The following is a 57,671-nucleotide window of genomic DNA, read 5'->3' on the forward strand; positions in this document are numbered from 1 at the left end:
TTCAACAAGCAGGCACGCTGATCGTCTGGCACCGGCAAGACGCCGCCGAAGCCCAGCGCCTGACGCGCGTGCTAGAGACCAACCAGCGCACCACCCCCGAGTTGCCCGCCATGCAAAAGCTCGACAGTGCGGCTCTGGCGCAATCTGAGCCCACCCTGGCCGATCGCTTTGCCCAAGGCCTGTACCTGCCGGGCGAAGGGCAGCTCGACAACCGGCAACTGCTGGCCGCCCTGCTCACCGAAATGACACGCCTGGGCGTGACCATGCACTGGAACGCACCCCGCGCGCCAGAGGCCTTTGCCCCCGGCACCCCAGGCCAGCCCGACTGGCTGCTGGACTGCCGAGGCCTGGGCGCCCGCCAGGACTGGAAGGCCCTGCGCGGCGTGCGCGGCGAGGTGGTGCGCCTGTATGCGCCCGATGTCACTCTGCAGCGCCCCACCCGCCTGGTGCACCCACGCTACCCGATTTACCTGGCGCCCAAGCAAGACCACATCTTTGTGATCGGCGCGACTGAGATCGAATCGGACGATCTCTCCCCCGCCAGCGTGCGCTCCACCCTGGAGCTGCTGAGTGCCGCCTACGCCGTGCATCCGGGCTTTGCCGAGGCCCGCGTGCTGGAGCTGTGCACCCAGTGCCGCCCCACCCTGCCCGACAACCTGCCCGCCATCCGCCAGCCCCAGCCTCGCGTGCTGGAGGTCAACGGCATGTACCGCCACGGGTTCATGATCTCGCCCGCCATGCTGGATGTGACCATGGAGATCCTGAACACAGGACAATCAGCGCTTTCAAAACGTTTTGATCTGCGGCTTGAACTGCTGGGGACGTCTGCCCCGGCCGATCAGGCTGCCAGCGCATTGGCATGAAGATTTGCATCAACAACCACCCGCATGAACTGCCCGACGGCGCCACCGTGGCCGACGCGGTGGCCGCCATCGCGGCCCGCCCGCCATTTGCGGTCGCAGTCAACACCACCTTCGTCCCCAACACACGCTACGCCGCCCACCCACTGCAACCGGGCGACCGCGTGGAAATCATCTCCCCAGTGACGGGCGGCTGACGCCCCACCAAGCCATGACAGCTCTCACCTCCCAAGACCCTCTGGTTCTGTACGGCCACACCTTCACCAGCCGCCTGCTGCTGGGCACATCGCGCTACCCCTCGCCTGCGGTGCTGGAGGCAGCCGTCGAGCGCGCCCAGCCCGCCATGGTCACGGCCTCGCTGCGCCGCCAAGGCAGCAACCCGGCCGAGAGTGGCGCCAGCTTCTGGGAGCTGCTGCGCAAGCTGGGCGTGCCCGTGCTGCCCAACACCGCAGGCTGCCACAGCGCCCAAGAAGCCATCACCACCGCACAGATGGCCCGCGAGGTGTTCAACACCCCCTGGATCAAGCTGGAGCTGATCGGCGACGACTACACCCTGCAGCCCGACACGCTGAACCTGGTGAGCACGGCAGAGCACCTGATCAAGGAAGGCTTTCAGGTGCTGCCCTACTGCACCGAAGACCTGGTGCTGTGCCAGCGCCTGGTCGATGTCGGCTGCCAGGCCGTCATGCCCTGGGCCGCGCCCATTGGCACCGGCCGGGGGCCGGTGAACCCCTACGCTCTGCAAACGCTGCGCGAGCGGTTGAGCGTGCCGCTGCTGGTGGACGCGGGCCTGGGCCTGCCCTCACACGCTTGCCAGGTCATGGAATGGGGCTACGACGGCGTGCTGCTGAACACGGCCGTGGCCCTGGCTCAAGACCCTGTGGCCATGGCAGGGGCTTTTGCCGATGCCGTGCAGGCAGGCCGCACAGCCCACCTGGCTGGCGCGATGACGGCGCAAGACTCTGCCCAGCCCAGCACCCCCGTGCTGGGCACGCCCTTCTGGCACCATGCAACCCATGCTTGAGCCCCACACCATGGGCATGGCGCAGGCCATCGCCAGCCACCACGCCGCCACCTTTGCGGGCTTCGAGCCCTTGCAGCCCCCTGCCCCCACCAGCACCGCACCGGCCTACCTGGCAGCGCTGCAGGCCTGCAGCCAACTGGGCTTCATCGCCCACGACGCCGAATGCCTGGCCCGTGCCTGGCATACACAAACCGAGCGCACAGGCCAGTTTGACGCCACCAGCTGGCCCTGCGAGCCGCAGGACTTTGGCTTGCAGCCCCTGCCGCGCGCCCAGGCCTTTGCCGCCTGCCCGCAAGCGCTGGGTTTGTACGCCGTGCTGCCCGATGCCGAGTGGGTGGGCCACATGGCCCGCGCAGGCGTGCCCACCGTGCAACTGCGCTACAAATCTGAAGATGCCCACGCCATTGCCCGCGAGGTACGCAACGCCGTCGCTGCCGTGGCGGGCACCCAGGCGCTGCTGTTCATCAACGACCATTGGCAAGAAGCCATTGCCGCAGGCGCCTATGGCGTGCACCTGGGCCAGGAAGACCTGGACGCACTGACCCCGCAAGAGCTGCGCACCCTGCGCGATTCAGGCGTGCGCCTGGGCGTCAGCACCCACGGCTATGCCGAGATGGTGCGCGCCGATGCCGTGGGCCCCAGCTACATCGCCATGGGCGCTGTGTTCCCCACCACGCTGAAGAAAATGGCCACCGCACCGCAGGGCCTGGGGCGGCTGCAAGCCTATGCCCGGCTGCTGCGGCATTACCCGCAGGTTGCCATTGGGGGCATTGGCCAAGAGCAGTTTGGGGCCGTGCGCGCCACGGGCGTGGGCTCTATCGCGGTGGTGCGTGCGCTGGTGAATGCTGCGCAGCCTGAAGAAGCGGCCACCGCGCTGATGGCGGCACTGCGCGTGCAATGAAGTCGAGGCTGTAAAGCCTTTGCCCTCTGCAACCCGGCGGCCCATGGCACGCCGGGGTTTGCTTATTTTTTACCGGGCGGATTCAGCGGTTCCAGTTCCAGGCTCAACTCCATCAGGTCGTTGGAAGAGCCGAAACCCACCGGCTGGCCCGGAGGGGGCGGTGGCGTCACAGGCACCGGGGGCAAATCACTGATGGTGATGGGCACCGGCTCGGACAGGTCAATGTCCAACGTGAAAGTCGATACCGGTGGGGTGGCCGCCGCCCGGCTGGCGGCGGGGGCTGGCACAGGCACACTGTCCACGAATTCATCGACCAAGCCCTGCGTTTGCGTCGGCACCGTGGCCGGACCATCAGGCATCTCGGCGCCCGCTGCCGCAGGCTGTGTCGGCGGCTCAAAACCAAACTCCAACGCGGCGGCCAAAGAATCCAGGGGGAAATCGGGAGTTGTGTCCAGCGGGCTCAGTGGCGTCAGGGCACTCAACGCATGGGCTGCGGCCGCCTCAAAAGACTGCGCCTTGGGCGTGGTGCGCTTGCGCGGCGGCGGTGCACCCCGCACGCTGGGGGGCGTGGTCTGCGCAATGGCCAGCAGCAAGAGCAAATCGTCAAAAGCGGCCAAATCAAACGGCGCCTTGCGCTTGTCGCCAGACTTGTAGAACATGTGCTTTTCCAGCACACCCAGCACCGCGGCTGAACTCCACTCGGCTTCCACTTCGGCCAACGCCTCGTGGTACTGCTCCAGCGATTTTCCAGCCCGGTCAAACGCGGCGAACTCTGGCACCTGCGCATTGAAGTGCTGCATGAACTTCTGGCGCAGCACATTGAAGTCTGCCGCCCGGCTCAGCGTGCGGTACAGGCGCAGCAACTCCAGGTAGGCCACCGGAGAGGTTTTTTCATGCTCGGCAATGTGCTGGCGCAGCACTTCCACCGCCTGGTCGTGCTCGCCCACAGACACAAAGAACTCGGCCTGTTGCTGGATGTCGAACAGCTCTTCCGGGTTAATGATGTGCTGTAGGACGGGCTCTGAGGAAGCCGGGGTCGCAACGACAGGTTTGGGGGCAAACCCTGCGGCTTCCGCGGAAATTTCTTCAGGCTCCAGCAAGATATCGACCGCAGCCGGGGCAGGCGCTGCCACGCCTGCGGCACCAGAAATGGGCCGTCCCCACCGGTCTGCAGGGTGCTCCTGCACCCGCTCCAGCGGGTCCAGGTCCACCACTTCATGGGTGTCCGATTTGCGGTTGCTAACGGCCACCGACTCGCGCCACGAGCGCGCGGCCTTGGTCGCGGTGCGGTCGGAGCGGCGCCACAACCAGCCACCCAAGCCCAACGCAGCCGCCAAGGCAGCCCCAAGGGCATACACCACCCATGCGGGAAAACGATCTGACTCCAGTTCTTGCAACTGGCGCTGCAACTCGGCCGAAGCGGCCTGGTCGCGCGTGGCCTTGGCGCGCAGTTGGGTCAGCTCCGACTCCAGCTGGCGCTGTGAGGCCTGGCCTTGCTCCTGGCTTTGCGGGTCTGGGTTTAAGCTGCGCCACAGCGCTGCGGCCTGCTCTCTTTGCGGCGTGGCCTCAGACGCTGGGGCCTGAGGCAACTCAGGCGTAGAACGCAAGGTCACGGGCGAATCGAGCCAGATATCAAGCGGCTCCATGACCAGACGGGAGCGAGCGGCTTCTTTGGCGGCAGCTGCCGCAGGCTTGGCAGGAGCGGTTACCGCAGGGGTTGTGCGAGGCTCTTTGCGCACGGCCTGCGCGGTGCGTTGCGAAGCACGCGGCACTGCAGTGGAAGCAGCGGCCGGGCCACCTGCAACACCTTGCTCCAAGCCACCCACTTCCGGGGCGCGTGCAGCCATCACGGCTGCGTCTTGCGGGGATAGAGTTCGATCCCGCAATGGGGCGGTAGCAGCAGCCGCGGCCGCCGGTGCAGCCATGATGCGTTGCGCCGCTTTGGGCGGGTCGGCCAAAAACGTATAGGTGCGCGTGGTGCGGCCTGTGCAGCCAGCCGTCAGCGTGACCTGAACCACAGGTTCATCGATGGCGGTGAACGCCTGCACCCGCACACCGGATGCCAGGGGACTCACCAACACTTTAGACTCGCTGACCAGCGAGTCACCGGATTTGACGCTGACCACCACACACGAGGTGGCGATGTCTGAGCCCTCATCCGGCTTGACATCAAAGGCCAAATCCAACGTATTACCCAGCACCACAGTGCCCCTGCTCGCGCCCAGCGAAAGCGCGGAGGCGCCGGCGGCAACCACCCACAGACCGGCTCCAAAAATGGTGTTACGGATTTTCACAATAATTTCTGTTTTTGGTGCAGCCCATTCTTGCACATAAGTGCGCGCCTAGGGCCACAGCCATAATGGCGCTATGAAAATTCATTTTTCCACCATCGCCATTGTGGGCACGGGGGCCATGGGCCGGGGCATTGCACAAATCGCCGCCCAGGCCGGCAGCCAGGTCTGGTTGCTCGACACGCAAACCGGCGCCGCCGAAAAAGCCAAGCAAGCCCTGCAAGAACAATGGGGCAAGCTGGTGGCCAAAGACCGCATCACGCCAGAGCAAGCCCAGGCCTGGGGCAACCAGTTGCAAATAGCCAACACAGTGGCCGATTTGACCGCCTGTGAGCTGGTCATCGAAGCCGTGGTGGAACGCCTTGACGTCAAGCAAGCCCTGTTCGCAGAGCTGGAACGCACACTGCCCGCGCACGCCGTGTGGGCCACCAATACATCGTCCCTGTCGGTCACGGCCATTGCCGCTGGCCTGAAGCAGCCTGAGCGGCTGGCCGGTTTTCACTTCTTCAACCCCGTACCACTGATGAAAGTGGTGGAAGTGGTGGCTGGGCTCAAGACCGCCCCCGCGCTTTGCCAGGCCCTCACGGCCTACGCCCGTGAAATGGGGCACACCCCCGTGCAGGCCCAAGACACGCCGGGCTTCATCGTCAACCACGCCGGGCGCGGCTTTGGCACCGAGGCACTGCGCATCGTCAGCGAGGGCGTGGCCGACTTCGCCACCATCGACTGCATCCTGCGCGACCAGGTGGGCTTCAAGCTCGGGCCTTTTGAGCTGATGGACCTGACGGCGCTGGACGTGTCGCACCCCGTCATGGAATCCATCTACCACCAGTATTACGAAGAGCCGCGCTTTCGCCCCAGCGTCATCACCGCGCAGCGGCTGGCGGGCGGCGTGCTGGGCAAGAAGGTGGGCGATGGTTTTTACCGCTATGTAGATGGCGCGGCCCAGGTGCCCGCAGAGCCCCCTGTGCCGGTGGTGCAAGACATTCCACCGGTGTGGGTATCGCCCCGGGCTTCACGGCGCATGGAGCTGTACCAGTTGCTCAAGGACCTGGGTGCCACCATCGAGACCGGCGCATCACCTTCGCCCCATGCCATCACCCTGGTCGCCCCGCTGGGGTTTGATGTAACCACGGTGGCAGTAGTCGAGCGGCTGGACCCGGCACGCACCATTGGCATCGACATGCTGGTGGAGGAAGCCGCCACCAAGCGGCGCGTGCTGGCCACCAACCCAGCCACGCGCGTGGACATCCGCAACGCCGCACACGCATTGTTTGCCCGTGACGGCAAGCCCGTGAGCGTGATCCGCGACAGCGGCGGTTTTGTCACCCAGCGCGTCGTGGCCACCATCGTCAACATCGCGGCAGATATTTGCCAGCAAGGCATTTGCTCGCCCAAGGACCTGGAAACCGCCGTGACCCTGGGCCTGGGCTACCCGCTGGGGCCATTGGCCATGGGCGACCGCTGGGGCCCCACCAATATCCTGGAGGTGCTGTTCAATATGCAGACCGTGTATGGCGACACCCGCTACCGCCCCAGCCCCTGGCTGCGCCGCCGGGGCGCCATTGGCCTGAGCCTGACCCACGTCGAAGAAAGCTGAGTCCATGCCCGCCCAACTGCTGAGCACCAGCGAAGGCCAGACACTGGTCCTGACCCTGAGCAACCCCGAGCTGCGCAACGCCATTGAGCCCGCCATGTATGCCGCGGGCATCGAGGCCCTGAATGTGGCCGAGCGCAGCCCCGATGTGCGCAGCGTGGTGATCACCGGCGCGGGCGGCATGTTCTGCTCGGGCGGCAACCTGCAGCGCCTGCAAGCCAACCGCCAGCAGCCCCCCGAGGTGCAAGCCCAGAGCATTGAAGGCCTGCACCAGTGGATCGAGACCATCCGCACCTACCCCAAGCCCATCATTGCGGCCGTGGAAGGCGCGGCGGCCGGCGCGGGCTTTTCGCTGGCCCTGGCCTGCGACATGGTGGTGGCCGCACGCGACGCGGTGTTTTTGATGGCCTACAGCAACGTAGCCCTGTCGCCCGACGGGGGCGCCAGCTGGAGCCTGGCCCACGCCCTGCCCCGCGCCCTGGCGACCGAGCTGCTGATGTGCGGCGAAAAGATAGCGGCCGAGCGGCTGCACGCGCTGGGCCTGGTCAACCGCCTGAGCAACCCCGGCGATGCCCTGGGCACCGCCTTGCAGTTGGCCGAGCGGCTGAACCAACGGGCGCCCAATGTGCTTGCCAGCATCAAGGAGCTGGTCAGCGATGCGCCCCACCAGCCGCTGAGCACGCACCTCGACAGCGAACGCGACCACTTTGTCAAAAACCTGCACCATGCCAACGCGGGTGAAGGCATTGCGGCCTTTCTTGAAAAACGCAGCCCGCGCTACGACTGAGCGCCCCACCGCTACTGCAGCACCCACCGTGACACCATTCATGCCCTGCGTCCTTGCGGACCAGGGCATTTTTGTTTCCACCAGGACCCAAGCCCAACACCCGTACCCGCAGGCACAGACGCACAGGTGACAACCCCAGGCAAAGGCCCGGGTCCCTCACGCGACAATGAAGCTGTTACCAGTCACCCAAAAGACAGACCATGGACGACCCGATTCTTACTATCGAAGAACGTGAAGCGATCAATTCCGGTCGCTGGTTCTCATCCCTTTCACCCTCACTGCGACACGACATCCTCCGATGCGCCTATGTCAAACGCTTCAAGGACGGCGGCCTCATAGCCGCCCGGGGCGATCCGCCCGAGGAGTGGATTGCCTGCGCGCGCGGGGCGGTGAGGGTCAGCTCCACGTCCATCTCGGGCAAGCAGATCACGCTGACCTATGTGGAGCCCGGCATCTGGTTTGGCGACGTGGCGATTTTCGATGGGGACCGGCGCACGCACGATGCCTATGCACACGGCGACACCACCGTGCTGTGCGTGGCCAAGGCCGACTTCAAGAAAATCCTGGCAGCGCACACCGAGTTCTACGAAGCCATGCTGCGCCTGCATGCGCGCCGCATACGCCAGCTGTACGGCCTGGTGGAAGACCTCAACACCCTGCCTCTGCGTGCGCGGCTGGCCAAGCAGCTGTTGCACCTGGTGCGCAGCTATGGCACTCCCAGCCTGTCAGATGGCAGCGAGATGCGCATTGGCCTGCAATTGGCGCAGGAAGAATTGGCACAGTTGCTGGGCGCATCGCGCCAGCGCGTGAACCAGGAGCTCAAGTCCATGGAGCGCGAGGACGCCATTCGCATCGAGCCCGGTGGCCTGGTGGTACGCAACCGCGAGGCGCTGATGCGCATTGCGGAAACCGACACCTGAGCCCCACTACTCCTCTAGCACGCAGCCCCCGCAATGCCTGGGCTGCAGTTCCTGGGCCGTGCGCCACATCGGCGCACGCAGCCACCCACCCACACCCCGGCAATAGCCGCCCCAGCGCGCAGCAAGCACAGCCCTGCGCAGGCGCAGCCATGCCCAAACCCATTCCATCCCTCATCCCCCATGAGCAACTTTGACCATTTCGTGGGCACACGCCCCGTGTCTGACCAGCACGCCTTTGACACAGCCGCGCTCACCGACTGGCTCGGCCGCCACATGCCGGGCTTTGCGGGGCCGCTCACGGTAGAGATGTTCAAGGGCGGGCAATCCAATCCCACCTACAAACTCATCACCCCCGGAGCCAGCTATGTGATGCGCGCCAAACCCGGGCCCGTGGCCAAGCTGCTGCCTTCGGCCCACGCCGTGGAGCGCGAATTTGCGGTGATGAGCGGCCTGCAAGGCACCGATGTGCCCGTGCCCCGCATGCATGTGCTGTGCGAAGACGAATCGGTGATTGGCCGCGCCTTCTACGTGATGGAGTGCATGCAGGGCCGCGTGCTGTGGGACCAGTCCTTGCCCGGCATGGCGCCCGCCGAGCGCGGCGCCATCTACAACGAGATGAACCGCGTGATTGCCGCGCTGCACACCGTGAAGTTTGCCGACCGGGGCCTGGCCAGCTACGGCAAGCCCGGCAATTACTTCGACCGCCAGATTGGCCGCTGGAGCAAGCAGTACGTTGCCTCCATCACCCAGCCCATCGAAGAGATGGACCGGCTGATGGAATGGCTGCCCGCGCACATGCCTGCCAGCGCCAGGGATGAGAGCCAAGTCTCCATCGTGCATGGCGACTTCCGGCTGGACAACCTCATGTTCCACCCCACCGAGCCCCGCGTGATCGCCGTGCTGGACTGGGAACTGTCCACCCTGGGCCACCCGCTGGCCGACTTCAGCTACCACTGCATGAGCTGGCACATCCCGGCAGCGCTGGGGCGCGGCATTGCGGGGCAAGACCTGGCCGCCCTGGGCATTCCGGATGAAGACAGCTACATCCGCAGCTACTGCGAGCGCACCGGCATTGCCACGCCCGAGGCGCTGCAGACCGACTGGAACTTCTACATGGCCTACAACATGTTCCGCATCGCGGCCATCTTGCAAGGCATTGCCAAGCGGGTCGAGGCGGGCACCGCCTCCAGCGCGCAGGCCAAGGCATCGGGCGACACCGCCCGCCCCATGGCGCAGCTGGCCTGGTCGTTTGCCCAACGCGGCTGAGCACGCCATCACAGAACAACACCCACCGATTTTTCACGGAGAACCCCATGGACTTTGACTACTCCCCCAAGACCAAGGAACTGCAGGCCAAACTGCTCCAGTTCATGGACGAGCACATCTACCCCTCCGAGGCGGCCTACAAGGCCGAGCTGCTGGCCAACACCGCCGCAGGCAAGCGCTGGTCGGCCCTGAGCACCATCGAAAACCTCAAGCCCAAGGCCCAGGCCGCAGGCCTGTGGAACCTGTTTTTGCCGGTGGACAGCGCCGCCGCCTCGGGCTACGCAGGCGCAGGCCTCACCAACCAGGAATACGCGCCCCTGGCCGAAATCATGGGCCGCGTGCCATGGGCCAGCGAGGTGTTCAACTGCTCGGCGCCCGACACCGGCAACATGGAAACCATCGCCCGCTATGGCGACGAAGCCAACAAGGCGCGCTGGCTCAAGCCGCTGCTCGAAGGCAAGATCCGCTCCGCATTCGCCATGACCGAACCTGACGTGGCATCGAGCGACGCCACCAACATCGAGACGCGCATCGAGCGCCAGGGTGATGAATACGTCATCAACGGCCGCAAATGGTGGATTTCGGGCGCGGCCGATCCGCGCTGCGCCGTCTACATCACCATGGGCAAGACCGACCCCGAGGCGCCCCGGCACTCACAGCAAAGCATGGTGCTGGTGCCCGCTGACGCCAAGGGCATTACGGTCATTCGCCCGCTCAACGTGTTTGGCTACGACGACGCACCCCACGGCCACGTGGAGATGACGTTTGAAAACGTGCGCGTGCCCGTCTCCAACATCCTGCTGGGCGAAGGCCGTGGTTTCGAGATCGCCCAAGGCCGCCTGGGCCCCGGGCGCATCCACCACTGCATGCGCCTCATTGGCCTGGCCGAGCGCGCGCTGGAGCTGATGTGCAAGCGCGCCAGCAGCCGCGTGGCCTTTGGCAAGACCGTGGCGCAGCAAACCGTGACGCAAGAGCGCATTGCCGAAGCCCGCTGCAAGATTGACATGGCCCGCCTGCTGACCCTGAAGGCCGCCTGGCTGATGGACGTGGCAGGCAACAAGGTGGCCAAGACCGAAATCGCCATGATCAAGGTGGTGGCCCCCAGCATGGCCTGCCAGGTGATCGACTGGGCCATGCAGGCCCACGGCGGCGGCGGCATGAGCGACGACTTCCCCCTGGCCTATGCCTACGCCGGTGCGCGCACCCTGCGCTTTGCCGACGGCCCGGACGAAGTGCACCGCAACGCCATTGCCAAGTGGGAGCTGGGCAAGTACGGCAGCTACGGCCGCGACGCGGGCGTGCCCATCACACGCGGCGCCTGAGAGGCTGAGGCCAAGCGCGGGACAACCCGCCACCCCGCAACCCACAGCACCAGCCCATGGCCCTCCAAGGCCATGGGCTTTTTTGTGGAGGGCTGTTGCCTGTGGCGCGGCAAAATCAGCGCACCGCTTTTGCCCCACCCCACGTGACCACCGCTCGCCACCCACCCAACGCACAGCACGCCACCGCCCTCACCCGCCGCCAATGGAGCCGCTGGGCCACGGGTGCCCTGGCCTTGGCCGCCCCTGGCGCCTGGGCCAGTGCGGCGCAGGGCACGGACGATGGTGAATGGCAAGCCTCGGCCACCGCAAGGCAACTGCTGCGCTGGGTGGCGGGCACGGCAGACAACGCGGGCATGCCCTTTGTGGTGATCGACAAGCCCGAGGCCTGCGCGCATGTGTTCTCAGGCCGCGCCCAGTGGCTGGGCAGCGCGCCCGTGCTGCTGGGGCTGGCAGCGGGCGACCGCAGCGTGCCCGGCATTGGGCAGCGCCCCGTGGCCCAGGTACGCCCGCACGAGCGCACCACGCCCGCAGGCCGGTTTGTGACCGAGCCCGGCCAGAACCTGCAAGGCGAAGACATTGTGTGGATTGACTACGACGCGGCGGTATCGCTGCACCGCGTGCGCAGCGCCACGGCCATCGAGCGGCGCCTGCAGCGCCTGGCCAGCCCGCGGGCGCGCGACCGGCGCATCAGCTACGGCTGCATCAACGCACCCGATGCGTTCTACAGCCAGCACATCGCGCCCTACCTGGGGCAGGTGCCCGGCGTGGCCTATGTGCTGCCTGACACCGAGCCATTTGCTACGTTTTTTATAGCTGCCAGCGCTTATTGAATAAGCGCTAGTAGGCTATTTAGCATGAATTTTGCAGATGCCTGAGACCCACCCCGTTCGCCCTGAGCCTGTCGAAGGGCCGTTCAAAGGAGTGCCCTGGCTTCGACAAGCTCAGCCCGAACGGCTGGGGTAGATGTCAGACTATTTGGCTAAAAAGCCTCCGCACTGCCTCAGAAGGCCACCTTCACCCCCACCGTCACACTGCGCCCCATCAGCGGCGCAGCGGTCTTGATGAACGAGGTGTGCGCATAGGCCAGGCGGTCGGTCAGGTTGTTGCCCTTGACGTACAGCTGCCATGGCGAGCCGTTGGCCAGCTTGCCGTTGTAGGCGGCGCCCAGGTTCAGCATGCCGTAGCCGGGGGTCGCGGTTTCAAACTCGGCCACGCGGCTTTGGCGGGCCACTTGCACCCATTCCACCTGGCCTTCCCACTCCGCCCAATTGGCGTCCAGCCGCAAACCAGCACGGGTGGCCGGGATACGGGGCAGGTTGCCACCGCCGTCGAGCTTGGCGCGCACGGTGTCGCCAAACAGCGTAAGCCCCAAGTTGCGCGTGAGGGCCTGGCGCACCTGGCCTTCAATGCCGGTGAAGGTGGCGTCGGCCTGGCTGTACTGCAGCAGTTGCAGGCCATCCAGCGCATCGAGCGTGCGGCCGTAGATGTAGTTGTTGATCTTGTTGTGGAACACGCTCACGCCAAAGGTGGTGTCGCCACTGGTCTTTTTCAGGCTCACGTCGATGTTTTGCGAAGTCTCCGAGCGCAGATCGGCGTTGCCCCGCTCGTACGTGCTGGTGGCCATGTGCAGGCCCCGGGCGTACAGCTCTTCGGCCGACGGCGCGCGGCTGGCGCGGGTGAACGAGGTGCCCACCTGGTAGCCGGGCGTGAAGCGCCACACCGCGCCCAGCGATGCCGAGGTGCCGTTGTGGCTGCGCTCGATGCCTGTGGTCTGCGCCTCGGCAGTCTGGCGGTCGTGGCGCAGTGCGCCTTCAAAGCGCCAGTCGCCCAGGCGGTATTCCTCCAACATAAACAGGCCCACCTTGCGGGTGACAGTGGGCTCAACGTAAGCCTCTTCGCCTTCGGCGCTGAACTTGCGCTGCGAGGTCTGCAGGCCCACCACGCCCTTGAACCCGGCAATGGGCTCGTGCTGCAGCTCCACGCGGGTGTCGTAGGCCTTGTTCTTGAAGGTGGTGCTGATGGCACCGTCTTCGACTTCGTCGTGCACATAGTCGGTCACGCCAGCGCGCAGGCGCAGGGCTGAGAAGCCTGCGAAAGGGTTGCGCAGTTCGCCGCGCACGTCAAAGCGTTCGCTGCGCAGGTCCACCACGGGCACATCGGCCGGGTCGTGCACTTCGACGGGCCCAGTGGGTGCCGGGCAGTCGAGCCGGTTTCCATTCACGCCACAGCCTTCAAAGCTGTGGTTGTGCCCCGGCAGTCCGTACTTGGCCGTCTGGCGCGTGTAGGCAGCGCCCAGGTAGCCTTGCTCGCCCACCCACGACAAGCCCACGCTGCCCGTGTCGGTGCGGTTGAAGCTGCCCGGCACCTTGCGGGTGGCCTCGCCCTCGGGCGCCCAGCCCTTGCCCACGCGGTAGTCGCCCGCATCGCGCGCCACGCCCTCCACATGCACCGCCAGGTTGCCCGCACCGCCCGTGAGCGAGAAAGCGCCGGCCCCCTCACGGGCGCCCGTGTTGGCACGCAGCTCGGCGCTGCCTTCGTACCCCTTTTGCGGAATGGCCGTGGGCACCTTGCCATCGAGCACATTGACCACGCCACCCACCGCACCGTTGCCATACACCAGGGCCGACGGGCCGCGCAGCACTTCGATCTGCGTGGCCAGCATGGGCTCGGACACCACGGCGTGGTCGGGGCTGATGGTGGAGGCATCGTGCAGCTCGGCACCGTCGCTGAGCACGCGCACACGCGGGCCATCCATGCCGCGAATGATGGGGCGGCTGGCCCCAGCGCCAAAGTGGCTGCTGGTGATGCCGGGCTCGCTGTTGAGCGTCTCGCCCAGCGTGGCCTCGCGGCGGCGCACCAGCTCGTCACCTTCGAGCACCGTCACCGGCGTGGTCATGTCATTGGCGCCCAGTTGCAGGCCGCTGGCAGAGACGGTGACGGCAGGCAGGCTGGCTTCGGCTGCAGCAGCGGGCGCCACGGCCTGAGCCTGGGCCAGCCCGGTGCCAGCCACGGCCAACAGGGCAACGGCCAGGGCCACAGGGCGCAGGGCCAGGCGATGGGGGGCAAGTGTGGAGTGAATCATGAGGAAACCTTGGGAATCAGAAAAATCGAACGCAACCACCCCGCAGCACGCACAGCGCAACACACAGCGCGCCATGGCAGACAGGCACAGGCCAGCCCACTCTGCGGGATATAGAACAAAAATGCACGCCAGCGCTTATCAATCAAGCGCAAGCAGCTATCAAAAAAGGAGCAATCAACCCAAAGCGAAGCCGCCACGCAGGGCACAGCACGGGATGGGAAGCAATAGGCCAGAGGGAATGCGCGGAGCGAACGGGCGCAGCAGAAGCCACCCGCTGCCCTGGCAGCCCAAGGCCACCGGGTCAGATCGCAACGGTCAGCGGCTCGGGCCCGCAACTGGGGCCTGCGTATGTCAAGCCCGCAGGGCTGCAGGCGGTGCGCGGGCCTGGAACAGCGCCCGGTGCAGTGCGAACGCATGCTGCGTCCAGCCCACCGGGGCGGCATGGATGCCATGGCTGGCTGGCACGCCCAATGCGGGGGCGAGCAGCACATCGGCCAGGGCCAGTTGGTCCAGCAACAGGCAGTCTGCCCCGCTGGCGTGGGTGGGCACCAGGGCCGCCAAGGCCTTGGATGCCACGGGCGCGGGCAGGCCCTGTGCGCTGGCGTGGGCGTGTGCCTGGGGGGCGGTGCCAACCGCTGGCGCCACCCCACCCACCTGCAAAGGGAGCTGGGTGGTGAGGTGGACGGTGGAGTGCAAGGCCTGGTGCACCCGGCCCAGGGTGGGCACCAGCACCAGGGCCAGCAGCAACCAAGCCAGCCAGGCCGCGTTCCAGGCGCGCACCCCGGCCCGCGTGCGCAGTGCGGTGCGCGCAGGTGGGCGGTGGTGCAACAGGGGCTTGGACATGGGCAAGGGCAAGGGCGAAATAGGCAGCGGGTTGGGGAGACTATCGGAATTGGAAATCGTCGGCTGCAAATGGACCGCAGCGGGGCCAATTTTGGTGAAACCTTCGGTTTTCGCGATCAACGCTCCAAGTCCGACAGCCTCCTAAGTCGGCAAACTCAAAAAACAAACAGCATCAAAACAGTGTGGGCCAAGGCAGCGCCTGGGCGAGCCCCCTGCCCTCACTTCACGGGCTCGGCCTCCACCATGCGGTAGAACAGCCCATAGGGGTCGTTGGGCAGCACATTGAATTTGCCCTCCACCACCACGGGCTCCAGCGAATATCGCACAGGCGTCTTGGCCTTGACTTCAACCATGCTTTCAGGCCCGCCCGGGATGCAGAACGAGCAAGTCAGCGGCACAGAGGTGAGCAAAAAGTGCTTTTGCGTGGGCTTGGCGTCCATGGGCACCATGAAGCCCTGGATGCGCTGCACCGTCTGGTGCATGGCCTGCTGCTGGGCGTTGAAGACGGGCAGCACGGCGGTCTTGGTGGTGTTTTTCTTCAGGTCACTCAACACGGACCAGGGCACCACGTCGCCCCGCACGGGCAGCGGGGCAATCGGGCTGTTGGGGCTGTGGTAGCCCGGCCCCGAGCCCGCCACCGCAGGCTGCCCGTGGGTGCCTGCGGGCAAAGGCGAGCTGAGCACGGACGCGCCCGCTGCACCGGGGGCTTGCGCCTGCGCCGCCCCCGGCAACACCCCGCCCAGCAGCACACCCGCCGCCGCCAGCCAGGCCAGCGCCCAAACAGGGCTATGCGCATCCAGGCGGTTGAGGGCGCCCGTGGGGATCCCAGTGCGGGACGTGTAGGAAGTTCGGCAGACCATGGGCCGGGCTCTTTCAATCAACGCAAAACCAAAACGGTGCGAGGCACATCGGGCGGCTAGGGATGTCCTGCATAACCCTCGCGAGTCGGTGGTAGTGCGGATCGGGATAGGCCGCAAGGCGTCTTTTCGCAGCCAATAGCAGGGCTATTGGCAAGAAAAGCAACGCAGCGGACTGCCCGAGGCCGCGCTATCACAGACCGCAGGGCGTTATGCAGGACATCCCAAGCCATCAATGCGCGTGCTTCATACCGCAGTATTTTCCGATGGCCAGGTTTTTACACGCCGCTTGCAGGTCTTTCATGCACTGGGCTTCGCCTTTGCCAGCCTCCAGGCATTTGGCAGCGGCCTCGTGCGCAACGGCCATGGCGCGGTGGCGCTCGATGTCTTCCTTGGTTTCCTTGTCAGAGTGGCCCTGGGCCAAGGCTGCAGCGCTGGCCAGCAGCAAGGGGGCCAGGCACAAAGCCGTCCACAGTTTTTTCATGGTGATTCCTTTCAGGTGAGATCGACGGACAACAAAACACATAACGATCAAGGCTGCACCAGCAGGTCGGCCACATCGGTGCGGTAAGCCTGCATGGCTGGCAACAGGGCCGCCAGCGCGGCCACCAGGCCCGCCAGCAGGGGCACCCCGGCCTCTTCGGGCAGCCACAGGGCCCCGGTGACCGGCAACAGCCCCTGCGCCTGCAGCGCCCAGCCCAGCGCGTGCGCCAGGCCGTGGCCCAGCAGCAGGCCCAAGGCGCAGGCCAGGGCCGCCAACCAAAGCGCCTCGCACAGCACCAGCCCGGCCACGCGGCCCGGGGGGGCGCCCAGCATGCGCAGCATGGCCAGGTCAAAGCGGCGCTCGCGCACGGCGTTCCACAGCGCAATGAACACGCTGAGCGCCGCCACGGCCAGCAGCACGCCACCAAAGGCGCGCAGCACATCGGCCCCCACGCCCAGCAGGCGCAGCAGGCGGGTCACTTCAATGGCCGGTGCCGCAGCCTGCATGGAGGTGTTGGCGTTGATGGCGCGCGACAGCGACACGGCGGCCAGCGGCGTGCGGTAGCGCACCAGGGCCACGGTCACTTCGCGCTCTTGCTTCAGGATTTCCAGGTCTTCAGGGTCATCGGCGGTGGCGGTTTCGTGCACCAGCCACACCGATTCGGTGCTGGTGAGGATGAGCCGATCGAGCACACAGCCGCACGGCGCCAGCACGCCGCTGACACGGTAGGGGTGGTCGCCATGGGCATGCCCCCCAGCGCCCAGGCCATGGGTACCAACAAATGTGGCGCCCACCAGTGGCTCGCCTTCGTGCCCCGGCTGCACCACGCTGCGCGCCACCGTGGCGCCCAGCACAGCGTCCATGGGCTGTTGCCACAGGGCGCCCTGGGCCAGCTCGGCGCGGTAGTGGGCGGGGTAGTCGGGCGTGGTGCCCACGATGCGAAAGCCCTGGTAGCTGTCGCCCAGGCTCAGCGGTATCACCTGGGACACCAGCGGGTTGCGCTGCAGGTCCTGCACCTCTTGCAGGGGAATGTTGCCCGTGGGCACGTCGATGTGAAACACCCCCGCCAGGATGAGCTGCAGCGGGCTGCCCTTGGCGCCCACCACCAGGTCAATGCCGTCCAGGTCGCGCTCAAACGCCTGGTCGAGTTGGGTGGACACCAGCAGCACCAGCGTGATGGCCGCCAGCCCCAGGGTGAGCAGCAGCAGGTTGAGCGCTGCGGCCAGCGGCCGCGACCACAGATAGCGCCAGGCCAAAGCAGCTGTTTTCGCTATATTTTTCATAGCTTCTAGCGCTTATCCTGCAATCGCTGGGCGCTTATTTCATTCAAATCATGGCCCGGTGCGGCAGCAGCGGCGCCCGCATTCAGGTCCAGCCGCTGCAGGCGCGGCACGCCCGCCAGGGCCTGCACCACACGCTGGTCGTGCGTGGCAATCACCAGGCTGGCGCCGCAGGCGGCGGCGCTGCTTTGCAGCAGGGTCAGGGCATCGGCGGCGGCTTCGTCGTCCAGGCTGGCCGTGGGCTCGTCGGCCAGCAGCAGCTCGGGCTGCAGCAGCACGGCGCGGGCCAGGGCCACGCGCTGCGCCTGCCCGCCCGAGAGCTGGTGCGGCTTGCGCCCCGCCAGATCGGCCACGCCTACTTGGGTCAGCGCCTGGGCTATGGCCGCATCATCGCGTGGGCGGCCCGCCGCAAAGTAGGCCAGGGCCAGGTTGTCGGCCACGGTGAGGGCGCTGCTCAAGTGCAGCTTTTGCGGCAAAAAGCCAATGCTGCGCGCGCGCCAGGCGTCCAGCTCGGCCCCGCGCTGCGTGCCCAGCTGAATACCGGCCACAAACAAATCACCGCCCGTGGCCCCCCGCAGCCCAGCCACCAGGGCCAGCCAGGTGGATTTGCCCGCGCCCGACCGCCCCTGCAGCAGCAAGGTGCCGCCCTGCGGCAGGTCCACATCGGCAAACTGCAACTGCGGCCCCGCGCCATAGCGGTAGGCCAAGCCCCGGGTGCGGATCATGCGGCGGCCCCAGCGCCTGGGTGCGCGCAGCCCGCGCAGCGCCCGCGCACGGCAATGTCCACCGCCAGCCCCTCGTGCCCGGCAGACGCCAGCGCCTGCAGCACCTCTTGCAAAGCCGACTGCACAGGGGCCGCGCCTTGCGACAGGCGGAACTGGCGGTGGCAATCGTCACATTCAAAACGGGGGGCCACGCCCTCTTCGCCCTGCGGCGCGAGCGCATAGCGCGTCACGCGGGCGGCATCCACCTGCTTGAGCAGCAGGCCAGCGGCGGCAAAGCGGTCGAGCATGCGGTAGACGGTAACCCGGTTCACCGGGGCACCCGCTGCGGCCAGTGCAGCCTCCACTTCGGCTTCAGACCACGCCGCATGGGGCTGGTCCGCATACAGCAGCGCCAAGGCCCGCGTCGCGCGGGTGGCACGCATGCCAGGAGGAAGAGCCCAGGCCGTGGGCTGAGCCAGCAATGGGGACGAGGAGACGGGCATGGGGGACAAGGCTGGGGGCAATGCAGCACCCCATTAACGCAATTGGGTTGCATTATGCACCGACACAGCTGCCACAAAAGCCCAGGCCTGAACGGGAAAAATCACGCCCGTGGCCATTGCCCCTTGGCGATCACCCCTTCAGATAGCGCACAAACGTCTTGCGAAATTTCTCCACCTTGGGGCCCACCACAAAGGCACAGTAGCCCGCGTTGGGGTGGTTGGCAAAGTAGTCCTGGTGGTAGGCCTCGGCCGTGCTGTAGTTGTCCAACGGCTTCACCTCGGTGGTGATGGGGGCGGCAAACACCTTGTCCTGGGTCATCTGGCGGAGCATGGCGTTGGCAATCTCTGCATGCGCCGGGCTCTCGTAATAGATGCCGCTGCGGTACTGCGTGCCCACATCGTTGCCCTGGCGGTTCAATGTGGTCGGGTCGTGGGTGTGAAAGAAGATTTCCAGAATCTCTTCGAGGCTGATCTCGTCCGCATCGAAGGTCAGGCGCACCACCTCGGCGTGGCCGGTGTCGCCTTCGCAAATTTGCTCGTAGCTGGGGTTCACGGTGTGGCCGTTGGTGTAGCCGCTTTCCACATCGGTGATGCCGCGCACACGGTCAAACACGGCTTCGGTGCACCAAAAGCAGCCCCCGCCCAGGGTGATGGTTTGCAAGGTCATGGCTTGTTTCCTCGGTAGTCGGGCCCATTATTTATCGCTCTCGATAACCCCTGGGGCCTGCAACGATCTCTCTGCGAGAAACCAGATTGACGGCACAAGGGGCGATTGCTACATTACTAACCAGTCAGTCAGTAAAAAATGTCCCCTACCCCTTTGAACGACCCCACCGCCAGCGAAGCTGCCCCCAAACGCAGCCGACGCAAAGAAGCGCGCCCTGGCGAATTGCTGGAGGCGGCGCTGGATTTGTTCGTCGAAAAAGGCTTTGCCGCTACACGCGTGGACGAGGTGGCGGCCCGTGCCGGGGTGTCCAAAGGCACGCTGTTTTTGTACTTCCCCAGCAAGGAAGAGCTGTTCAAAGCCGTGGTGCGTGAAAACATTGCAGGCCGCTTTGCCGAGTGGAACACCGAGCTGGAGACCTTTGTCGGCACCACCAGCGAGGTGCTGACCTACTGCTACCAAGTGTGGTGGGAGCGCATTGGCGCCACCAAGGCATCGGGCATCACCAAGCTGATGTTCAGCGAGGCCCAGAACTTCCCGGAGATCGCGCAGTTCTACCAGCAAGAGGTGATTTTGCCCGGCCGTGCGCTCATCCGGCGCATTTTGCAGCGCGGCATGGAGCGCGGCGAGTTCCGCGAGATGGACCTGGACTACGGCACCTACATCGTGCTGGCGCCCATGATGTTCCTGATGCTGTGGAACAACTCCATGGGCCCGTGCTCTTTGCCCGACGAGAACTTCAAGCCCGAGCAGTACATCCGCACGCAGATTGACAACATCCTGCATGGCCTGTGCGTGCGCCCTGCCCCAGGCCCTTCCCCCACCCACACCTGACCCCCATGAAACGCTGGATCACCTGGACGGCCGCTGGCCTGGTTGTTGTGCTGCTGGGCCTGGGCGTGTGGCGTGCCATGGCGGCACGGCAGGCCCAGCAAAAAGCCCTGGCCGAAGCCAGCACCCAGCGTGAAGCGGCACCGCTGCAACTGGCGGCAAGCGAGGTGATCACCGTGCAAGCCCACAGCCTGGCGCTGGGGGTGCCCGTGTCGGGCGCGCTGCGGGCGGTGGACTCGGCCATGATCAAGGCCCGCGTGGCGGGCGAGTTGCAAGGGCTGACCCTGCGCGAAGGCGACAGCGTGCGCGCAGGCCAGGTGGTGGCGCGCATTGACCCGACCGAATCGCAAGCCCGCCTGCGCCAGGCCCAGCAACAGGCCGACGCTTCCAAGGCCCAGGTGGACATCAACCAGCGCCAGCTCGACAACAACAAGGCCCTGGTGGACCAGGGCTTCATCTCCTCCACCGCGCTGGTCAACTCCCAAGCCAGCCTGCAATCGGCCCAAGCCACCTACGAAGCCGCCCGTGCCGCAGCCGATGTGGCCCGCAAGGCGCTGGACGACACGGTGCTGCGCAGCCCCATTGCCGGGCAGGTGGCCCAGCGCCTGGCCCAGCCGGGCGAGCGCATGGCGCTGGACGGGCGGGTGCTGGAGGTGGTGGATTCCAGCCGCCTGGAGCTTGAAGCCCTGCTCAGCCCCGCAGACTCTCTGGCCGTGCGCGTGGGCCAAAAAGCCCAGCTGGAGCTGGAAGGCTCCAAGCAAGGCGTCACGGCCACCGTGGTGCGTATCAACCCCAGCGCGCAAGCAGGCAACCGAACGGTGCCGGTGTACCTGCGGGTGGATGCCAACAACACACCCACGCCCACGTCCGGCGCACCCGGCAATGCAGCCACAGCCCTGCGCCAGGGCCTCTTTGTGCAAGGGCTGCTGACCACCGGCCAGGCCCAGGTGCTGGCGGTGGAGCTGGACGCCGTGCGCACCGACAAGCCCCGCCCTTATGTCCAGGCCGTGGAAAACGGGCGCGTGGTGCACCGCCCCGTCACGCCCGGCCTGCGTGCCGTGGTGCAGGGCCAAACCCTGGTGGCGATTGAAGGCGTGCCTGCAGGCACCTCGGTGGTTGCCGGGCGCATTGGGCCACTGCGTGAAGGCACGGCGGTCGCCACCGCTCCAGGCGCGGCAACCAGCGCAGCCCCTGTGGCGGCAGCGCCAGCCAGCGCGGCATCGACCACGGCCCGGTAACCCGCAGGTCCATCGCCATGTGGTTCACCAAAGTCAGCCTCAAAAACCCCGTGTTCGCCACCATGGTGATGCTAGCCATCGTGGTGCTGGGTCTGTTCTCTTACCAGCGCCTGAAGGTGGACCAGTTTCCCAACATCGACTTCCCGGTGGTGGTGGTGACGGTGGACTACCCCGGCGCCTCGCCCGAGATTGTGGAGAGCGAGGTCACCAAGAAGATCGAAGAAGGCGTTAACTCGATTGCGGGCATCAACGCCCTCACCTCCCGTAGCTACGAGGGCACGGCGGTGGTGATCATCGAGTTCCAGCTGCACATTGACGGGCGCAAGGCCGCCGAAGACGTGCGCGAGAAAGTGGCTACCGTGCGCCCCAACCTGCGCACCGAGGTCAAAGAGCCCCGCGTGCTGCGCTTTGACCCGGCCAGCCGCGCCGTGTGGTCGCTGGCCGTGCTGCCCGACGACACAGCCGGGACCACGGCCGGTGCAGCGGTGCCCTCTGCCGTAGAGCTGACCACCTGGGCCGAGCAAGTGCTGAAAAAGCGTCTGGAAAACGTGCGCGGCGTGGGCGCGGTGAACCTGGTGGGCGCCACCAAGCGCGAAATCAACATCTACCTGAACCCGCAAGCGCTGGAAACGTTCGGCGTGACGCCCGACCAGGTGGTGGCCGCCGTGCGCAACGAAAACCAGGACTTGCCTGTGGGCGCAATCCGCTCGCTTGCCCAAGAGCGCGTGGTGCAAATTGACGCGCGCATGCAGCGCCCCGAAGACTTCGGCCGCATCATCGTGGCCCGCAAAGGCGCGCCAGCCACGGGCCAGGCCAGCGCAGGCGCGCCCATCCGGCTCGACCAGGTCGCCCGGGTGAACGATGGCGCACAAGAAGTGGAGAGCCTGGCCCTGTACAACGGCCAGCGCACCCTGCTGCTGTCGGTGCAAAAGGCGCAGGGCGACAACACCATCGAGGTGGTCGATGGCCTCAACGCGGCGGTGCTGGACATCCGCAAGCAGTTGCCCCCTGGCGTGCGCCTGGAGGTGATTGGCGACAGCGCACGCCCCATCCGCGTGGCGGTGAACAACGTGCGCCAGACGCTGATCGAAGGCGCCGCACTCACGGTGCTCATCGTGTTTTTGTTCCTGAACTCGTGGCGCTCCACCGTCATCACGGGGCTGACCTTGCCCATCGCGTTGATCGGCACGTTTTTGTTCATGAACATGTTTGGCTTCACCATCAACATGATCACGCTGATGGCGCTGAGCCTGTGCGTGGGCCTGTTGATCGACGATGCCATCGTGGTGCGCGAGAACATCGTGCGCCACGTGCAGATGGGCAAGGGGGCGTATGCCGCTGCCATGGACGGCACACAAGAAATTGGCCTGGCCGTGCTGGCCACCACGCTGTCCATCGTGGCCGTTTTCATGCCCATCGGCTTCATGGGCGGCATCATCGGCAAGTTCTTCCACGAGTTCGGTATCACCATCGTCGCGGCAGTGATGATTTCGATGTTCGTGAGCTTTACGCTCGACCCGATGCTGTCGAGCATCTGGCACGACCCGAGCATCCATACGCATGGCAAGCAGCATGCGCCCGTCACGCTCTACGGCAAGACCATTGGCCGCGTCACAGGCTGGTTTGACCGCGCCACCGACGCGCTGGCCGAGGGCTACCAGCACCTTCTGCGTTGGTCGCTGGTGCACAAGCTGGCCACGCTGTTCATAGCGCTGGGCATCTTTGTGCTGAGCATCTTCATGGTGCCGTTGCTGGGCACCGAATTTGTGCCCAAGGCCGATTTTTCGGAAACCACCGTCAACTTCTACACGCCCGTGGGCTCGTCGCTGGAGGCCACCGAGGCCAAGGCGCGCCAGGTGGAAGGCATCCTGCGCCAGATGCCCGAGGTGCGCTACACCCTGGCCACAATCAATACCGGCAACGCACAGGGCAAGATGTACGCCAGCCTCTATGTGCGTCTGGTGGACCGCAAAGACCGCAGCCGCAGCGTGGACCAGATGTCCGACGTGCTGCGCGAGCAACTGGCCAAGGTGCCCGGCATCACCGTCACGCACGTGGGTTTGCTGGATGCAGTGGGTGGCAACAAGCAGGTGGAGTTTTCACTGCAAGGCCCCGACCTCAAAGAGCTGGAGCGGCTGACCCAGGTGGTGACGGCCAAAATCCAGGGCATTCCCGGCCTGGTGGACCTGGACAGCAGCGCCAAGCCCGACAAGCCCGTGGTGGCGCTGGAGGTCAAGCGCGATGCGGCCTCCGACCTGGGCCTGTCTGTGGCGCCCATGGCCGCATCGCTGCGCACGCTGGTGGCGGGCACCACGGTGGGCAACTGGCGTGCCCCCGATGACCAGACCTACGACGTGAACGTGCGCCTGGCCCCGGAGGCCCGCACCACCCCTCAAGACCTGGAACGCCTGCCCTTTGCGCTGACAACGGCAGACGGCACCACCCGCATCGTGCGGCTCAACCAAGTGGCCCGGGTGACCGAATCCACCGGCGCCAACCAGATCAACCGGCGCGATCTGACGCGCGAAGTGGCCATCAACGCCAACGTGGCCCAGCGTTCGGCGGGCGAGGTGTCGAACGACATCAAAAAGGTGCTGGACACCATGGCCTTCCCACCCGGCTACCGCTACCAGTTCGGCGGCTCCACCAAGAACATGGCCGAGTCGTTTGGCTATGCCATCTCGGCGCTGGCCATGGCCATCATCTTCATTTACATGATCCTGGCGAGCCAGTTCAAGAGTTTCTTGCAGCCGCTGGCGCTCATGACCTCGCTGCCGCTCACGCTCATTGGCGTGGTGCTGGCGCTCTTGATGTTCCGCTCCACGCTGTCCATGTTCTCCATCATCGGCGTGGTCATGCTCATGGGGCTGGTCACCAAGAACGCCATCTTGCTGGTGGACTTTGCCATCCGCGCCCGCGAGGAACATGTGAACGACGCAGGCGAAACCGTGCCTGGCCTGCCCCGTGCCGAAGCCCTGTTGCTGGCGGCCCGCGTGCGGCTGCGCCCCATCCTCATGACCACGCTGGCCATGATCTTCGGCATGGTGCCGCTGGCGTTTGCGTTGTCTGAGGGCGCGGAGCAGCGTGCGCCCATGGGGCAGGCGGTGATTGGCGGGGTGATTACCTCGTCGCTTTTGACGCTGGTGGTGGTGCCTGTGGTGTATTGCTACATGGACGATCTGGCCCGTTGGGCCCTTGGCAAGATGGGACGCGGCCAAACGGCCTCCGGGCCATCTAAAATTCAGGGTTTGTCCTGACCCGCACTCCCACTGGAGACCTTCGATGAATTTGCCACTGAACACGTCCGCCAACATCAGCGACCCCGTCGCCCAGGCCCGCTACAACATGATCGAGCAACAGATCCGGCCCTGGAACGTGCTGGATGCCGACGTGCTGGAACTGCTGTCTGCCGTGCGCCGTGAAGACTTTGTGCCGGCAGCCCACCGCAGCTTGGCTTTCATGGACATTGAAGTGCCCCTGCTGGGCGACGACGCCGAAGAAGCCGTACGCCAGGGCCACAGCATGCTGCAACCCCGCCTGGAAGCACGCATTCTGCAAGACCTGCGCATCCAGCCTACCGACCGCGTGCTGGAGATTGGCGCGGGCTCGGGCTACATGGCCGCCCTGCTGGCCCACCGCGCAGAGCGCGTCGTGTCCCTGGAAATCAACCCCGCCCTGGTCAACATGGCGCAAGACAACCTGCGCAACGCGGGTGTGCACAACGCCGACGTGCGCCAGGGTGACGGTGCCCGTGACGCCGTGCCGGACGGCCCTTTTGATGTGATTTTGCTCAGCGGCTCGGTGGCCCAGGTCCCACAAAACCTGTTGGCCCTGCTGCGCGACGGCGGCCGCCTGGGCGCCGTGGTGGGCACCGACCCCGTGATGCGGTTCACCCTGGTTCGCCGCGAAGGTGACCGGTTTGTGACCACCTCCCCCTGGGACACCACGGCCCCCCGCCTGGTCAACTTCCCTGAGCCTTCCAGCTTCTCGTTCTAACCCCCCTCGTCTTCGGAGTTCTGCATGATCACTCGCGTTCGCCCTGCCCAACTGGCGCAATGGTTTGCCGCCAACCCAGCGGGCACCCAGCCCTTGGTGCTGGACGTGCGCGAGCCCTGGGAGCTGCAAACCGCCAGTGTGCGGGCCGAGGGGTTCGAGCTGCGGGCCATCCCGATGGGCGAAATCCCCGGGCGCCTGAGCGAGCTGCCCAAAGACCAGCCCATTGCCTGCCTGTGCCACCACGGCATGCGCAGCATGAATGTGGCTGCATTTTTGGAGCAACACGGGTTTGAACACCTGGCCAATATTTCAGGGGGCATTGACGCCTGGTCGCATGAAGTCGACCCCGCTGTGCCCCGCTACTGATTCCGCCCTGCGGCAAGCCGTTTCCATCCCTTTTGTGCAGACACTCTGAGGACTTTCATGACAGCTTTTCGGCCCACCTCCCTGACACTGGCGCTTGGCGCCGCTTTGAGTGCAGCCCTGTGCGCCCCGGTGCATGCCCAGAGCCTGACGGAGCTGGTGGAATCAGCCCGCACCTACGACACCACCTGGCAAGCAGCACGTGCACAGCTGGACGCCGCCGCACGCCGCGCCGACCAGGCCCAGGCAGGCCTGCTGCCCAGCGCCGCTCTCACGTCGGGGGTGACCCGGGCACAGACCGATGTGAGCCGCCCCGACATTGAGCGCACGGCCAGCACCCAGACCCTGGGCGTGAACGCTTCGCAGCCGCTGTACCGCCCCGCCAACCGCATTGCGCTGGAGCAAGGCCAGCGCGGCGTGGATGTGGCCCAAGCCCAACTGGACGCGGCCACGCAAGACCTGCTGGTGCGCGTGAGCCAGGCCTATTTCGACGTGCTGGCAGCGCAAGACACCCTGGCCTTTGTGCAGGCGCAAAAGACGGCCGTGTCTGAGCAACTGGCGTCTGCCAAGCGCAACTTTGAAGTCGGCACCTCCACCGTCACCGATTCGCGCGAAGCCCAGGCCCGCTACGACCTGGTGATCGCCCAGGAAATTGCCGCTGAAAACGACCTGCGCGTGAAGAAGCTGGCACTCGACCAACTGGTGGGCGTGACCAACGCCCAGCCCGTGCCGCTGGCCCAACCGGTGCAATTGCCCAATGTGGAGCCCGCCAACGTCAGCCACTGGGTGGACCTGGCCCGCGACCAGCAGCCCGGCGTGCGCCAGGCCGCCATGGCGCTGGACATTGCCCGGCTGGAAACCAAGAAGGCCGAAACCGGCCACCGCCCCACCCTGGACTTGCAGGCAGGCTACAACATCACCCGCAACCCCACAGGTACCGTTACCACCCCCGGCGTGAACAGCCGCACCAACGTGGCCAGCGTAGGCGTGGCCTTCAACCTGCCGTTGTTTGCAGGCTTTTCGGTGCAAAACCGCGTCAAGGAAACCCTGGCCCTGGAAACCAAGGCCGAGGCCGACCTGGAAACCGCCCGCCGCAACGTGGCGCAAGCCACCCGTGCGGCCTTCTTTGGCGTGCAGTCGGGCCAAGGGCAGGTGCAGGCACTGGAAGCAGCCGAGGCCTCCAGCCAAAGTGCCCTGGACGCCAACAAGCTGGGCTACCAAGTGGGCGTGCGCATCAACATCGACGTGCTCAACTCCCAAAGCCAGCTCTACCAAACCAAGCGCGACCTGGCCCAGGCCCGCTACAACGTGCTGCTGGGCACGCTGAAGCTGCGCCAGGCTGCTGGCACGCTCACCCAAGATGACGTGGCCCGCATCAACAGCTTGCTGGCCCCATCGCCGGCAACAGGCGCAACAGGCACGGGCACCAAGCAGCCCTGACGCAGCGAGCCGCGGGCGGCCCACATGGGCCGTCCTCCGCATCGGGCTTTTGGGCATTGCGCCTGCATTGGCTGTCGCGTGAAAGCAGCACCCGGCGCCGTGCATTTGTAACAAAACACAGAGGCCCTGCGGCCTCTCCGTCCTGCGGGCCGCGGCGGCGCCCTTGCGTAGCCGCAACACCCCAGCCCTGGGCACGGCCTGCGCGCACGATGGCTGGCGCATTCCTTCGTACAAGAGTCACAAATTTACGGTGACAATGATTCGGTGTTTACCCCATCGACCGAAGCGCAACGCCCCTCCCTGCCCCCAGTCGCCTGCCCCTGCGGCATGGACGCGGGGGCCTTGCATGGGTTCAAGCAACGCACTGGGCTGATGGCCCCCACCGCCACCTCCCGCCCCCTCGTGACGCCATGAAGAAGAACCCGCTTTATCTGGTGTGCTACTACGGCCAGACGCAGGGCCCCTCGGACCGCTCAAGTTCCCTGAGCAGCCTGATCGCCACGTCGGCAGAATTTGCCCGGCGCAACCACCTCACCGGGCTGCTGGCCGTGGCCGATGGGTACTACCTGCACCTGGTGGAAGGCGAACGCGAGGCGGTGCAAGGGCTGGTGCACCGCATCAATGGCTTTTGGGGCAACACGCCCCCCACGGTGCTGCTGTCGCTGGCCGTGACCAAGCAGCGCTTTGCCCAGTGGAGCGCCAACCTGGTCGAGCGCCCCGCCAAAGTGACCAACATGGACCTGCGCCTGGCCCACATGCGCAAATTCAGCGCGCAAGACTCCATGGCGGCCATCCCGGACCTGTTTCGGTATTTCCTCATGCCCAGCACCCCCACGGCGCCACCACCCCTGGCACCGCCCGACCAGCCGCGCGGCAGGGTGCGGCAAGTGGCGGTGTTCAGCAGCTCGCTGCTGTGGTTCAACCCCATCTTCAGCCACGTGGCCACGCGCTTTCGCGGCTACCCCCACACGCTCAAGGCCTCCAGCACGGGGCTGGACGCTGACACCTTCCCCATCGACTACGTGGACGTGCTGGCGGGCCCGCTGGGTGCCGTGCGCATGGTGGGCATCAGCCTGGATCTGCTCGGCTCCACCCTGTCGCAACCGCTGCTCAGCAAGGTGGAGATCGCTGTCTTTTTGACCCGCAACAACGCTACAGGCAAAGATGTGCAATTGGTGGAGCAGGCCCTGCGCCACCCGGCCATGCTGCATTCGCGCCCTCAGGTGCTGTTCGTCACATCGGGGCGCGATGCCGATCTGTCGCAGTCGTTTTCTGAAATGGCGACGCAGGCCCACCTGCCCACCACCGATCTCGTGGCCTCGGTGCTGTCGGGTGAGCCCATCTGGACGGCCATCGCACGCATGCTGGAGTTTCCGCCCGAGCCCCTGCTCGAGCAGGCCCACGACCCGGCCGACACGGCAGTCCCCGCCGTGTCCTGGCAACAGACTCCCCAAGCCGCATTGCCCCAGCCCGCGGACGTTGCGGTGACGGCCCCGGCCCCCTTGCTCCAGGCCATCGCACCTGCGATGGCGCCAGCGGACCTGGCTGCCACGCAGACCACTGGCGCGCCCCCTCGCTCCAAAGACCACCAGGTGTTGCAGCAGGCCCTCGAAGACGCCGTGGCCATCCTGCCCGAAGGGGCCTGGGGCGGCTGGCTGGACGTGGAGCAAGGCCGGTGGTTGAGCACTTCGGGGGCGGTACCCGAGGCCGAAGCGGCTGCCGCAGCCGCCCATTCCGCCGCGTGCGATGAGGTGCTGCTGCGCCTGCACCGCGCCGCAGAGGCCGATGGCGAGTGGACCACCGAAGAGCTGATCACCACCTATGGCTGGCACTACCAGTTCACCCTGGTGCTGCCGCATTGGCCCACGCAGGTGCTGTGGCTGTGGATGCACCGCGAGGGCACCAACCTGGCCCGCACCCGGCTGCTGCTGCGCATGGCCTTGCAAAAGGTGCAAAGCGCGCTGGGTGAAGGAGACGGCGCATCGCAGCCGTCCTGAGAAACTGTTCTAAATGCGCCGCCGAAAAACCGCTGCACCCGGCGCAACAGGTCAGGCGGGCCGGGTGTCACCTTCGGCATACACCGCCAGCGACGACGGCGAAATGCCCAGCAAATTGGCCACCTGCCGGGCCGTGGCACGCGCCGCCCCCCGGTGGGCCCGGGCGAACGACTGCGCTGCTGCGCGGGCGGCTTTCAAACGCTCAGGGTCTTGCACCAGGGTGCAGGCCATTTGTGCTGCGGCGGGCATCCCCGGGGTGCGCCAGGCAGCACCGGCTTCGCAGGCCAGCTCGGTGGCTTCGGCAAAATTGAAGGTGTGCGGCCCCACCACCACAGGGCAGCCACAGGCGGCCGCTTCGATCAGGTTTTGCCCTCCCAGCGGGGCAAAGCTGCCCCCCAGCAGCACCACGTCGGCCATGGCGTAATAAGCAGCCATTTCACCCACCGAGTCGCCCAGCCACACATCGGCGGGCACCGGGGCGTCCCCCGCCCAGGCGCTGCGCCGCGACACGGTCAACCCCGCACCCTGCAGCAATTGCTGCACCTCATCAAAGCGGTGCGGGTGGCGCGGCACGATCAACCATTGCACTGGCTGCTGCCCCGGGGAATGGGGCGTAGCCTTTGCTATATTTTCAGTAGCTTCTCGCGCTTGATCTGCTTGCGCTGCAAGCTGTTTTGATCGAATAAATTCCAGCCACTGGGTTTCCTCCCCTTCGCGGCTGCTGGCCAGCATGACCACGGGGCGCCCCGTCAGCAGGCGCCAGCTGCGGCCACGCTCCATCTGGGCGGCATCGGGCACCACATCAAACTTGAGGTTGCCCAGCACCCCACGCACGGGCGCGCCCAGGTCTTCCAGGCGCTGCGCGTCGGCTTTGGACTGCGCCCACACGGCGGTGAGCCCCTGGTAGGCCGGGCGCGCCAAGGCCCCCAGACGGAGCGCGCTGCGCCAGGATTTGAGGTTCAACCGCGCATTGGCCAGCACCAAGGGCACGCCACGCTGCTGGCAGCCAGCAATGAGGTTAGGCCAGACCTCGGTTTCCATCAGCACCCCGATGGCCGGGCGAAACTGGCGCAGAAAGCGGGCCACGGCGCCAGGGGTGTCCCACGGCAGCCAGACCTGCACATCGCCGGGCTGCAGCAATTTTTCGCCCTCGGCCCGGCCCGTGGCGGTGCCGTGGGTCAGCAGCAGGCGCATGCCGGGCAGTTGCGCGCGCAACTCGCGCAGCAAGATGGCGGCGGCCCGGGTCTCGCCCAGTGACACGGAATGGATCCAGACGAAACGCCCCATCAAGTCCATGCTGCTGTGGGCCACCAAGCTGTCCATGGGCTGGGCGTAGCGGCCAAACCGCTCAGGCACGGCCACGGCATAACCCGGCTCGGCCCGCGCGCGGCGGCGCAGCTTGCGCTTGAGCAGCGGCTGGGCGCACCAGGTGACGGCGGTGTAGAGGGCGCGGGCGAAGCTCATGGTGCCAGCCCCGGCACGGGCAGCACAGCCCCCGTCCATGCACCTGCCACGGCTCCTGCCCCGCCACCTTCGCTGCGCCGTCCCACCACCAGGCAAGCGCCCACGCCAGGGGCGGCCACCACCAGCTCGCCCCCCGGCGCCCACAGCGCACTGCGCCCCACGCACAGGTAGCCGCCGGTGGGCGCGCCATAGTTGGCCATCAACACGGCCATGCCGTGGGTACGTGCATAGCCTTGCAGCAGCGCGCTTTCTGCGGGGTAGCCGCCCGGCGACAGCACCATGCTGCAGGCATACAGCGCAGCGCCGCCAGCGCGGGCGGCCTGGGCGTGTTCTGGGTGGGTGATGTCGGCGCACACGGCCAAGCCCACGGGCTCAGCGCCCAGCTCGGTCACGTGGGCGGGCGCAGCGCCCGGGCTGGCGAACTGCTGCTCCCCGTCGTGCAAATGGTGCTTGCGGTACAGCTCGGTGCGGCCATCGGGGTGCAGCACCACCGAGCCAATGCCGGGATTGGCCTGGCCAGCATCGGCCGCCACGGCCGTGCCCACCACCAGCACCATGCCGTGCTGGGCTGCGGCATCGCGCAGCGGCGCCAGCTGCGGGGCATCGGGCGCCAGCACGTTGCGGGCCATCAGCGTGGGCTCATAGCCCATGAGCGACAGCTCCGGAAACACCAGCAACTGCACGCCCGCGCTGGCAGCGGCTTGCACAAACAACACATGCTGCTGCACGTTGGCAGCCACGTCACCGGGCCACACCAGGGTTTGCGCTGCAGCCACCGTGAGCCCGGCGGGCACCGAGAAAGAGGTCATGGAATCAATCGCCTGAGAGGAAAACGCGGGGGCTGGGCTGGGTGGGCAAGGCGGCAACGGCTCTGCCCGTCAGTGGGCAGCACTGCCCACGGCGGCGCCGGGCTTGACCTTTTCCAGCAAGGCCAGCATGGCAGCCTCAATGCGGTGCAGCGCCTCGGGGGTGTGCCCCTCGAACCGGAGCACCAGCACGGGCGTGGTGTTGCTAGCGCGGATCAGGCCAAAGCCATCGGGCCAGTCCACGCGCAGGCCGTCGATGGTGTTGATCTGTGCGGGGGCGGCAAAGGCGCTGGCAGCCAGGGCCTGCAGCTCGGCCGTGAGGCGGTGCGGCTCGCCCTCGGCGCAGGCCACATTCAGCTCGGGGGTGGAGTGGCTGGTGGGCAGCGCATTGAGCACTGCGCTCGGGTCGCTGCTGCGGCTCACAATCTCCAGCAGGCGGCAGCCCGCATAGGTGCCGTCGTCAAAGCCAAACCAGCGCTCCTTGAAGAAGATGTGCCCGCTCATCTCGCCACCCAGGGGTGAGTTGGTTTCCTTCATGCGCGCCTTGATGAGCGAATGCCCGGTCTTGAACATCACCGGCACACCGCCCGCCTCGGCAATGGCCGGGGCCAGGCGCTGGGTGCACTTCACGTCAAAAACGATCTCGCCACCGGGCACGCGCGAGAGCACGTCTTGCGCAAACAGCATCATCTGCCGGTCCGGGAAGATGTTGGTGCCGTCCTTGGTGACGATGCCCAGACGGTCGCCGTCGCCGTCAAAGGCCAGGCCCAGCTCGGCATCGCTGCTGTGCAGCGCAGCGATCAGGTCGCGCAGGTTCTCGGGCTTGCTCGGGTCAGGGTGGTGGTTGGGGAAGTTGCCATCCACCTCAGAAAACAGCTCAATCACCTCGCAGCCCAGGGCGCGGAAGATGGCAGGCGCCGAAGCCCCCGCAATGCCGTTGCCGCTGTCCACCACCAACTTCATGGGGCGGGCCAGCTTCACATCGCCCACGATGCGTTCGCGGTAGGCGTTCAGCACATCGGCCTGGCGCACACTGCCGCCAGGCACCAACTGCCAGGCATCGGCCTCCATGGTGCGGCGCAGGGCCTGGATCTCTTCGCCATAAATGGCGCGGCCACCCAGCACCATCTTGAAGCCGTTGTAGTCCTTGGGGTTGTGGCTGCCGGTGACCTGGATGCCGCTGGCGCACAGCGTGTGGGCCGCAAAGTACAGGATGGGCGTGGTGACCATGCCCACGTCGATGACCTCGATGCCCGCCTCGACCAGCCCCTGGATCAGCGCGCCCGCCAGCGCGGGGCCCGATAGGCGCCCATCGCGCCCCACGGCCACCACCGTCTGCCCCTGGGCACGGGCGGCCGTGCCAAACGCCCGGCCCAGGCCCAGGGCCACGGACTCGTTCAGGGTCGAAGGCACGATGCCGCGAATGTCATAGGCTTTGAAGATGGCGGGCGAGAGTTGCACGTAAAGGGCCTTTCTGAAATGGGGGAGTGCAGCAGGAACCATGGCCGGGGTGGTGGGCTTTGGGGCACCGCCCCTGAAGCCACGCAGTGCGGGCCAAGAAGCAGGCCCCTGCCACGGTGGCCCACAAAGAACTTGCTCAAAGCTCAGGGGCCACAGCACACGGTAGATAACCGCCGCATTGTAGGTGCCTGCCGCGCCCGCCCCTGGTCAACCGCCCCAGCAGGCACAGGTCCGAAAACGGCCAGTCTTCCAAAGGCATCGGCCTATCATGCCAAGCCATGCCCTCCCAGCCCACGCCCCCCAGCACCGAGCCCCCAACACCACTGCCGCACCCGCCGCAAGACGCGGACGATGGGCGCTACATGGCGCTGCGCACCCGGGATGCGCGCTTTGACGGGCGGTTTTTCACGGGCGTGACCTCTACCGGCATCTACTGCCGCCCGGTGTGCTCGGTGCGCACGCCCAAGCGCGAGAACTGCCGCTTTTTTGACCTAGCGGCCCAGGCCGAGCGGGCAGGCTTTCGGCCCTGCCTGCGTTGCCGCCCCGAGGTGTCGCCCGCCTCGATGGTGTGGTCCACCCAGGACGCCAGCCACCTGCTGGTGCACCACGCGCTGCGCCTGCTGGACGCACCCGACGCCTTGCAAAGCGACCCCCACAGCGCCCAGGCCTTGGCCGAGCGCCTGGGCGTGAGCGACCGGCACCTGCGCCGCCTGTTTGAGGCGCAACTGGGCTTGTCGCCCCTGCAGTACCTGCAGACCCGGCGGCTGCTGACGGCCAAGCAGCTGCTGACCGACACCCCCTTGCCCGTGACCCAGGTGGCGCTGGCCAGTGGCTTTGGCAGCGTGCGCCGCTTCAACGCCGCGTTTGCCCAGCACTACGGCCTGAGCCCCACCGCCCTGCGGCGCAGCGGCGCGGTGGCGGGCGAAGGGGCTACGGGCACGCTGCGTCTGGCCTACCGCCCGCCGCTGGACGCCCCGGCACTGCTGGCGTTTTTTGCCAAGCGCCAGTTCCATGGCGTGGAGTGGGCGCAGCCCGAGGGTGCCGCACCCAGCCTGCGGCGCACCGTGCGCCTGCGGCCCAGCACAGGGGCACAGCCCATCACCGGCTGGGTACAGGCGCAGTTTGATACCGCCCGCCACCAGGTGCTGCTGCAAACCAGCGACAGCCTGTACCCCGTGCTGCCCGCCGTGCTGCGGCGCGTGCGCGCCCTGCTGGACCTGGATGCCGACCCCGCGCCCATCAACGCGGTGCTGCACGCCGACTTTCCGCAGGGCGACGGCCTGCGGGTGCCAGGCGCGTGGGATGGGCTGGAGCTGGCCGTGCGTGCCGTGCTGGGCCAGCAGATCACCGTGGCAGCGGCGCGCACGCTGGGGCAACGGCTGGTCGAGCGCTTTGGCGAGCCCATCGCCACCCCCTGGCCGCAGCTCAGCCGCCTGTTCCCCACCGCCGATGTGCTGGCCCGGGCCGAGGGGGAAGCACTGGGGCAGCTGGGCATCGTGCGCCAGCGGCAGGCGGCCATCGTGGCGCTGGCGCGGGCAGTGGATGCCGGGCAGATCACACTGGACAGCACCGCCGATGTGCCCGCCACCACCCGCGCCCTGTGCGCCCTGCCCGGCATTGGCGACTGGACGGCGCAGTACATCGCCATGCGCGTGCTGCGCTGGCCCGATGCGTTTGTGGCGGGCGATGTGGCGCTGCACAAAGCGCTGGGCGTGCAGGGCCAAAAGCAACCCGCCCGGGCGGCCACCGAGGCCTCTGCCGCCTGGCAGCCCTGGCGCAGCTACGCCGTGGTGCGCGCCTGGGCCAGCCTGGAGGCCAGTGCCGAGCCGGCAGCCCCCACACCGCCCGTCGCAAATTCACTATCAAATCCATAGCTGCTAGCGCTTATCTATCAAGCGCTAGAGGCCATTTTCAATAAAACACCATGCACTACCCCACCAACACCGTGTACACCCGCATCGCTACCGACCAGGGCCCCGTCTGGCTGGCCGCCACCGCGCAGGGGCTGGCCGGGCTGTGGTTTGACGGGCAAAAGCACTTTCCGCCAGCATTGCAGGACACACCCGCCTGGACGCCTGCACCGCAGCACCCCACCCTGCTGCAAGCTGCAGCCCAGTTGCAGCAATACCTGCAAGGCCAGCGCAAGGTGTTTGATCTGCCGCTGGATTTGTCGGTGGGCACGGCCTTTCAGCAAACCGTGTGGCGTGCCTTGCTGGCCCTGCCCTGCGGCCACACTACCAGCTATGGCGCGCTGAGCCAGTCCATCGCCCGCCCCAGTGCCGTGCGTGCCGTGGCTGCCGCCGTGGGCCGCAACCCCTTGAGCGTGGTGGTGCCCTGCCACCGCGTGCTGGGGGCAGATGGCAGCCTCACCGGCTACGCCGGAGGCCTGCCGCGCAAAGCCGCCTTGCTGGCGCTGGAAGAAATGCCTGCATAGCGCACACAGCCCACGCAGCACGCCGGTGCCCCGACAAACCCACGCCAGCAGGGCCCAGCAGAAACCGTGACAATTTCCAGCCCCCACCCCAGAAAGCCCCCGAGTGAACAGTCCCTCCCCCGCGCCCATGTCTTCCTGGCTGGGCGAATTCGTGCTGCTGGCCGCCCTGTGGGGTGCGTCCTTTCTCTTCATGCGTTTGGGGGCGGCCGAGTTTGGCCCCATCGTCACCGCGGGCCTGCGGGTGGCGCTGGCCACGGTGCTGCTGTGGCCCATTCTGCTGCGCCAGGGGCAATGGCCTGCGCTGCGCCAGCACTGGCAGCCCATCTTGCTGGCCGGGGTGGTCAACTCGGCCATTCCTTTTGCGCTGTATGCCTGGGCCGTGATGCATATCGCGACCGGGCTGACATCCATCTTGAACGCCACGGTGCCGCTGTTTGGGGCCCTGGTGGCCTGGCTGTGGCTGGGCGACCGCATCAACCGCCTGCGCTGGCTGGGCCTGGCGTTGGGCTTTGTGGGCGTGGCCCTGCTGGCCTGGCGTGCCCCGGCCGGAGTGGGCGTCAAGTCTGACCAGGCGGGCTGGGCGATTGCGGCCTGCCTGGCAGCATCGTGCTGCTATGGCATTGCGGCCAGCTATGCGCGCCGCAAGCTCATGGGTGTGCCGCCCATTGCCACGGCCACAGGCAGCCAGCTGGGTGCCGCGCTGGCCCTGGCACTGCCCACCCTGTGGTTCTGGCCCGCCCAGATGCCGGGGCTGCGCGCCTGGGCGGCCATTGTGGCGATTGCCTTGCTGTGTACCGCCGTGGCGTACATCCTGTACTTTCGCCTGATCGAGCACGCAGGCCCCAGCCGCGCCCTGGCCGTGACCTTCATCACCCCGCTGTTTGCCGTGCTGTACGGCGGCCTGTTCCTGCACGAGGCCGTGACGCTGTGGATGCTGGGCTGCGCGGCCGTCATCGTCAGCGGCACGTTGCTGTCAACCGGGCTTGTCACAAGGCTGTGGCCCCGAAGCTAGGGGCTGAACCCGCCTAAACTCGGGGCATGGTGCCCGAACGCCCCTCAGCCCCCCGCCGCGCTGGCTTTTCAAGCCAGTGGCTCGGCGCCTCTGCTGGCCGGTACCGCCCCCCTTCTGCCTGCCCACCGGTCCCATGAGCGCCATCATGCTGCTGGCCGGTGGCCTGCTCGCCCTCATTGTGCTGACCCTGGTGTGGCTGGAGCCCGCCGAGGTGCTGCGCCCTTCCATGCGCAGCCAGGTGGTGGCGGGCTTGGTGGGGGGGTTGGTGTCGGCGCTGCTGCTCATGACCCTGCGCTACAGCGCACTGAACCTGGGGGTGGTGGTGCACCCCACGGCCACCGCATTTCTGGGCTTGTACTTTGGACCGGTGGCGGCCCTTGTCTCGGCGGGTGTGGCGCTGGGGGCGCAGTGGTGGATTCCAAACGCCCCCTGGGCCAGCGTGGGCAGCGTGCTGGCGGGGGCCTGGGTGCTGGGCCTTTTGGCCCGCAGGTATGCCTGGCAAGGCAATGGCGATGCCCGCCTGTGGATCAGCATGCTGGCCGTGGCCGGGCTGCTGCCTGCAGTCACCTACGGGGGCCTGTGGATCAGCGGGGGGGTGCCCAGCCCCACCTCGGTGCTGGAAGCCCTGGCACTCATGCCCTGGCACCACGGTGCGGGGGTGCTGCTGCTGGGCACCGGCCGCCAGTTGCTGGCGGCCCGCGCACAGGCCACGCAGGCGCTGCAGCAGGCCCACCAGGCGCTGGCGCAGCGCGAGGAACAACTGCGCCTGGCACTCGACTCCCTCAACGGAGGGCGCTGGGAGTGGGATGTGGCCACCCGCCAGTTCCGGTGCGAAGGCCACTTTTACGCCGCTTTTGGCATTGAGGACACCCAGGTGCCTGACCTGTGGCAGCGCTGGTACGAACGGCGCCACCCAGCAGACGCCGAGCGTGCTGCGGATTACCTGGCGAGATCGCAAAACGGGCAGGAGGAAGCCTACGAAGCAGAGTTCCGTGTGAAGAACACGGCTGGCCAGTGGCGCTGGATCATGTCGCGCGGCACGGTGGCCGAACGCGATGCCCAGGGGCGCCCCGTTCGCCTGGCGGGCATGGATGTGGACATCACCGCCCACCACGAGGTGCAGGACGCACTGCGCGCCTCCGAGGCCAAGTCCAGCACCATCTACCTGACCCTGCCCGACCCCGCAGGCATTGCCAGCATGAACGACGGGCGCCTGCTGGAGGCCAACCCCGCCCTGTGCACCCTGCTGGGCTTGCCGCGCGAGCAGGTGCTGGGCCGCACTTCACAGCAGCTGAACCTGTGGGCCAGCCAGCACGAACACACGCGGCTGCTGCACGCCGTGCTGCGCAACGGGCAGGCGCACCAGTTGCCCATGCGTGCGCAGCGCCCCGATGGTTCCACCGTGTCGGGGCTCACCTCAGCCCGGCCCGTGCACATCAACGGGCAAGAGGGCTTTGTGTTTGTCTTCCACGACATGACCGAGGCCGAGCGCACCAGCGAAGAGCTGAAAACCCGCAACGGCCTGCTGCAGCAGGCGGGCCGCCTGGCCCGGCTGGGCGCCTGGGAGCACGACCTGACCAAGGGGCTGCTGTACTGGTCAGACATGTGCTTTGAGATCCATGGTCTGCCCCCAGGCAGCCCCCTGCCGGACAACTACATCGATCGGTACGTGGCCCCCGAGTACCAGGCCGAGCTGCGCCAGAAGTTCCGCAACTGCATCGACCACCGGCAAGAGTGGAGCATGGACCTGGAGATCCTGCGTGCGGATGGCCGCAGGCTCTGGATACGGGCGCGCTGCGAAGCCGTGCTCGAGCATGGCCGGGTTGCCCGGCTGCGGGGCGTGACGCAAGACATCGACGAAGCCCGGCGCGCGCGCTTGCGGCTGAACCAGTCGGAGGAACGCTTTTCCCGGATCTTCCAGCTCATGCCCTTCCCGATGGGGCTTTCGCGCTGCAGCGATGGGCAGTACGTCGAAATCAACCCGGCCTGGGAGGAGATGATCGGCATCCCGCGCAGCGAAGCCCTGGGGCGCAACTCTATCGAGATGGGCATTTTTGACCCCACCGACCGCGCCAACCTGATCCGCGCCGCCGAGCCCACCGGCCAGCTCAACAGCTACGAAGTCACCATCCAGCCGCGCAACGGCCCGCCGCGCACGGTGCTGCAATCCATGCGCATGACGGACTTTGATGGCGAGCCGTGCTGGATGTTCTCGGTGCAGGACATCACCGACCGCAAACGCTCGGAAGAGAAGGTGCGCGAGCGCGAAGAGCTGCTCTCGCTCACCATCTCGGCCGCATCGCTGGGCCTGTGGGACTGGGATTTGCAGGCAGGCACCGTGACGGGCGACAGCCGCTGGCGCGCCCTGCGCAGCGCCCATGGGCAAGAGGCCAGCGCCGAGCCCACCGATTGGACCCACCTGGTAGCCCCTGAGGATGTGGAGCGCATCGCCGCAGAAATATCACGCCACGCCAAGCACCACGCCACGCCGTTTGATGCCACCTGGCGCCTGCACGGCACGGGCAGCGACCAGCCCCGCTGGGTGCGCAACCTGGGCAAGATCGTGAGCTTTGACGCCCGGGGCACACCACAGCGCATGCTGGGCGTGGCCATTGACGTGACGCCACAGCGCGAGCAAGAGGTGTTGCTGCAAAAACTGGCCCACTTTGATGCCCTGACGGGTCTGCCCAACCGTGTGCTGCTGGCGCGCAAGCTGCAAGAGGCCATGGCCAGCGCCCGCGCGCAGGGCAGCTTGCTGGGCGTGGCCTACCTGGACCTGGACGGCTTCAAGCCCGTGAACGACCGCTTTGGCCACGGGGCCGGCGACCGCCTGCTGGTGGCCGTGGCGGGACGGCTGACACGTGCACTGCGACCCGAAGACTGCGTGGCCCGCCTGGGTGGGGACGAATTCGTCATCCTGCTGCCCCACCTGGCATCGGGCTGCGACTGCGAAGCCCGGCTGACCCGCGTCATGGACAGCGTGGCTGCCCCCTACCCGCTGGACGCCGAGCGCGTGGTCGTCACCGCCAGCATCGGCTACACGCTGTTCCCTTCAGACGATGCCGATGCCGACACCTTGCTGCGCCACGCCGACCAGGCCATGTACGCCGCCAAGCAGGCCGGGCGCAACCGTTTCCACCTGTTTGACGCAGCGCAGGACCGTGCCGTGCAACTGCTGCGCGAGCAGGCCAAGCACCTGCGCAACGCGCTGAACGAGGCCCAGTTCATGCTGTACCTGCAGCCCAAGGTGGACATGCGATCGGGCAGCGTGGTGGGTGCCGAGGCCCTGGTGCGCTGGTTGCACCCCGAGCGCGGCGTGCTGACCCCTGGCGAATTCCTGCCGATGATTGAGGGCACGGAACTCGACATCGTCTTCGGCCAATGGGTGTTCGAGACCGCACTGGTCCAGCTGGAGTGGCTGCAAGCCCACAACATGCCCATGCCACTGAGCATCAACGTCAGTGCGCAGCATTTGCAGCAAGACGGATTTGCCCACTGGCTGGCGCAATGCATGGCCCGCCACCCCACAGTGCCAGGCCATTTGGTTGAGATTGAAATCACCGAGAGCGCCGCGCTGTATGACCTGCAGGCCGTCACCCACACGCTGCAATCGTTGCGCGCACTGGGGGTGAGCATCTCGCTGGACGACTTTGGCACCGGCTACTCGTCGCTGACCTACCTGCGCCGCCTGCCCATGGACACCCTCAAGATCGACCAGAGCTTTGTGCACGGCATGATGAGCGATCCGGGCGATCTGGCCATCGTGCAGGGCGTGATCGGGCTGGCGCGCTCGTTTGGCTACCGCGTCATCGCCGAGGGTGTGGAAAGCGTCGAACAGGGTCAGATGCTGCTGCAGCTGGGCTGCCCACAAGCCCAGGGCTACTGCATCGCCCGCCCCATGCCCCAGGACGCTTTCGCGCAGTGGATGGACACCTGGCAAGCGCCCACGCAGTGGACCCGGCTGCGCCTGCTGTAAAACAGGGGCATCCCTCCCGGCTCGCCAGCGATCAATCCCCCGCCACAAAAGACACCATGCGCCAGCCCTGGGCGGTGGGCTCAAAGCGGGCGCGGGCGGCGCGGCCCGCTTGGCGGGGGCACTCCACACTGCCGTCGGGCGACGCTGCGCAGGGCGCGCCCGTCGCGCGGTGTAAAGCCTTCAAAGCCTTGGGGTCTGCCTTCCAGGCAGCAATCGCCTGCTGTGCATCCGCATTGCCACCAAAGCTCCATACAAACTCTGGCGCCATCAGCCGTTGCAGCGCCGCGTGGCGTTGCTGCCCCGCCGCCGTGTGCACTGCGTGGATCACCGCCGTGGCCCCAGGTGGCAAGGGCTTGGCAGCCCACACAGGCAGCGATGCACCGACGAGAGCACCAACGACCACCATGGCGACAGCAACGAGAAAGACACGCATGAACAGAGATTTCAATAAAAACAGGCTCTAGCGCTTACCCAGCAAGCGCTAGCAGCTATCATTTTTGAATTACTTTATAGCAATGGACTTACGTCACTGCGCCAACGCGCCGCTGGCCGGAAGATGGTTCACCTCCACCGTGATGTGCACCAGTTCCTCGTGGATGCGCAGCTGCTGTTTGAAATAGTCGGGCGTCACATCCGCCGCCGTGGCCAGGGCCACCACGCAGGCATATTTGTCGGTGCCCACGCGCCAGACATGCAGGTCGCACAGCGTGGCAGGCACCGGGCTTTGTTCGATGACCTCACGGATCTCTGCCACCACGGGTGCGTCCATTTCTGCATCGAGCAAGGCCGTGGCAGAGTCGCGCAGCAGACCCAAGGCCCACAACGCCACCAGGCCTGAGCCCACGATGCCCATCGCTGGGTCCAGCCAGGCAGCGCCCCAGAGTTTGCCCCCAAACAGGGCCACGATGGCCAGCACCGAGGTAGCGGCATCGGCCACCACATGCACGTAGGCGGCCCGCAGGTTCAGATCCTGGTGGTGCACCGGGTGGTCATGACCATGATGGTGTCCGTGTCCATGGTCATGACCGTGGTGATGGTGCCCGCCGCGCAGCAGCCAGGCGCACACCAGATTGACCAGGAGCCCCACCACCCCGATCACGATGGCCTCGTCGTAATGGATGGGACTGGGGGTGAACAGCCGGTCCACCGACTGGTACAGCATCAACGCAGCCACCAGGGTCAGCAACACAGCGCTGGTAAAGCCGCCCAGGACTTCGATCTTCCAGGTGCCAAAGGCAAACCGCTGGCTGCCCGCCAGCCGCCGGGCCCAGACATAGGCCAGCACCGACAGGCCCAGCGCCAGGGCGTGCGAGCTCATGTGCCACCCGTCAGAGACCAGGGCCATGGAGTTATAGACCCAGCCTCCCACAATCTCGACCACCATCATGCTGGCCGTCAGCACCACCGCCCAGGTGGTGTTGCGCTCTGCCAAAGGATTGCCTTCGCTGAAATGGTGCGGGTGCTGCCACCCGTGGGCTGCGATGGAGGTTTGCATGAACGCAGGGCTCAAAAGTTGATCGCTGAATATACCCCCCACCAGTATTTTTATATACAGCCTAGCGCTGCTTTTGCCAAGGTTTTCAACGGGACTCAGACCTGCAGCAAGGATCAAGCGGAAACAGGTGGGGAAGCGCCGGTACTTCGCGCCGTACAAGCAGCCACGCCCCCCATGGTCCGCACAGGCAAAGGCACAACCGTGGCAAGGCGTCAACAGGCCCTAAGATCACCGCCCATGAGCCACACCATTACCGGAAAAAAGCGTTTGCTGTCGCGCGTGCGCCGCATCAAGGGGCAAACCGAGGCCTTGGAGCGTGCGCTGTCGGATGAGGGAGAGTGCCAGGCCATCCTGCAGCAGATCGCGGCCATTCGCGGCGCCGTGAATGGCTTGATGGCGGAGGTGCTGGAGGGGCATATCCGGGAGCACCTGGGTCAGCCCGACATCGAACCCACCCAGCGCGAAAAAGACATGGCGGCCCTGGCAACCACGCTGCGCTCGTACCTGAAATAAGCGTTCACCGGCACGGCCCAGCGCGGTCCATCCAGCGGCCCGCGCCAGGGCGACCTCCCCAACGCCTGCCCAGGCCCCAGGGGTGGCTGAATTCAACCGACCAGATCACGCACCTGCTGCAGCGCAGCGGGGTCGTCCATGGTGGTCAAGTCGCCAGGATCGCGGCGCTCGGCCACGGCCTGCAGGGCGCGGCGCAGCAGCTTGCCGCTGCGCGTCTTGGGCAACACATTCACAAAGTACACGCGCGACGGCCGGGCAACGGCGCCCAGTTGGTGGTCCACCTGTTTCATGACTTCGCCTTCCAGCTTGAGGCGGCCCGCATCCGAGTCGAGCCCCGACGCATCGCGCGCCACAGCAAACGCCATGGCCACCTGGCCCTTGAGCTGGTCGGCCACGCCCACCACGGCCACCTCGGCAATGTTGGGGTGCGAGGCGATGCTCTCTTCGATCTCACGGGTGCCCAGGCGGTGGCCCGCCACGTTGATCACGTCGTCCGTGCGGCCCAGGATGAAGTGGTAGCCATCGGCATCGCGAATGCCCCAGTCAAAGGTGCTGTAGATGAGGCGGCCAGGAATGCTCTTCCAGTAGGTGTTCACAAACCGGGCGTCGTCGCGCCACACGGTTTGCATGCAGCCAGGGGGCAGCGGGCCTTCGATGGCGACCACGCCTTTTTGGTTGGCCCCCGTCAGTTCTTCGCCGGTGGACTCGTCGATGATCTTCACGGCGTAGCCATACGTGGCTTTGCCGGGGCTGCCAAAGCGGGTAGTTTGCTGCTCTACCCCATTGGCCAGGGTCAAGATGGGCCAGCCGGTTTCAGTCTGCCAGTAGTTGTCGATGATGGGCACGGCCAGCGCATCGCTGATCCATTGCGCCGTGGGCTCGTCCAGCGGCTCGCCCGCCAGCCACAAGGCCTTGAGGCTGGAGACGTCGTATTTTTTGAGCCAGCTGGGGTCTTGCTTCTTGAGCACACGCACGGCCGTGGGGGCCGAGAACATGTGCGTGACCTTGTACTTTTCCACAATGCTCCACCACACGCCCGCATCGGGCCGGGTGGGCAGGCCTTCGTACATGATGGTGGTCATGCCTGCAATCAGCGGGCCATAGATGATGTAGCTGTGCCCCACCACCCAGCCGATGTCGCTGGTGGCAAAGTAGGTCTGGCCCGGTTGCGCATCAAAAATGTGCTTCATGCTGGCCGCCAGGGCCACGGTGTAGCCGCCGGTGTCGCGCTGCACGCCCTTGGGCTTGCCGGTGGTGCCGCTGGTGTACAGGGTGTAGCTGGGGTGGGTGGATTCAACCCATTCACACGGCACAACGGCATGCAGGTGCTGCTCGCGCAGCGATGCCCAGTCGTGGTCGCGCCCCGCTTGCAGGGCCATGGGGGCCAGGCCCCGGTTGACCATGAGCACGGCCGCTGGCTTGTGGGCCGACAGGCTGATGGCTTCGTCCAACAAGGGCTTGTAGGGCACCACTTTGCCGCCACGCGATCCGGCATCGGCACTGACCACGGCCACGGGCTCGGCGTCTTCGATGCGCGAGGCCAGCGAGCCCGCCGCAAAGCCGCCAAACACGACCGAGTGCAACGCACCGATGCGCACACAGGCCAGCATGGCAAAGGCGGCTTCGGCAATCATAGGCATGTAGATGAGAACACGGTCGCCCTTCTTGACCCCCAGGCTTTGCAGCGTGGCGGCCATGCGCTGCACCTCGGCATGCAGCTCGGCAAAGCTGTAGCTGCGCTCGGTATCGGTCTCGGTGGAAATCGCCACCAGCGCGGGCTGGTCGGCACGGGCTTGCAGGTGGCGGTCTACCGCGTTGTGGCACAGGTTGGTGGTGCCGCCCACAAACCATTTGGCAAAGGGAGGGTTGCTGTAGTCGCACACCTGCTGGGGAGGCGTGTGCCAGTCGATGAGCGCCGCCTGCTCGCCCCAAAAGGCATCGCTGTGGTCGATGGAATGGCGGTAGAAGTCAGCGTAGCTGGCCGTGGGGGTCGTGGCGCTCATGGGTTATGTCTCCTTGCATCTCGATCTGGACCTGGGCCATTGCAGCAGGCACGGCCACCTACGATGGCAGCCCAACACGCTACCCCGCCGCAGGCACCTGCGGCAGGAGGAGGTGTTCGCCGGCGCACGCGAAGGGCAGCGCGCTTGGCCCAGGTTTTGAATTCATAATTATTCATAACGTGCTTGCGGCAAGCTGACGGGAGCGCACTCTGGTTCTCACAACATGCCGGGGCTTTGTCGCCACCGCTCTGGAGGCATTACGCAGGCGTTAAGCAGGCACCTGCTGGCCGTTGTACTCGGCCACCAGCCGCTCAAAATCAGCCACAGGAATGGGCTTGCTCAGCAGATACCCTTGCCAGCTGTGGCAGTGGTTGCGTGCCAAAAATGCCCGCTGCTCCTCGGTCTCCACCCCTTCAGCAATCACGCTCAGCCCCAGACTGGTGGCCAGGGCCACCACGGTGCGGGCAATGGCCGCATCGTTGGGGTCGGTGAGCACATCGCGCACAAAGCTCTGGTCGATTTTGAGCTGGTTCAGCGGCAGGCGCTTAAGGTAGGCCAGCGATGAATACCCAGTGCCGAAATCGTCGAGCGAAAAGCCCACGCCATAGCTCTTGAGCTTGGCCATCTTGGCGATGGTGTCTTCCACATCGGCCAACAGCAGACCTTCTGTCATTTCAAGTTTGAGGCGCGCGCCCTCGGCCCCCGAGCGGGCCAAAGCCGCCAGCACCTGCGGCACAAAGCTGCTTTGGTGAAACTGCCGCGGGCTCACGTTGACGGCCAGGCTGAGCCCCGCCAACAAAGGCTGCTGCGCCCACTGCGCCAGGCGCTCGCAGGCGGCGTTGAGCACCCACTCGCCCAGCGGCAGGATGAGGCCGGACTCTTCTGCCAGCGGAATAAATTGCGCTGGCGAGACAAAACCGTCGCGCGGATGGCGCCAGCGCAGCAGTGCCTCGGCTCCGGTAATGCGGCCGTTGTCCACCTGGGGCTGGTAGTACAGCTCGAACTGCTCCTGGGCCAGGCCTGCGCGCATGTCGGCCTCCAGCGCCGCACGGGCACTGACGGCGGCCTGCATTTGCGGGTCGTAAAAGCGCAAAGTGTCCCGACCCGCAGACTTGGCCTGGTACATGGCCAGGTCGGCACGCTTGAGCAGTTCATCCACCGTCTCACGCATACCGCTGAAGACGGTGATCCCCATGCTCAGGGAGCTGTGATGTGCCTCACCGTCCAGCGTGTAGGGCTCGCGCAGGGCCTGGAGGATTTTTTGCGCAGCGTCTTCCGCGCGTGCAGCAGCGTCTTCCGGGGTGTCACCCAGGTCTTCGAGCACCACCACAAACTCATCCCCCCCTTGGCGGGCCACCGTGTCGTCTTCATGCACGCAGGCGCGCAGGCGGTGCGACACCTGCAGCAGCAGCGTGTCGCCACGGTCGTGTCCCTGGGTTTCGTTCAGGGTTTTGAAGTTGTCCAGGTCCAGCAGCAGCAGGGCCCCGCTGCGCTGGTGGCGGGCGCTGGTGGCCAGGGCCTGCTGCAAGCGGTCCAGCAACAGGCGCCGGTTGGGCAGCCGGGTCAAGGGGTCGTAGAAGGCCAGATAGCGGATCTCTTCCTCCGCTGCCTTGCGCTGGCTCAGGTCCACCATGGTGATGAGGTGGTCCTTGCCCACCAGCACCCCGGCAATTTCAACGCTGCGCTGCTGGCCGTCGTGACAATGGATCACATACTCGGCGGGCTCGATGCTGCCGTCGAAGGCATGGGCATGCTCCAGCGCCCGGCTCCAGGCGGCCCGGTGCCTTGCGCGGGTTTCGGCGTCGGGGTACACCTGCTGCCACCACTGCTCAGCGGTGGGGATGTCCTGCTCGGTGTAACCGCAAATTTGCACAAAGCGTTCGTTGCGAAAGCTCATGCGCCCATCGTGCTGCACCAGGCAGACCCCCACGGGCAAACGCTGCAAAATGCCGCGCAGGCGCTGCTCGTTGCCGCGCAGTGTCTCTTCCATCTGCTTGCGCGAGGTGATGTCTTGCACCATGGCAATGTGAAAGTCTGGCGTGGAACCCAGGGTCCACATAGGGGTCACGGTCAGGTCCACCCAGACTTCCGCGCCATTTTTGTGAAAGTAGCGTTTTTCGATGCGGAACTCCGGAATATCGCCCGCTTTGAGGCGGTCCATCTGGGCAAACCCCGCAGGCTGATCGGCCGGATGGCTGATCTCGCGCAGGCTGCGGCCCTGCAGCTCTGCGGCGGTGTAGCCAATGATGTCGCAGTAGCGCTGGTTGATGCGAACGATCAGCCCGTTTTGCGAGTTGATCTGCGCGACGCCGACAGCGGCCTGGTTGAACAGGGCGCGAAAGCGTTCCTCGCTCTCGCGCCGGGCTTCATCTGATGCCTGCGCCTGCACCAACGCGCTGGTGCGCTGACGCACCAGCAGCGTCACCAGCACCCCCAGCAAGCCCGACACAAGAGCCCCCGCCCCACCGGCAATCCAGGGCAAGCGCTGCTCCGTAGGCGACAGCAGCGAACGTGTGGGCTGGAAGGTCAAGCGCCAGCGCCGGTCATGCACCTGCAAGCCTTTGACCAGCGTAGGTGCGCCAGGCAGGGCCTGGCCCGTGGGCTCCAGCAAAGGGCGTGCAGTCTTGTCTGTGACCTGTTCGCGCACCGAGCCCGCATCTTCCATGGCCACAGCCACCCCTTGCAGGTAGCCCTGGGCTTCCAGCGCTCGCACCATGTCATACACCCTGATGGTGGCGGCCACAGCGCCCAGAAAAGGCGGCGGCCCACTGCCGTGTCCCCCGCTCCTGTCAAACACCGGAATGCGGATGACAAATGCCGACCGGTGGGTTTGCTCCTGCAGCAAATCAAACGGCGCAGAGGCCACGGGCCTGCCGCTGTCGCGGCTGTAATGCATGGACGCCAAGTTGGTCGGCTGTGCACTGATGTCCATCCCCAGCATGTGAGCATTGCCCTCAAGCGGCCATATGTAGTGCACCACAAAATACTCGTCCCGATCACCAGGCGGGTGCACCGTGAAAACAGGCGCACCTGGCGCATCGCGCGACAGCTCGGCGCGAATGCTGGCCTCGTAGCCGGCTCGCTCGCTATGGGACACGCGCTTGGTAAATGCCAAGTTGCGCACCCCGGGATAGCGCTGCACAGCATCCAACTCCGACACGACCCGCTCGAATTCGGCGCGCCCCAACTGCGGGTTCAGCGCAAACAGGTTGTGCAGGCCGTACACGATTTCAGTATTGGCGGCTACGCGCTGGCTCAGGGCATCGGTGAAGGCGCGGGCCTCCTGCGTGAACCGCGTCTGCTCCACCATGGCCACCGACTGCCATTGCTGCTGCACCAGCCAGTAGGTCGTGACCAACCCTACCAATGCCACAGCACAGCCTGACAGCCAGTGGCGATAGCGACCGAGGGAGAGGAAGGACAGCGTCATAAAAAGGGGTTGAATGCCAGACACCACCAAGCCTGCCTGGCTTGAGCCTCCTGCGCAGCAGGTGGCTCTCAGCAAAGACCCAGGCGCTTTGAGCGACGGCAAATATGTCCGCATTTTGCGCCACATTTGGCAACATCTGGTTACCGCACATACTTCAAGCCAAATTTACCTTTTACGCAACAAATACAAGCGCTAGCAGCTATGAAATGCATAGCATATGTTCCACATCCCAGACAAGCGGAGGAATGCTGTTGTTTTGCGGCTGCAGCCCCGTCATGTCCTCACCCGCATTCCGGCTGCACAATGGGATCCGCTGTCCGATGGGCAGCCCCGCCCTTGCGTTCTCTGCCAAAACCCTTGTGTAACCGCCGGTTAAGCAAGCTTGACGGCAACACAGGGCTCCATTGGCTTCAAACTGGCACGCAATGCAAAGCATCTCGTCACTGAATGTCATTGATCTCTTGCTGGATGCCGTCTGCATCGTGGACGAGGACAGCCGCATTGTGTTTGTGAGCCCCGCGTTCGAGCGTATTTTTGGCTACACCCCGCAAGAAGCAGTCGGGCTGCTGATGTTGGACCTGGTCCACCCCGAAGACCGCCAAGCCACGGAGCAGCAAGCCCATAGGGTCATGGGCGGCAGCCCCCAATTGCAGTTTGAAAATCGCTACGTGCGCAAAGACGGAGCCGTCGCGCACATTCTGTGGACCGCCCAGTGGCTGCCAGAGCGCCGCTTGCGCCTGGCTGTGGCGCATGACATCACCAAGCGCAAGCACACCGAGTCAATGCACGCGGCGATCTATGCCATCTCGGAAGCCGCGCATGCCGCCCCCAACCTGCCCACCCTTTTTGAACGCATTCACCGCATCATCGGTGGGCTGATGGCGGTCGCCCAGTTCACAGTGGCGCTGCATGACCGCGCGCGTGGTGCTTTGAGCTTTCCCTATCTGGCCCCTGCGCTGGAGCAAAACCCACACGGCGCACCCGGAGCCGGGCAAATCCAGCTGTGCACCCGGGTGATCCAAGAGGACAGGCCCTTGCGGCTGTCGACTTGCGAAGGGCCACAAACCTGCCACTGGCTCGGGGTGCCACTGCCCGGCCAGGACGGCGCGATGGGCGCCCTGTTGTTGCAAGGCCCTGCCGAGGGAGATACCTACAGCGAGGCCGACAAGGAATTGCTGCAGTTTGTCTCCACCCAGGTGGCTTTGGCCATTGAGCGCACCCAGATGCACGAGCGGCTGCAGCACATGGCGCAGTACGACCAGTTGACCGCTCTGCCGAACCGCGCACTCTTCAATGACCGGCTGAGGATTGCCATGGCGCGCGCGCACCGGGAGCAAACCCTGCTGTCTTTGCTGTTCATTGACTTGGACCGTTTCAAAGAGGTCAACGACACCCTCGGTCATGCGATGGGCGACCTGCTGCTGCAGGGCGTGGCGCAGCGCCTGCAAGCCTGCGTACGTGGCTCGGACACCGTGGCCAGGCTGGGGGGAGACGAGTTTGTGGTGCTGCTCGAAGGCATTCATGCCGGCGAGCTGCCCCAGCCTGTGGCCCAGAAAATTCTCACAGCGTTCGCTCAGCCATTTGATCTGAATGGACTGGCACTGAGCATCCAGCCCAGCATTGGCATGGCGGTGTTCCCAGAGCACGGCACCCATGAAAGCATGCTGCTTAGCCACGCAGATGAAGCCATGTACCAGGCCAAGCGCAACGGCGGCAATCAGTTCATTGTTCACCCGCGTGGCGCAGCGACGCGCCAGGGGCTGTCTGGCTCGGCTTAGAGGGCTCACAAAACTCCCCTGGCGTCGTCGTTTCGCCTTTTTGCAAGGCTTGTAATGCTTGTGGCGAAACGCCTGGCCAGGGCCGCTTCGCTGAGTTTTGTGAGCCACTCTGAGAACCTGTTCAAAGTCTTTTTGGAGATTGCATTGGAGTGCAATCGGGATGAGTGGATGCTTCGGATGCGCAGCATGGGCTCGTGCCCATGCAAGCAGCCGGGGCGTTCAATCGCCCGATTTCACTCCAACCCTTCGGGCAAGTGGCTTGCCGGGCAGTCTGCGTTGTTGCACCGCTTGCCAATAGCACGGGCTATTGGCCGCGCGCTGCGCCTAGCAGCCCATCCCGGCAAGGCTCTTGTGCAACTTCAAAAAGACTTTGAACAGGTTCTTAGACCCTATGTACGATCTTCTCCGGGAAAGAAAGGCCCACACCACCATGCTGTATGCGACCCTCAAACTGGTCCACTTGCTCGCAGCCATCGTCTGGCTGGGGGGCATGTTCTTCGCCCATTTCTTTTTGCGCCCTGCAGCACAAACGCTAGAGCCTGCGCTGCGCGTTGGCCTGATGCTAGGCGTTTTGCGGCGCTTTTTTGCGACCGTGGTGGCAGCCGTGGTGGCCCTGCTCGCATCGGGCCTGTGGATGGTGGGCAACGTCGCCAAACACGCAGTGCAAGCAGGGGGCAGTTTTGCCATGCCCTGGGGCTGGACTGTGATGGCGGCCCTGGGCGCGGTCATGGCCGTCATCTTTGGGTACATCCGCCTGTCGCTTTTCCCCCGGCTCAGCCGCGCCCACCAAAGCGCTCACTGGCCGGAGGCGGGCAAAGTGCTGGCCCAAATCCGGACGTGGGTGGGTATCAACCTCGCTCTGGGGTTCGCGGTTGTCGCAGTGGCAACGCTTGCATGAACAGGCGCCCCGCAGCGTGCCCGGTGGTGCAGAATGACCGAACACCGTCACCACCCACCGGGCTTTCTCCATGCAATTCGGCTACACCATCATTTACGTTCCGGACGTAGCGGCCTCGCTGGCCTTTTTCGAACAAGCCTTTGGCATGACAAGGCGTTTTCTGCATGAGTCGGGCACCTACGGCGAGCTGGAGACCGGCGCCACCACGCTGGCTTTTGCAGACCACTCGCTAGGCCACTCCAACTTTGCGGGCGGCCATGTCGCTGCCCATACCAGCGCACAGCCCCTGGGCATGGAGATCGCGCTGATCACCCCCGATGTCCCCACAGCCCACAAACAGGCGCTGGGCAGCGGAGCCACCGAGCTGGCCCCCCCCAGCACCAAGCCCTGGGGCCAAACGGTGTCTTACCTGCGCTGCCCAGATGGCACCTTGGTCGAGTTGTGCACGCCGATTCTGGCCGGATAGCCCGCAGAACCCACTTGGCCATGTGGCCGCAGAGTCGGCTCGCGGATCCAGCAACAGCCCTCTGCGCAAAGCGGCGGGAAAGTGGCATGCTCTGAACCATGGGAACCATGTTGGAAAATTCACCCCCTGCCGTGCAGCCACGGCCAAGCACCCCAGTCGCTGTGGCCTTGAACCCGCTGCATGCCAAAGACTTGCAGGCCAAGGTGATTGGCTTTGTGGCCCTGGCGCTGGTGGTGACGGCAGCACTGGTTGCATTGGCGCTCTACACCAAATGGCAAGACGCGATAGACGCCCAGGAGCGGCAAAACGCCAACTTGGCGCGGGTTCTGCAAGAACAAACGCTGCGCGTGCTAGCCCCCATCGACCAGGCCACGCTGCGCATGCGCGATACCGTCGCCAAAGGCAGCTTTCAGCCCTCAGACTACACACGGCTGGCCAATGAGACGGGCCTCGTCCCGGATATCTTGACCCAGCTCTCCGTCGTGGGGGCGGATGGGCGGTTTGTGGCCAGCAATCTGGACCCGGATGGACAAAAGACCGGGCCACTCGATCTGTCGGAACGCGAGCACATCCAAGTGCACCTGGAGCCAGCGCGCCACGCAGATGCCCGCATGCAACTCACCCGCCACGGCTTGTTTGTTGGCAAACCGGTGCTGGGCAAGGTCTCTGGCAAGTGGACACTGCAACTCTCGCGCCCCATCGTGTCGCCCAGCGGTTACCTGCACGGAATTGTTGTGGCGTCGGTCAACCCCGACTACTTTGAAACGGTGTACAGCGACGTTGAATTAGGACCTGGCGGCGCCGTTTCGTTGCTGGGCGACGACAACACGCTGCGGGCGCGGGTGGCAGGTGGGGAGGCCACGGGTATGGGCAAATCCGTCACGCTGCCCAATGGCCACCCTTTGGCTGATCTCAACACGCCAGAAGGCGTTTATGTCCGTGTCAGTGAGCTGGACAAGACGGAGCGCATCACAGCCTTCAGACGGGTGCCGGGATACCCCTTGAACGTGGTGGTATCCAACACCACGGAGGCGGCGCTGGAAGAGTGGCGAGACATGCGCAACGTGACGCTGACCGTGGCATTGGTGCTGGGCGCAGCCATCGTGGCCAGCGGCGTGGGCTTTTTGCGCGGCGTGCGCCGACTGGAAGAGTCCCATGCCGCACTGGCCGTCAGCGAGGCGCAGGCCCAATCTGCCAGCCAGGCCAAAAGTGAGTTTCTGGCAGCGGTGTCGCACGAGCTGCGCACTCCGCTCACCAGCATCCGGGGCTTTGCGGAACTGATGGAGTTGCGCTTGCAGCAGCCTTCGTTCAGAGAGGCGGCCACCTTGATCCGGCAGGCGGCAGACCACCTCAACACATTGCTCACCGAAATTCTGGACTTGGCCAAGGTCGAGGCCGGGGCCATGCCCATTGTGCTGGCGCCCCACCCCGTGCGCGAACTGGTGCAAAACACGGCCGACTTCTTCGCTATTTCAGCGGCCCAAAAGGGCCTGACACTGCAAGTGTCGGTATCACCAGACGCCCCGCAATCGCTGGTGTGCGACGGGCTCAGGCTCAAGCAAATTCTGAACAACCTGCTCTCCAATGCCCTCAAGTTCACCGCACAAGGCGGCGTGCGGCTGGAAGTGGAGACAGGGGCAGAAGGAACACGGCTGCAGTTTCATGTCGTGGACTCGGGCCCCGGCATTCCACCGCACTTGCATGATCTGATTTTTGAGAAATTTCGCCAAGGCAGCGCCCAGGTGAGCAGCGAGCATGGAGGCACAGGCTTGGGCTTGGCCCTGTCCAGGGCGCTGGCGGAGTTGATGCATGGCGAACTGACCGTCACCTCCACACCCGGCGAAGGGGCGCGGTTCACACTGTCTTTGCCTTGCACGGAACCGGCTGCGGGCTAACCCAGGTTCTTATCCACGCGAAATGATCGGGGGGTCGATTCGTCTCATACCAACACACCCGGCGCCCCCCATAGCGCCATAAAAAAAGCCAGCGCAGATGCGTTGGCTTTTCCCCACCAGAATGTGCGCAGCGTTGCCGCTGCGCAAGGCGCATCAGAAGCGCCAGCCGAGGCCCACGCCCACCAGAACAGGGTCCACCTTGAACGTGCCAATCTTGGCGCCTGCCAAGCTCACGTCGGTCTTGATGAAGACCTTCTTGACGTCCAGATTCAGGTACAGGTTCTTTTGCAGCGGAATGTCCACGCCCACTTGCAGGGCTGCACCAAAGCTGTTGCGGTCAATGTCTACGCCAGCGGGCAGCTTCACGCTGGAAAAGCGTGTGTAGTTGATACCAGCGCCCACGTAAGGCTTAAAGCTGCCCATGGGCATGTGGTACTGCACCAGCAGCGAAGGAGGCAGGTGCTTGAGCGTACCAATCTTACCGCCCAGAACGCTGGAGCTCAGGTTGTGCTTTTGGGGCACGGTCAACACCAGTTCGGCAGCAATGTTGGGGGTGAAGAAGTACGACACGTCGACTTCAGGAATGACCTTGTCGTTCACCGACAGACCGAGGCCGGTGCTGTCTTTGTTGGCGCTATCGAGGTTCACGGCACGGGCACGCACCAGCCAAGGGCCTTCGGCTTGCTGCGCAAACGCAGCGCCCGAAGTCATCATTGCGCACAGAACGGCCACGGTCAGCAGGTTTTTCTTCATACAGAACTCAATGCAGTTGAACGGGGACGACCCCCGTGTTTGTATTGGGCCTGTTAGCGAAATGGTCAACCTTGCCACAGGTCAAACAACCCCGTGTTTACCCGAGACGATTCGGTCGGCGCCCATTCAATCGATGGGCCAGGTGCCGGCCCCTTCAACCTTGGGTGGCAGGGCTGCCGCGCAAACGTTGCGCCGCCGTTACGGCCACCAGCACCACTATCCCAGCGAGCAGCCCAATCAACGCATTCACCCCATTGGGAACCAAAAACGACCACAAGCCCCCCGCCGGCCACTGGGCTGCCGCAGTGCCCCAACCTTCGACAGCGTGGTGCAGCCAAGGCACACCGTGCACCAAGATACCGCCCCCCACCAGGAACATGGCGGCAGTGCCAGCCACTGACAAGCCCTTCATCAACCAAGGGGCCGCCCACAAGATGCTACGACCCATGGCCTGGGCAGCACTGCTGCTTTTGCGATGCAGCCACAGGCCAAGGTCGTCCAACTTGACGATGCCTGCCACGAGACCGTACACACCCAACGTCATGATGAATGCAATGCCGCTGAGCACCATGACCTGCTGCGCAAAGGGCGCGTTTGCCACCGTACCCAACGTGATCGCAATGATCTCGGCGGACAAGATGAAGTCCGTGCGCACGGCACCTTGGATCTTCTCTTTTTCAAAAGCCACCATGTCCACGGCAGGATTGGCATTGGCTTTGACCAGGCTGTCGTGCTCTGCCTGGGCTTCTTCTTGTGGGTGCAAAAACTTGTGGGCCAACTTTTCCGTACCTTCAAAGCACAGGAAAGCACCACCCAGCATTAACAGTGGCGTCACAGCCCAGGGCGCAAAAGCGCTGATCAGCAGCGCCGCAGGTACCAGGATGACCTTGTTGATCAAGGACCCCTTGGCCACCGCCCATACCACCGGGATTTCACGGTCTGCGCGTACGCCAGTGACCTGCTGGGCGTTCAGCGCCAGATCATCGCCCAGCACGCCAGCGGTCTTTTGCGCGGCGACCTTGGTCATCACGGAAACATCGTCGGCCATGGCCACGCTCTTTTTGGCCGCCACTTTGGTCATCAACGCGACGTCGTCAAGGATGGTCGCGATGTCATCCAATAAAGCTAAAAGGCTGCCTGCGGCCATGGAGTTTCCCCAACGAAGTCAATGAACCCGCGGGACTATATCAACCAGGTCCATCGGCATACCCAAAAGCCGCCCTCGCCCACAGCCCATTGGGCTCACCAGCAACACCCCCCATCCCGGCCATCCGTGCAGATGCCTCCAAAAGCCATGAGAGCAGGCTCTGAGGGCTGTTTTCGGTATAGCGCATACTCCATGCCCTCACCCACTCTATCGGGGTCCCTTGACAACGGGCTTCAGGCCCATTGCATGCCAGGCTACCTCACCAAGCAAGAGAGCATCCCCGTCCCAGGGGTTGCTAATCTGTTCATTCGCTCGCTGCTGGACAAACAGCAATTTTCCGACCCCCTGGGCGCTGCCGAGCAACTGGGCATCTCTTCTGCGGCTTGGCCCTTGTTTGGGCTGTTGTGGCCTTCAGGCGCAAAGTTGGCAGCCCGCATGGCCTCGCGCCCTTTGCGCACCGGGGAGCGGATCTTGGAGATTGGCTGCGGACTGGGGCTGGCGAGCCTGGTGTGCCATCGGCGCGGCATGGATGTCACGGCCAGCGATTGCCACCCGCTGGCAAGGCAGTTTCTGGAGGAGAACCTGCGCCTTAACGCGCTAGCCCCCATGAAATACCGCACAGGCCAATGGGGCACAGACAACCCCCAGGGCATGGGCGACGTGCAGGGCCAGTTTGATCTCATCATCGGCAGCGATGTGCTGTACGAACGCGATGCACGCGCCACTTTGGCCCATTTTCTGGATGCCCATGCAGACCAGGGGGCTCAGATTTGGATAGTCGATCCCAACCGGGGGAATCGGGCGGCATTCCACAAACAGATGGCGGTGCACCGATTTGAGGTGGTGGAAGAGCGCCTGGACTGCCCGGCATTGGAGAGCGCGCCAGCCTACAAAGGCCGCCTGCTGGTGTATGAGAGACCCCGCACCCACGCCCTGGTGGAGCCCACTTGAGAGCCCCGGGCCATACAAAAGCCAAGGCTCAGACAGCCACCCGCATGGTCTGAGCTCCATTAAAAAAGGCCGGGCGCTTGCGCGTCAGGCCTTTTTTGCACAGGCAAACACAGCGGTTTGCCTGTCATCCATCCCAGGGGGCCAAGGTCAGGGCCTCAGCCCACCCACCTCAACCCACCCACTTGCGCGCGTTGCGCCAGATGCGCATCCAGGCGCTGTACTCCGCCTTGTCTTCGCTCGTCCAGCTCATCTGCACGTTGCGGAACACACGCTCGGGGTGCGGCATCATGGCCGTGAAGCGGCCGTCCGCCGTAGTCACCGCCGTGAGGCCACCGGCACTGCCGTTGGGGTTGAAGGGGTACTGATCCGTGGCGCGGCCATGGTTGTCCACGTAGCGCATCGCGGCAATGGCCTTGTCAGCGTTGCCCCGGTACTTGAAGTTGGCATAGCCCTCGCCATGCGCCACCGCAATCGGCAGGCGACTGCCGGCCATGCCTTGCAGGAACAGGCTGGGGGATTCCAGCACTTCCACCAGCGACAAGCGGGCCTCGAAACGCTCGCTCTGGTTGGTGGTGAAGCGTGGCCAGTCTTGCGCGCCGGGGATGATGTCGGCCAGCTCGGCAAACATCTGGCAGCCATTGCACACGCCCAGGCCAAACGTGTCCGTGCGGCCGAAGAAGCCCTGGAACTGTGCGGCCAACACTGGGTTGAAGGTGATGGAACGCGCCCAGCCAATGCCCGCGCCCAGCGTGTCGCCGTAGCTGAAGCCGCCGCAGGCGACCACGCCCTTGAAGTCTTCGAGCTTGACGCGGCCGGTTTGCAGGTCGGTCATGTGCACGTCATAGGCCTCGAAACCAGCCTCGGTGAAGGCATAGGCCATTTCGATGTGCGAGTTCACCCCCTGCTCGCGAAGGATGGCGACCTTGGGTTTGGCGAGTTTGAGGAACGGCACAGCCACGTTGTCTGCCGCGTCGAACGTGAGGTGCACGTGCATGCCCGGGTCGGTCGGCTCGCCCGCTGCCGCGTGCTCGGCGTCGGCGTTGGCGGGGTTGTCTCGCTGCTGGCAGATCTTCCAGCTCACCGCGTCCCACACCTGGTGCAGGTCGGACAACGGGGCGCTGAACACAGCCTTGGCATCGCGCCAGACCTGCAGCTCGCCCTTACCCGCATCGATTTCGGACGACGCAGGGCGCGTCTTGCCCACGAAGTGGCTGAAGGCCGAGAGGCCATGCGCACGCAGGGTCTGCATCACCTCGTTGCGCTCTACGGTGCGCACCTGCAGCACCACACCCAACTCTTCGTTGAACAGGGCCTTGAGGGTCAGTTCATCACGGCGGGCGCCGATCTGGGTGGTCCAATTCTTGGCATCGCCCGTGTCCATGCGGCTGTCACTCACGCCGTCGCCTTCGGTCACCAGCATGTCCACATTCAGTGACACGCCCACATGGCCTGCAAACGCCATTTCGGCGGCGGCGGCCAGCAGGCCGCCATCGCTGCGGTCGTGGTAGGCCAGGATCTGCCCCTTGGCGCGCAGTGCGTTCACGGCGTTGACGAGGTTGACCAAATCCTTTGGATCGTCCACATCGGGCACCACATCACCGCTCTGCTCCAGCGTCTGGCCCAGGATGCTGCCGCCCATGCGGTTCTTTCCATGCCCCAAGTCGATCAACACCAGCGTGGTGTCGGCCTCGGTGGCGTTGAGTTGGGGCGTGAGCGTGCCACGCACGTCGGACAGCGAGGCAAACGCGCTCACGATCAGACTGACGGGCGAGGTGACCTTCTTCTTGTCGGAACCTTCGCTCCATTGCGTGCGCATCGACAAGCTGTCTTTGCCGACCGGAATGCTGATACCCAAAGCGGGGCACAGTTCCATGCCCACGGCCTTCACGGTTTCGTACAGCGCGGCATCTTCGCCAGGCTCGCCGCAAGCGGCCATCCA

At 65.5% G+C, this 57,671-nt stretch carries 47 protein-coding genes (2 of these 47 running past the window's edge); 28 read left to right on the plus strand and 19 right to left on the minus strand.

Features of this window, described 5'->3' with window-relative positions:
* The 4 genes in view from CLU86_RS08590 to CLU86_RS08605 are tightly spaced (at most 14 nt apart) and all read left to right on the plus strand, a layout consistent with a single transcriptional unit that may run on beyond the window.
* Positions 1 to 863 carry the 3' portion of an FAD-dependent oxidoreductase gene (locus CLU86_RS08590; RefSeq protein WP_099741326.1) on the plus strand. Its footprint begins 268 nt before the window's first position, so 863 of the gene's 1,131 nt are visible here — the last part of the coding sequence; its start codon lies off the left edge, out of view; it ends in the stop codon at positions 861 to 863.
* On the plus strand, positions 860 to 1,057 hold the full coding sequence (gene thiS, locus CLU86_RS08595; protein WP_099655688.1) for a sulfur carrier protein ThiS: 198 nt from the start codon (positions 860 to 862) through the stop codon (positions 1,055 to 1,057). Before CLU86_RS08590 ends, thiS begins: the two co-directional genes overlap by 4 nt.
* 14 nt (positions 1,058 to 1,071) lie before the next feature.
* Positions 1,072 to 1,884: a thiazole synthase gene (locus tag CLU86_RS08600; RefSeq protein ID WP_099741327.1), complete on the plus strand. Its 813-nt coding sequence runs from the start codon at positions 1,072 to 1,074 to the stop codon at positions 1,882 to 1,884.
* On the plus strand, positions 1,868 to 2,785 hold the full coding sequence (locus CLU86_RS08605) for a thiamine phosphate synthase (protein WP_369803818.1): 918 nt from the start codon (positions 1,868 to 1,870) through the stop codon (positions 2,783 to 2,785). The genes CLU86_RS08600 and CLU86_RS08605 overlap by 17 nt, the downstream gene beginning before the upstream one ends.
* Positions 2,786 to 2,847: 62 nt before the next feature.
* Here the strand turns inward: CLU86_RS08605 and CLU86_RS08610 are convergent, their stop codons facing one another.
* Positions 2,848 to 4,986: a hypothetical protein gene (locus tag CLU86_RS08610; RefSeq protein ID WP_233194899.1), complete on the minus strand. Its 2,139-nt coding sequence runs from the start codon at positions 4,984 to 4,986 to the stop codon at positions 2,848 to 2,850.
* Positions 4,987 to 5,152: 166 nt separating this feature from the next.
* Here CLU86_RS08610 and CLU86_RS08615 point away from each other — a divergent pair, with 166 nt between their 5' ends.
* The 6 genes from CLU86_RS08615 (at position 5,153) to CLU86_RS08640 (ending at position 11,798) form a co-directional block, all read left to right on the plus strand.
* Complete coding sequence (locus CLU86_RS08615) at positions 5,153 to 6,676, plus strand: 3-hydroxyacyl-CoA dehydrogenase (protein WP_099741329.1); 1,524 nt, start codon at positions 5,153 to 5,155, stop codon at positions 6,674 to 6,676.
* 4 nt (positions 6,677 to 6,680) lie between these two features.
* The gene (locus CLU86_RS08620; protein ID WP_099741330.1) at positions 6,681 to 7,460 is read left to right on the plus strand and encodes an oxepin-CoA hydrolase, alternative type; all 780 of its coding nucleotides are present in this window, start codon (positions 6,681 to 6,683) and stop codon (positions 7,458 to 7,460) included.
* Between the two features lie 200 nt (positions 7,461 to 7,660).
* Positions 7,661 to 8,380 (plus strand): Crp/Fnr family transcriptional regulator, encoded by a 720-nt coding sequence (locus tag CLU86_RS08625; protein WP_099655693.1) that lies wholly within the window; start codon positions 7,661 to 7,663, stop codon positions 8,378 to 8,380.
* 180 nt (positions 8,381 to 8,560) lie between these two features.
* Entirely contained in the window at positions 8,561 to 9,646 is a 1,086-nt protein-coding gene (locus CLU86_RS08630) for a phosphotransferase (RefSeq protein ID WP_099741331.1), read from the plus strand.
* A gap of 47 nt (positions 9,647 to 9,693) precedes the next feature.
* Positions 9,694 to 10,968: an acyl-CoA dehydrogenase family protein gene (locus CLU86_RS08635; RefSeq protein WP_099741332.1), complete on the plus strand. Its 1,275-nt coding sequence runs from the start codon at positions 9,694 to 9,696 to the stop codon at positions 10,966 to 10,968.
* 143 nt (positions 10,969 to 11,111) lie between these two features.
* The gene (locus CLU86_RS08640) at positions 11,112 to 11,798 is read left to right on the plus strand and encodes a hypothetical protein (RefSeq protein ID WP_233194900.1); all 687 of its coding nucleotides are present in this window, start codon (positions 11,112 to 11,114) and stop codon (positions 11,796 to 11,798) included.
* Positions 11,799 to 11,968: 170 nt separating this feature from the next.
* Here the strand turns inward: CLU86_RS08640 and CLU86_RS08645 are convergent, their stop codons facing one another.
* The 8 genes from CLU86_RS08645 to msrA all read right to left on the minus strand — a co-directional run bounded on the left by CLU86_RS08645 (position 11,969) and on the right by msrA (position 19,388).
* Entirely contained in the window at positions 11,969 to 14,050 is a 2,082-nt protein-coding gene (locus CLU86_RS08645; RefSeq protein WP_099741333.1) for a TonB-dependent receptor, read from the minus strand.
* 351 nt (positions 14,051 to 14,401) lie between these two features.
* Positions 14,402 to 14,893 carry a hypothetical protein gene (locus tag CLU86_RS08650; protein WP_233194901.1) on the minus strand — a complete coding sequence of 164 codons (492 nt, stop codon included), beginning with the start codon at positions 14,891 to 14,893 and terminating at the stop codon, positions 14,402 to 14,404.
* Between the two features lie 218 nt (positions 14,894 to 15,111).
* Positions 15,112 to 15,753, minus strand: coding sequence for a DUF3299 domain-containing protein (locus CLU86_RS08655; protein ID WP_121728635.1), 642 nt, complete (start codon positions 15,751 to 15,753; stop codon positions 15,112 to 15,114).
* A gap of 229 nt (positions 15,754 to 15,982) precedes the next feature.
* The gene (locus CLU86_RS08660; protein WP_099741334.1) at positions 15,983 to 16,234 is read right to left on the minus strand and encodes a hypothetical protein; all 252 of its coding nucleotides are present in this window, start codon (positions 16,232 to 16,234) and stop codon (positions 15,983 to 15,985) included.
* 47 nt (positions 16,235 to 16,281) lie between these two features.
* Complete coding sequence (locus tag CLU86_RS08665) at positions 16,282 to 17,517, minus strand: FtsX-like permease family protein (RefSeq protein WP_099741335.1); 1,236 nt, start codon at positions 17,515 to 17,517, stop codon at positions 16,282 to 16,284.
* A 5-nt stretch (positions 17,518 to 17,522) separates the two neighbouring features.
* Positions 17,523 to 18,239, minus strand: coding sequence for an ABC transporter ATP-binding protein (locus CLU86_RS08670; protein ID WP_099741336.1), 717 nt, complete (start codon positions 18,237 to 18,239; stop codon positions 17,523 to 17,525).
* On the minus strand, positions 18,236 to 18,661 hold the full coding sequence (locus CLU86_RS08675) for a Fur family transcriptional regulator (protein WP_099741337.1): 426 nt from the start codon (positions 18,659 to 18,661) through the stop codon (positions 18,236 to 18,238). The genes CLU86_RS08670 and CLU86_RS08675 overlap by 4 nt, the downstream gene beginning before the upstream one ends.
* A gap of 190 nt (positions 18,662 to 18,851) precedes the next feature.
* Entirely contained in the window at positions 18,852 to 19,388 is a 537-nt protein-coding gene (gene msrA / locus CLU86_RS08680; RefSeq protein ID WP_099741338.1) for a peptide-methionine (S)-S-oxide reductase MsrA, read from the minus strand.
* 138 nt (positions 19,389 to 19,526) lie between these two features.
* On the opposite strand from msrA, the gene CLU86_RS08685 reads away from it, so the two are divergent.
* From CLU86_RS08685 to CLU86_RS08715, 7 genes are all read left to right on the plus strand, one after another.
* On the plus strand, positions 19,527 to 20,219 hold the full coding sequence (locus tag CLU86_RS08685; RefSeq protein ID WP_099741339.1) for a TetR/AcrR family transcriptional regulator: 693 nt from the start codon (positions 19,527 to 19,529) through the stop codon (positions 20,217 to 20,219).
* A 5-nt stretch (positions 20,220 to 20,224) separates the two neighbouring features.
* On the plus strand, positions 20,225 to 21,454 hold the full coding sequence (locus CLU86_RS08690; RefSeq protein WP_099741340.1) for an efflux RND transporter periplasmic adaptor subunit: 1,230 nt from the start codon (positions 20,225 to 20,227) through the stop codon (positions 21,452 to 21,454).
* 17 nt (positions 21,455 to 21,471) lie between these two features.
* Complete coding sequence (locus CLU86_RS08695; RefSeq protein ID WP_099741341.1) at positions 21,472 to 24,711, plus strand: efflux RND transporter permease subunit; 3,240 nt, start codon at positions 21,472 to 21,474, stop codon at positions 24,709 to 24,711.
* 25 nt (positions 24,712 to 24,736) lie between these two features.
* Positions 24,737 to 25,450, plus strand: a complete 714-nt coding sequence (locus CLU86_RS08700; protein ID WP_099741342.1) for a protein-L-isoaspartate O-methyltransferase — start codon at positions 24,737 to 24,739, stop codon at positions 25,448 to 25,450.
* Positions 25,451 to 25,474: 24 nt separating this feature from the next.
* Positions 25,475 to 25,816 (plus strand): rhodanese-like domain-containing protein, encoded by a 342-nt coding sequence (locus tag CLU86_RS08705; RefSeq protein ID WP_099655707.1) that lies wholly within the window; start codon positions 25,475 to 25,477, stop codon positions 25,814 to 25,816.
* 57 nt (positions 25,817 to 25,873) lie between these two features.
* Positions 25,874 to 27,253 carry a TolC family outer membrane protein gene (locus CLU86_RS08710; protein ID WP_099741343.1) on the plus strand — a complete coding sequence of 460 codons (1,380 nt, stop codon included), beginning with the start codon at positions 25,874 to 25,876 and terminating at the stop codon, positions 27,251 to 27,253.
* A 410-nt stretch (positions 27,254 to 27,663) separates the two neighbouring features.
* The gene (locus CLU86_RS08715) at positions 27,664 to 29,250 is read left to right on the plus strand and encodes a BLUF domain-containing protein (protein WP_099741344.1); all 1,587 of its coding nucleotides are present in this window, start codon (positions 27,664 to 27,666) and stop codon (positions 29,248 to 29,250) included.
* A 51-nt stretch (positions 29,251 to 29,301) separates the two neighbouring features.
* Here the strand turns inward: CLU86_RS08715 and CLU86_RS08720 are convergent, their stop codons facing one another.
* The 3 genes from CLU86_RS08720 to CLU86_RS08730 form a co-directional block, all read right to left on the minus strand.
* Positions 29,302 to 30,714 (minus strand): 3-deoxy-D-manno-octulosonic acid transferase, encoded by a 1,413-nt coding sequence (locus CLU86_RS08720; protein WP_099741345.1) that lies wholly within the window; start codon positions 30,712 to 30,714, stop codon positions 29,302 to 29,304.
* Positions 30,711 to 31,523: a carbon-nitrogen hydrolase family protein gene (locus tag CLU86_RS08725; protein ID WP_099741346.1), complete on the minus strand. Its 813-nt coding sequence runs from the start codon at positions 31,521 to 31,523 to the stop codon at positions 30,711 to 30,713. The genes CLU86_RS08720 and CLU86_RS08725 overlap by 4 nt, the downstream gene beginning before the upstream one ends.
* 69 nt (positions 31,524 to 31,592) lie before the next feature.
* Entirely contained in the window at positions 31,593 to 32,981 is a 1,389-nt protein-coding gene (locus CLU86_RS08730) for a phosphomannomutase/phosphoglucomutase (protein ID WP_099741347.1), read from the minus strand.
* Between the two features lie 278 nt (positions 32,982 to 33,259).
* On the opposite strand from CLU86_RS08730, the gene CLU86_RS08735 reads away from it, so the two are divergent.
* From CLU86_RS08735 to CLU86_RS08750, 4 genes are all read left to right on the plus strand, one after another.
* Positions 33,260 to 34,855 carry a DNA-3-methyladenine glycosylase 2 family protein gene (locus tag CLU86_RS08735; RefSeq protein ID WP_099741348.1) on the plus strand — a complete coding sequence of 532 codons (1,596 nt, stop codon included), beginning with the start codon at positions 33,260 to 33,262 and terminating at the stop codon, positions 34,853 to 34,855.
* A 50-nt stretch (positions 34,856 to 34,905) separates the two neighbouring features.
* Positions 34,906 to 35,415 (plus strand): methylated-DNA--[protein]-cysteine S-methyltransferase, encoded by a 510-nt coding sequence (locus CLU86_RS08740; protein ID WP_099741349.1) that lies wholly within the window; start codon positions 34,906 to 34,908, stop codon positions 35,413 to 35,415.
* A gap of 127 nt (positions 35,416 to 35,542) precedes the next feature.
* Positions 35,543 to 36,427 (plus strand): DMT family transporter, encoded by an 885-nt coding sequence (locus tag CLU86_RS08745; protein ID WP_099741350.1) that lies wholly within the window; start codon positions 35,543 to 35,545, stop codon positions 36,425 to 36,427.
* Positions 36,428 to 36,560: 133 nt separating this feature from the next.
* Positions 36,561 to 40,403 (plus strand): EAL domain-containing protein, encoded by a 3,843-nt coding sequence (locus tag CLU86_RS08750; RefSeq protein WP_099741351.1) that lies wholly within the window; start codon positions 36,561 to 36,563, stop codon positions 40,401 to 40,403.
* Positions 40,404 to 40,434: 31 nt separating this feature from the next.
* On the opposite strand, the gene CLU86_RS08755 is transcribed toward CLU86_RS08750, so the two are convergent.
* Together CLU86_RS08755 and dmeF are read right to left on the minus strand one after the other, a co-directional pair.
* On the minus strand, positions 40,435 to 40,836 hold the full coding sequence (locus CLU86_RS08755) for a hypothetical protein (protein ID WP_143226690.1): 402 nt from the start codon (positions 40,834 to 40,836) through the stop codon (positions 40,435 to 40,437).
* 93 nt (positions 40,837 to 40,929) lie between these two features.
* Complete coding sequence (gene dmeF / locus CLU86_RS08760) at positions 40,930 to 41,898, minus strand: CDF family Co(II)/Ni(II) efflux transporter DmeF (protein WP_099741353.1); 969 nt, start codon at positions 41,896 to 41,898, stop codon at positions 40,930 to 40,932.
* Positions 41,899 to 42,135: 237 nt separating this feature from the next.
* On the opposite strand from dmeF, the gene CLU86_RS08765 reads away from it, so the two are divergent.
* Positions 42,136 to 42,411, plus strand: a complete 276-nt coding sequence (locus tag CLU86_RS08765; RefSeq protein ID WP_099655719.1) for a metal/formaldehyde-sensitive transcriptional repressor — start codon at positions 42,136 to 42,138, stop codon at positions 42,409 to 42,411.
* A 92-nt stretch (positions 42,412 to 42,503) separates the two neighbouring features.
* On the opposite strand, the gene CLU86_RS08770 is transcribed toward CLU86_RS08765, so the two are convergent.
* Positions 42,504 to 44,414, minus strand: coding sequence for a propionate--CoA ligase (locus CLU86_RS08770; protein WP_099741354.1), 1,911 nt, complete (start codon positions 44,412 to 44,414; stop codon positions 42,504 to 42,506).
* Positions 44,415 to 44,682: 268 nt separating this feature from the next.
* On the minus strand, positions 44,683 to 47,844 hold the full coding sequence (locus tag CLU86_RS08775; protein WP_099741355.1) for an EAL domain-containing protein: 3,162 nt from the start codon (positions 47,842 to 47,844) through the stop codon (positions 44,683 to 44,685).
* Positions 47,845 to 47,857: 13 nt separating this feature from the next.
* Between CLU86_RS08775 and CLU86_RS22615 the strand changes: the two genes are divergently transcribed.
* The 5 genes from CLU86_RS22615 to CLU86_RS08800 all read left to right on the plus strand — a co-directional run bounded on the left by CLU86_RS22615 (position 47,858) and on the right by CLU86_RS08800 (position 52,881).
* Positions 47,858 to 48,040 (plus strand): hypothetical protein, encoded by a 183-nt coding sequence (locus CLU86_RS22615; RefSeq protein ID WP_143226691.1) that lies wholly within the window; start codon positions 47,858 to 47,860, stop codon positions 48,038 to 48,040.
* A gap of 229 nt (positions 48,041 to 48,269) precedes the next feature.
* Positions 48,270 to 49,622 carry a diguanylate cyclase domain-containing protein gene (locus CLU86_RS08780; protein WP_099741356.1) on the plus strand — a complete coding sequence of 451 codons (1,353 nt, stop codon included), beginning with the start codon at positions 48,270 to 48,272 and terminating at the stop codon, positions 49,620 to 49,622.
* A 430-nt stretch (positions 49,623 to 50,052) separates the two neighbouring features.
* Positions 50,053 to 50,520, plus strand: coding sequence for a CopD family protein (locus CLU86_RS08790; protein WP_099741357.1), 468 nt, complete (start codon positions 50,053 to 50,055; stop codon positions 50,518 to 50,520).
* A gap of 70 nt (positions 50,521 to 50,590) precedes the next feature.
* Positions 50,591 to 50,986, plus strand: a complete 396-nt coding sequence (locus CLU86_RS08795; RefSeq protein WP_099741358.1) for a VOC family protein — start codon at positions 50,591 to 50,593, stop codon at positions 50,984 to 50,986.
* A 107-nt stretch (positions 50,987 to 51,093) separates the two neighbouring features.
* A complete protein-coding gene (locus CLU86_RS08800) occupies positions 51,094 to 52,881 on the plus strand; it encodes a sensor histidine kinase (RefSeq protein ID WP_099741359.1) in 1,788 nt (595 codons plus the stop codon).
* Between the two features lie 153 nt (positions 52,882 to 53,034).
* Here the strand turns inward: CLU86_RS08800 and CLU86_RS08805 are convergent, their stop codons facing one another.
* Complete coding sequence (locus CLU86_RS08805) at positions 53,035 to 53,634, minus strand: OmpW family protein (protein WP_099741360.1); 600 nt, start codon at positions 53,632 to 53,634, stop codon at positions 53,035 to 53,037.
* A gap of 154 nt (positions 53,635 to 53,788) precedes the next feature.
* On the minus strand, positions 53,789 to 54,781 hold the full coding sequence (locus tag CLU86_RS08810; RefSeq protein ID WP_099741361.1) for a DUF808 domain-containing protein: 993 nt from the start codon (positions 54,779 to 54,781) through the stop codon (positions 53,789 to 53,791).
* Positions 54,782 to 55,027: 246 nt separating this feature from the next.
* Here CLU86_RS08810 and CLU86_RS08815 point away from each other — a divergent pair, with 246 nt between their 5' ends.
* Positions 55,028 to 55,732, plus strand: a complete 705-nt coding sequence (locus CLU86_RS08815; protein WP_099741362.1) for a methyltransferase — start codon at positions 55,028 to 55,030, stop codon at positions 55,730 to 55,732.
* A 169-nt stretch (positions 55,733 to 55,901) separates the two neighbouring features.
* On the opposite strand, the gene purL is transcribed toward CLU86_RS08815, so the two are convergent.
* Positions 55,902 to 57,671, minus strand: the final stretch of a protein-coding gene (gene purL, locus CLU86_RS08820) for a phosphoribosylformylglycinamidine synthase (RefSeq protein ID WP_099743460.1). It continues 2,238 nt past the right edge of the window; the window shows 1,770 of its 4,008 coding nt (coding positions 2,239–4,008); the start codon falls outside the window, past its right edge — the gene reads right to left on this strand; it ends in the stop codon at positions 55,902 to 55,904.

The sequence above is a fragment of the Acidovorax sp. 62 genome (assembly GCF_002754495.1).
GTDB lineage: Bacteria > Pseudomonadota > Gammaproteobacteria > Burkholderiales > Burkholderiaceae_C > Acidovorax.

Bases quoted from the DNA above. Each gene is read 5' to 3' on its own strand.
- CLU86_RS08660 (WP_099741334.1), bottom strand. From the start codon at position 16,234: ATGAAAAAACTGTGGACGGCTTTGTGCCTGGCCCCCTTGCTGCTGGCC.
- CLU86_RS08805 (WP_099741360.1), bottom strand. From the start codon at position 53,634: ATGAAGAAAAACCTGCTGACCGTGGCCGTTCTGTGCGCAATGATGACT.
- CLU86_RS08695 (WP_099741341.1), top strand. From the start codon at position 21,472: ATGTGGTTCACCAAAGTCAGCCTCAAAAACCCCGTGTTCGCCACCATG.
- CLU86_RS08800 (WP_099741359.1), top strand. From the start codon at position 51,094: ATGTTGGAAAATTCACCCCCTGCCGTGCAGCCACGGCCAAGCACCCCA.
- CLU86_RS08710 (WP_099741343.1), top strand. From the start codon at position 25,874: ATGACAGCTTTTCGGCCCACCTCCCTGACACTGGCGCTTGGCGCCGCT.
- CLU86_RS08770 (WP_099741354.1), bottom strand. From the start codon at position 44,414: ATGAGCGCCACGACCCCCACGGCCAGCTACGCTGACTTCTACCGCCAT.
- CLU86_RS08625 (WP_099655693.1), top strand. From the start codon at position 7,661: ATGGACGACCCGATTCTTACTATCGAAGAACGTGAAGCGATCAATTCC.
- CLU86_RS08755 (WP_143226690.1), bottom strand. From the start codon at position 40,836: ATGCGTGTCTTTCTCGTTGCTGTCGCCATGGTGGTCGTTGGTGCTCTC.
- CLU86_RS08740 (WP_099741349.1), top strand. From the start codon at position 34,906: ATGCACTACCCCACCAACACCGTGTACACCCGCATCGCTACCGACCAG.
- CLU86_RS08690 (WP_099741340.1), top strand. From the start codon at position 20,225: ATGAAACGCTGGATCACCTGGACGGCCGCTGGCCTGGTTGTTGTGCTG.
- CLU86_RS08765 (WP_099655719.1), top strand. From the start codon at position 42,136: ATGAGCCACACCATTACCGGAAAAAAGCGTTTGCTGTCGCGCGTGCGC.
- CLU86_RS08735 (WP_099741348.1), top strand. From the start codon at position 33,260: ATGCCCTCCCAGCCCACGCCCCCCAGCACCGAGCCCCCAACACCACTG.
- dmeF (WP_099741353.1), bottom strand. From the start codon at position 41,898: ATGCAAACCTCCATCGCAGCCCACGGGTGGCAGCACCCGCACCATTTC.
- CLU86_RS08780 (WP_099741356.1), top strand. From the start codon at position 48,270: ATGCAAAGCATCTCGTCACTGAATGTCATTGATCTCTTGCTGGATGCC.
- CLU86_RS08650 (WP_233194901.1), bottom strand. From the start codon at position 14,893: ATGTCCAAGCCCCTGTTGCACCACCGCCCACCTGCGCGCACCGCACTG.
- CLU86_RS08725 (WP_099741346.1), bottom strand. From the start codon at position 31,523: ATGACCTCTTTCTCGGTGCCCGCCGGGCTCACGGTGGCTGCAGCGCAA.
- CLU86_RS08700 (WP_099741342.1), top strand. From the start codon at position 24,737: ATGAATTTGCCACTGAACACGTCCGCCAACATCAGCGACCCCGTCGCC.
- CLU86_RS08645 (WP_099741333.1), bottom strand. From the start codon at position 14,050: ATGATTCACTCCACACTTGCCCCCCATCGCCTGGCCCTGCGCCCTGTG.
- CLU86_RS08635 (WP_099741332.1), top strand. From the start codon at position 9,694: ATGGACTTTGACTACTCCCCCAAGACCAAGGAACTGCAGGCCAAACTG.
- CLU86_RS08655 (WP_121728635.1), bottom strand. From the start codon at position 15,753: ATGGTCTGCCGAACTTCCTACACGTCCCGCACTGGGATCCCCACGGGC.
- CLU86_RS08775 (WP_099741355.1), bottom strand. From the start codon at position 47,844: ATGACGCTGTCCTTCCTCTCCCTCGGTCGCTATCGCCACTGGCTGTCA.
- CLU86_RS08745 (WP_099741350.1), top strand. From the start codon at position 35,543: ATGTCTTCCTGGCTGGGCGAATTCGTGCTGCTGGCCGCCCTGTGGGGT.
- CLU86_RS08815 (WP_099741362.1), top strand. From the start codon at position 55,028: ATGCCAGGCTACCTCACCAAGCAAGAGAGCATCCCCGTCCCAGGGGTT.
- CLU86_RS08630 (WP_099741331.1), top strand. From the start codon at position 8,561: ATGAGCAACTTTGACCATTTCGTGGGCACACGCCCCGTGTCTGACCAG.
- CLU86_RS08705 (WP_099655707.1), top strand. From the start codon at position 25,475: ATGATCACTCGCGTTCGCCCTGCCCAACTGGCGCAATGGTTTGCCGCC.
- CLU86_RS08675 (WP_099741337.1), bottom strand. From the start codon at position 18,661: ATGCGTGCCACCCGCGCGACGCGGGCCTTGGCGCTGCTGTATGCGGAC.
- CLU86_RS08750 (WP_099741351.1), top strand. From the start codon at position 36,561: ATGAGCGCCATCATGCTGCTGGCCGGTGGCCTGCTCGCCCTCATTGTG.
- CLU86_RS08795 (WP_099741358.1), top strand. From the start codon at position 50,591: ATGCAATTCGGCTACACCATCATTTACGTTCCGGACGTAGCGGCCTCG.
- msrA (WP_099741338.1), bottom strand. From the start codon at position 19,388: ATGACCTTGCAAACCATCACCCTGGGCGGGGGCTGCTTTTGGTGCACC.
- CLU86_RS08670 (WP_099741336.1), bottom strand. From the start codon at position 18,239: ATGATCCGCACCCGGGGCTTGGCCTACCGCTATGGCGCGGGGCCGCAG.
- CLU86_RS08715 (WP_099741344.1), top strand. From the start codon at position 27,664: ATGAAGAAGAACCCGCTTTATCTGGTGTGCTACTACGGCCAGACGCAG.
- CLU86_RS08810 (WP_099741361.1), bottom strand. From the start codon at position 54,781: ATGGCCGCAGGCAGCCTTTTAGCTTTATTGGATGACATCGCGACCATC.
- CLU86_RS22615 (WP_143226691.1), top strand. From the start codon at position 47,858: ATGCCAGACACCACCAAGCCTGCCTGGCTTGAGCCTCCTGCGCAGCAG.
- CLU86_RS08665 (WP_099741335.1), bottom strand. From the start codon at position 17,517: ATGAAAAATATAGCGAAAACAGCTGCTTTGGCCTGGCGCTATCTGTGG.
- CLU86_RS08720 (WP_099741345.1), bottom strand. From the start codon at position 30,714: ATGAGCTTCGCCCGCGCCCTCTACACCGCCGTCACCTGGTGCGCCCAG.
- CLU86_RS08615 (WP_099741329.1), top strand. From the start codon at position 5,153: ATGAAAATTCATTTTTCCACCATCGCCATTGTGGGCACGGGGGCCATG.
- CLU86_RS08605 (WP_369803818.1), top strand. From the start codon at position 1,868: ATGCAACCCATGCTTGAGCCCCACACCATGGGCATGGCGCAGGCCATC.
- CLU86_RS08790 (WP_099741357.1), top strand. From the start codon at position 50,053: ATGCTGTATGCGACCCTCAAACTGGTCCACTTGCTCGCAGCCATCGTC.
- CLU86_RS08685 (WP_099741339.1), top strand. From the start codon at position 19,527: ATGTCCCCTACCCCTTTGAACGACCCCACCGCCAGCGAAGCTGCCCCC.
- CLU86_RS08600 (WP_099741327.1), top strand. From the start codon at position 1,072: ATGACAGCTCTCACCTCCCAAGACCCTCTGGTTCTGTACGGCCACACC.
- CLU86_RS08620 (WP_099741330.1), top strand. From the start codon at position 6,681: ATGCCCGCCCAACTGCTGAGCACCAGCGAAGGCCAGACACTGGTCCTG.
- thiS (WP_099655688.1), top strand. From the start codon at position 860: ATGAAGATTTGCATCAACAACCACCCGCATGAACTGCCCGACGGCGCC.